The sequence below is a fragment of the Micromonospora sp. LHW51205 genome, from assembly GCF_003315815.1.
Taxonomy (GTDB): Bacteria; Actinomycetota; Actinomycetes; order Mycobacteriales; family Micromonosporaceae; genus Micromonospora; species Micromonospora chalcea.
The window spans coordinates 57672-114417 of the sequence record NZ_QMEZ01000009.1 but is presented as its reverse complement, the minus strand read 5'-3'; the positions used below and the strand labels follow the sequence as shown (position 1 = coordinate 114417).

The following is a 56746-nucleotide window of genomic DNA, read 5'->3' as shown; positions in this document are numbered from 1 at the left end:
GGAGAACGTGGCCCACCTGCTGGACAAGCCGACCTTCACGCTGGTCGAGGCGGACATCTCCGACGGCCTGCCGCACCACCCGGCGATGACCGAGCGGTTCGACGCGATCCTGCACATGGCGTCCCCGGCCAGTCCCACCGACTTCGAGAAGCTGCCGGTGGAGATCCTCCGGGTGGGCTCGGTGGCCACGCTGGCGCTGCTGGAGCGGGCCACCGACGACGGCGCGCGGTTCCTGATGGCCTCCACCTCCGAGGCGTACGGCGACCCGAAGGAGCACCCGCAGCGGGAGACGTACTGGGGCAACGTCAACCCGATCGGCATCCGGAGCGTCTACGACGAGGCGAAGCGCTTCTCCGAGGCGGCCACCATGGCCTACCACCGCAGCCGGGGCACCGACACCGCGATCGTGCGGATCTTCAACACGTACGGCCCGCGGATGCGCCCGGACGACGGCCGGGCCATCCCGACGTTCATCTCCCAGGCGCTGCGCGGCGAGCCGATCACCGTGCACGGCACCGGCAACCAGACCCGCTCGATCTGTTACGTCGACGATCTGGTGCGCGGAATCCTGCTGCTGCTCGACTCGACGCAGACCGGTCCGATCAACTGCGGCACCGAGCACGAGATGTCGATGCGGCAACTGGCCGAGACGATCGTGTCACTCACCGGAAGCACGTCCGAGGTGAGCTACATCACTCGCGCCTCCGATGACCCGGAGATGCGCCGACCGGACCTGACCCTCGCCCGCGAACTGCTCGGATATGAGCCGAGCGTCACGCCCGAAGACGGACTCCGGCGCACGATCGAGTACTTCCGCGGGCGGCTCGGGTACTGAACCCGCCCGGGACGCGGCTGACATCGGCGCGCGTACGAGGGCGTCGGTGGCCCGGCCGACCTACCCTCGGTTACATGTCAGCGACCTCGTCTGCCGGCTCTCCGTTCCCGCACCCCCTGAACCGGGACGCGGGCCGCGCTCCGGTTCCCGGCTCCGGCCGGGGCGCCACCGGGCGCGCCCGCACCTCGGATGCCCGCTGGTATCCCCCGCACGACGAGGCGCCCCGCTCGGGGCGTACCGGCGGTCCGGTGGGGCCGACCGGACCCGGCGGCCCGGGCGACGGCGGTCCGGGCGGTCCGGGCCGGCGCGGCCCGCGACCGCGCTGGGGACGCATCGGCCTGGTGGCCGGCGTCGCGGTGCTGGTGCTGGCGCTGCTCGGCGGCCTCGGCGCCTGGTTCTACGCCCGTAATCTCGACGACGACCTGGCCCGCACGGACCCGTTCGCCGGGATCACCGGCGGACGCCCGGCCAAGCAGGTCGACGGCGCGTTCAACATCCTGCTCGTGGGCAGCGACTCGCGGGATCCGGACGCCCCGGTCGACGGCTCCGGCAAGTGGCGCGCGGACACCGTGATCGTCATGCACATCCCGGCCGACCACAAGCGCGCCTACCTGGTCTCGGTGCCGCGTGACCTGTACGTGCCGATCCCGGAGAGCGCGGGCGCGTCCTGCGACTCCGGCTCCCGCAACAAGATCAACGCGGCGTTCGCGTTCGGCGGCCTGCCGCTCGCGGTGAAGACCGTGGAGTGCTTCACCGACGTACGGATCGACCACGTGATGGCCATCGACTTCGGCGGCTTCAAGGAGGTCACCGACGCCCTGGGCGGGGTCGACCTGAAGGTGGAGCGGACCATCACGTCGATCCACAAGCCGTACCGGACGTTCACCAAGGGCGTGAACCACATGAACGGCGCCGAGGCGCTGGACTGGGTCCGGCAGCGCAAGCAGTTCCCGGACGGCGACTTCGCCCGGATGCGGCACCAGCAGGAGTTCCTGAAGGCGCTGATGGACAAGGCGGCGAGCACCGGGACGCTCACGAACCCGAAGAAGCTGAACGACTTCCTCAAGGCGGTGACCGCCGCCGTCACGGTCGACCAGGGATTCTCGTTGACCGACATGGCAGTGCAGTTCCGCAGCCTGCGGGGCGAGAACCTGACGTTCGTCACCAGCCCGCACCTGGGCGGCCAGACCATCGACGGCCAGTCGGTGGTGGTCTCCGACCGGGAGAAGGCGCTGGCGATGTACAAGGCCATCGCCGCGGACCGGATGGCCGAGTGGATGCAGGCCAACCAGAAGGGTTCGGGCGACGACACGGGCGGCTGACGCCGGCACGACATGACCGGGAACGAGCGCTAGGACCTCACCACCACGGAGGCCAACCGCCGACCGGCTCCTTACCCCTGCCCGTTCGGCCACAACCCGAGGATGTAGGCCGGTATTGACGGGAATTGCGAGCCTACGAGGTCGCGAATACGGGAACAGATACGTAAAGTGGTCCCGCCCCCGATCACCGAGCTGGAGCACGCATGTCGGTCCAGACCAGCCGTCGCCCGCAGTCACCGGCACCCGGATCATCCGGGCGGGTCCCTCCGGTCATCCCCACACAACCCGGTTCCGGCGGTCGCGGTCCCGGTGGTGGCAAGAAGAAGCGCACCAAGCGCAAGGACCCGCTCTGGGCGAAGCTCACACTTGTGCTCGGCGCGGTGCTGATGGTGACCAGCGGTGTCGCGATCGTCGGCAGCAAGGCGGTCATCGGTCAGGCCACCGACAACATCGCCCAGCGCAACCTGCTCGGCGGGGCGGGCAAGAGCGAGGCCGAGGGCGGCAACAGCCTTGAGGGCCCGATCGACATGCTGCTGCTCGGCGTGGACGCCCGCGAGCGCTGGGCCGCCGACGACGTCCGGTCGGACACGATCATCATCCTGCACATCCCGGCCAGCCACGACCAGGCGTACCTGATCTCGATCCCCCGGGACACCGAGGCGCGTATTCCGGCGTTCGAGAAGAGCGGCTACAAGGGCGGCACCGACAAGATCAACGCGGCCTTCTTCCACGGCGCCCAGAACGGCGGCGGCTGGGAGGGCGGCGCGCAGCTGATGGCCAAGACGATCAAGTCGATGACCGGAATCGGCTTCGACGGCGCCGCGATCATCAACTTCGGCGGCTTCAAGAGCGTGATCGACGCGCTCGGCTCGGTACGCATCTGCGTGAGCCACGAGGTCAAGTCGCACCACATGTCGTACGTCGACGGCAAGCCGATGTGGAACGCGGACGCGAAGAAGACCGGCAAGCCGTACAAGGCAGTGGTGCACAAGAAGGGCTGCCGGGAGATGCAGGGCTGGGAGGCGCTCGACTACTCCCGCCAGCGCTACGGCCTGCCGAACAGCGACTACGACCGGCAGCAGAACCAGCAGCAGCTGATCAAGGCGATGGCCAAGAAGGCCACCGAGGGCGGCATGCTGACCAACCCGATCAAGCTGAACTCGCTGATGAAGGCCGCCGGCAAGGCGTTCGTCCTGGACACCGGCGGCGTGCCGATCGCGGACTTCATCTTCACGCTCAAGAACCTCAACGGGAACGACCTGGTCACCCTGCGGACCAACGGCGGCACGTTCGCCGGCAACAGCAACGGCCGGGAGACGTTCAACGAGACGACTATGGACATGTTCCAGGCGGTCAAGAACGACAAGCTGGCCGACTTCGTGGTGAGCAACCCGGACGTCCTCTCCACCCGTAAATGACCTGCTGACCTGCGCGAAAGCGCCATCGGTCGGCCGATCCCCCCGTAGCCTGACGTGAGCGGGTCTCATGTCGCGGCTACGGGGGGATCGTCACGTCCAGGCCAGCACGGAACCGACGCGGGCGGGGCGCACCCGCCCGCTGGGCCCGGTTCCTGCTCGGCACCGGACTCGTCCTGGTCCTGCTCGCCGCGCTCGGCGTGGCCGGGCTGAACTGGCTCACCCACCGCTACGACCGCACGGTGGCCAAGGAGCAACTGCTCGACCCGGCCGCCCGGAACAAGCGGACAGACCTGGACGGCGCGCTCAACTACCTCCTGATCGGCTCGGACCACCGGCCCGGCGCGAACCCCGAGGACCAGCGCTCCGACAGCATCCTGATCGTGCACGTGCCGGCCGGCATGCGGCAGGCGTACCTGATCTCCGTGCCGCGCGACCTGCTGGTGGCGCTCCCGGCGGCGCCCGGCTTCCCCGGCGGCCAGGACAAGGTCAACGCCGCGTACGAGCACGGCGGCGGGGGCGAGGGCGGCGCACGGCTGCTCAGCACCACGCTGACCCGGCTCACCGGCATCCGCTTCGACGGCGCCGCGCTCGTCGACTTCTCCGGTTTCAAACAGGTGATCGACGAACTCGGCGGCATCCGGATGTGCGTGGACACGCCGGTGCGCTCGATCCACACGAAGCACCAGTTCGACGCCGGCTGCCAGCAGATGGACGGCGCCCGGACGCTCGACTACGTCCGCCAGCGCTACGACCTGCCCGGCGGCGACTACGACAGGCAGCGCCACCAGCAGCAGATGCTCCGGGCGGTGCTCGACCGGGCGGGCGAGACCCACCTGCGCACCGATCCGGTGAAGCTCGACCGGGTGCTGCGCGCGGCCGGCGGAGCGCTGACCGTGGACACCAACGGCGTACCCCTGGACGAGCTGCTGTTCGCGTTGCGCGGGCTACCGGCGGACGCCCTGCGCGGCGTCCAGGTGCCCTCGTACCCGCAGACCATCGACGGCGTCGCGTACGTGGTGCTGGACAACGGCGGCGGCGGTCTGTTCACCGCGCTGCGCGACACCCGGATGCCGCAGTGGGCCGGCGCGAATCCGCGCTGGGTCAACCGGCTGTGAGCGGTCCGGGCGGCTAGGCTTGGTGACCGTGTTCGGAGCCTCACTACCAAGCGTCCCCGCGTCGGCCGTGCCCGACGACGTCTACCTGCTCGACGTCCGCGAGGACGACGAGTGGGCCGCCGGCCACGCGCCGGCCGCCCGTCACCTGCCGATGACCGAGCTGCCCGCCCGGCTGGCCGAGATCCCGCAGGACCGCGACGTGGCGGTGATCTGCCGCTCCGGCGGCCGCTCCGCCCAGGTCGTCGGCTATCTGCTGCGTAACGGCTGGGACCAGGTGCGCAACGTCGAGGGCGGGATGGGCGACTGGGCCGCCGCCGGCCGCCCGGTGGTCACCGACGACGGGCAGCCGGGCCGGGTCGCCTGAGGCGGTCATGACCGTCCCCCTGGTCTTCGCCCACCGCGGCGCCTCGTACGACCTGCCGGAGCACACGCTCGCGGCCTACCTCCGTGCCATCGAGGAGGGCGCGGACGGGCTGGAGTGCGACGTCCGGCTGACCCGTGACGGGCACCTGGTCTGCGTGCACGACCGCCGGCTGGACCGCACCAGCAACGGGCACGGGCTGGTCAGCGCGCGTACGCTCGCCGAACTGGACGCGCTCGACTTCGGCTCCTGGCACCGGGCCGCGACGCTCGCCGAGGACGACGAGCCGCTGGACGAGTCGCACACCCGGCTGCTCACGCTGGAGCGGCTGCTCGACGCGGTGCTCGACGCCGGGCGGCCGGTCCGGCTGCTGATCGAGACCAAGCACCCCTCGCGTTACCGGGGCGAGGTCGAGCGCCGCCTGGTCACGCTGCTGCGCCGGTACGGGCTGGACGAGCCCCGCCCGGGCCATCGGGTCCAGGTGACTGTGATGTCGTTCTCGCCGCTGGCCGTACGCCGGATGCGGGAACTCGCCCCGGCGCTGCCCACGGTGCTGCTGCTGGAGGTGCTGCCGCGGCTGCTGCCGCTGGGCCGGCTGCCGTTCGGCGCCCGGATCGCCGGTCCCGGCGTGGACCTGGTCCGGGCCCGCCCGCGCCTGGTTCCCTCGCTGCGCGCGGCCGGCCACTCGGTGTACGTGTGGACCGTCAACGAGCCGGAGGATCTGGAACTCGTGCTGGAAGCCGGCGTGGACGGGGTGATCACGGACCGGCCGGCCCGTGCGCTGGCCCGGTTGGGCCGGTGAGTCCGGTCGATCGGTATCGGCCACGGTCGACCGGCCGGGGGTGTCCGGGAGGGCTGCCGCGCGGCACACTCGGGACATGCCGGAGCGAACCGACTACCCCGCCCTCATCGCCGGCCACACGACTGTGATCAACATGATCAACGCGGGCGAGTCCGGTCCCGCAGTGCTCAACCGCCTGCTCCACGAGGTCGGACCGGCGGTGGGCGCGGCCGGTCTGGTCTTCGTGGAGTTCACCCCGGCCGGCGGACGGGTGATCGCGGCGACCGGCCGCGCCGAGTTCGTGCTCGGCCGACCGCTGCCCGCCACCGACCCGGCCACCGTCTGCCTGCTCGCCGGGCCGCCGGTGCGGGAGGTCCGGGTCGACGCGATCCCGGGCGCGCTCGCCGACGAGGTGGCCGGCCGGGGGCTCAGCCGGATGATCGTGGCGCGTGCCGAGATCGGCGGTCTCACCGTCGGCAGCCTGCACGCGCTCTACCCGCTGGGCGAGCCGCCGGATGCCGCGCAACGCGCCGTGATCGGCTACGTGGCCGCGTGCGTCGCGCACATGTACGGCGACCAGACCGGCCTGCCGGTGCACGGGGACGGCCCGGTGGTGGCGGCGCTCGCCGACGGGCTGGCCGTGGTGGACCGCGACGGGCGGATCCGGCTCTGGAACCCGGCGGCGGTCCAGGTGACCGGCCGTCCGGCGGAGGAGGCGCTGAGCCGCCCGCTGCCGTTCCCGCTGCCGCCGCCGGGCCAGGTGCTCGACCACCGGATGCCGGACGGGCGCTGGCTGCGGATCACCTCCGGCGAGCTGCCCGGCCCGAACGCGCTGCGCGTGGTCACCTTCCGCGACGTCACCGACCAGCAGCGGCGCGACCACGACCGCGATCTCTTCGTGGCGGTGACCAGCCACGAGCTGCGGACCCCGGTCACCGTGATCAAGGGGTACGCGGACACCCTCACCGACCACTGGGACTCGCTGAGCGACGACGACCGCCGGCAGGCCGCGCGGATCATCGGCCAGCGCGCGAACGAGCTGGCCCGCCTGGTCGACAGGCTGCTGACCGCCGCCACCGAGAACCGTCCCGGCGGGGAACCGGCCGCGCCGTTCGACCTGGTCGACGCGCTGCGCGCGGCGGCGACGGACCTGCCGGCCGACATCCGGCACCGGGTCGTGCTCGACCTGCCGGCCGACCTGCCCAAGGCGCTCGGCGACCGGCACAGCCTCGCCACAGTGCTCACCGAGCTGGGCACGAACGCCGGGAAGTACTCACTGCCGGACACCCCGATCGAGGTCACCGCCGAGGCGAACGAGCGGACCGTCTCGTTCCGGGTGGCCGACCGGGGCATCGGCATCCGCCCGGAACACGTGGAGCGGGCCTTCGACCGGTTCTGGCAGGGCGAGTCCGGTGACCGCCGGCGGTATCCGGGCGCGGGACTCGGTCTCTATCTCGTCCGCCAGATCGTTGAACAGCAGAATGGATGGGTATCCCTCCGGCCCAGAGCCGGTGGCGGTACGGTCGCAGAGGTGCGGCTGCCGCGGGGTTGACCCGGCGCTCGCAGACGGGGAAGGAACGACGTGTCGACTGGTCCGCCCGAACGGTCGTGGTGTGTGGTGGTGCCCCACGACCCGACCGGCGCGCGTCTGGCCCGGCACCGGCTCGCCGACGAGCTGACCGGCGTCGTACCCCCGATTCTGCTGGCCGACCTGGTCGCGGTCCTCGCCGAACTGGTCGGCAACGCGGTCCGGCACGCCGACGCGCTGCCCGGCGGCGTGGTCCGGGTGGCCTGGCGGCTGCGGGTCACCGAGGAGGGGCCGAGCATCCAGCTCCGGGTCACCGACGGCGGTTCCGGCGCCGGCCCGTGCATGCGGGCCGCCTCGCCGGACGCCGCCGACGGGCGCGGGCTGCACATCGTCGCCGGGCTCGCCAGCGGCTGGGGCGTGGAGCGCGACGGCCTGGGCCAGAGCGTCTGGGCACGGTTCGATCCGGCCCCGGCGCACCGGCCGGGCCTGGTCGCGGCCGGCTGAACGCACGGGCAGGCGGGTCCTGCCCCCACCCGCGCGGCCCGGCATCTAGGCTGTCTCGCCATGAGCAAGCGTCGGAAGAACCAGCGGGTCGGCGAGAGCACCCCCAAGCGGGAGAAGGTGCGCGACGTCTTCGTGCCCCGGCCGTTCGAGGGCCTGGTCGACGAGCCGGAGTGGATCGCCCTGCGCGAGCTGGTCCCGGCCGCGTCCGCGCCGCTGCGGCTCACCCCGGAACTGATCGAGGAGTACGGCGACCGCCCGGTCACGCTGGCCACCGTGCTGCCGATGGCCGCCCCGGCGATGACCAAGCCGGACGGGCGCGTCTTCATCGGTCTGCAGCGGCACCAGCAGTCCGGCGACGTCTCCCGGGACCTGGCCGACGCGCTGATCTCCGCGCTGCGCACCGAGCCGGGCGGCCAGGTGAGCGTGCCGCCGCTGCCCGGGCCCGGCCCCCGCCTCCAGGACATCCTGGTGGACGGCCCGCTGGAGATCACCATGCACGACGGGTTCGACTTCTGGCTCGACCCGGGCGCCGCCGACGACCCGAACGTGCAGGCGTCCCTGGAGCGGGCCAACTCGGCCATCTACCCGACCGTGAAGCTGGCCACCGCGCGGGCCGCGTACTGGTGCCAGGTGCCGGAGAAGGCCCACGTGCGGATGGTCCTGCCGGAGGACGAGGACGCCGCGCTGGACGCGCTGTCCCGGCTCGGCGCGGCCGGCGCGCTGACGCTCGGCGACGACACGAAGTTCGCCGGCATGTTCCGGGCACACGGGCGTCTCGCGCCGGTCTGGGACCTGCCGGAGGACACCCCGGCCGCCGAGTGGGAGGCGCCGCTGGCGGAGTTCGCCAAGCGTTACGCCGAGGCGGTCGCCGAGCAGGCGCCGCTGGACGCGGCCGGCCGCCGGTCGCGGCAGGGGCTGCTCGGCCGCCAGCTGACGCTGCGCTGACGTTCCGGGTCAGGCGGCCCCGCCCTTCTCCCGCACCAGCGGGCAGGACATGCAGCGCGGGCCGCCGCGCCCGGAGCCCAGCTCCGATCCGGCGATCGCGATCACCTCGATGCCGGCCCGTTCCAGTTGCGCGTTGGTCTCCACGTTGCGCTCGTACCCGACGCAGAGCCGGGGCGCGAGCGCGAGCGTGTTGTTGCCGTCGTCCCACTGCTCGCGTTCGGCGGTGACCGGGTCGAGGCCGGTGTCGATCACCCGGAGCTGGTCGAGGTCCATCGCGTCGGCGGCGGCGCGCAGGAACGGCGCCGGGCCGTCGACCCGCAGGTCGTCGCCGTCCGCGCCGACGATCACCGTGTACGCGGACAGCTCGTTGGCGATGTTCGGGTACATCAGCACGGCGTCGGTATCGACCATCGTGCAGACCGTGTCCAGGTGCATGGTGGCGCGCTCCTGCGCGATCGGGACCACCAGGATGGTGTGCGCCAGGCCGGCGGCGAACACCTGCCGGGCCAGCCGCTCCGCGCCGGCCGGGGTGGTGCGTTCGCCGACGCCGACGGCGAGCACCCCCGGGGCGAGCAGCAGCACGTCGCCGCCCTCCAGATGCTCCAGCCGCGGGTGGTAGACGAACTCGGTGCCGACGAACCGGGGGTGGTAGCGGTAAATGGCGTCGGTGAGCGTGGTCTCCCGCCGTCGCGCCGGCATGGCCAGGCTGGTGACACCGACCCGGTCCCCGATCCACACCGACGAGTCGCGGGTGAACAGCAGGTTGGGCAGCGGGTCGATGACGAAGTCGTGCCGGTCCATCAGGGTCCACACGAGACCGCCGGGTCGGTCGCCGCCGATTCGCAGCTCCTCGTGGGCGAGGCCGGCGATCAGCACGTCGGCCAGCCCGGCCGGGTCCAGGTACGCCAGGTGGTCGGCGACCCGGCGCCGCAGGGTGTGGCCGAGCCGGCGGGACCGCAGCACCTGCTCGGTCAACTCGGCCCGGGCGTCCGGCACGGCGAGCGTCTCGGCCAGCAGGTCGGCCAGGTAGAGCACCTCGACCCCGCGGGACCGCAGCGCCGCCGCGAACGCGTCGTGCTCCTCCTGCGCCCGTCCCACCCACGGGATGGCGTCGAACAGCAACGAGTCGTTGTTGCGTGGGGTGAGGCGGGCGAGTTCCGGTCCCGGGCGGTGCAGCAACACCGTCCCGAGCCGGGCGACTTCGCTGTCCACATAGTGGGTCACCCCCGCAGCCTAGGGCAGGCTTGCGCACCATTCGGAAAAGAAGCGTGGATGAATATGGCATTCATCCACACTCACTCCGGCGCCCCGGCTTGCCGAGCCCCCGGGGGCGCAACGTAGGGTAGTGGAGACATAACTTCGAGAGACCTTTTGCCGGAGGTCGCGATGACTGTCTTTCCCGCTCGTCGAGCCGTACCGAGCAGGGCACTGCCGCCCCGCACGGTGCCGCACACCCGGGTCGAGCCCACGTCGGTGCTCGAACCGGCCCGACCGACTCCACTGGAGTGGGCCCGGCGTCGCCGGGCGGAGCGGGGGGCCCGCCGGTTGGAAGCCGCCGGGGCCCGCGCCCTCGGCCAGCTCGACCACCTCGGGCCCGCCTGGCACGTCATCGAGTGGCCCCGGACGGACCCGGCCGACATGCTGCTCGACCGCGTCCGCGACGACCGGGCCGGGTTCCTGGCCATCGGCCCGAGCGGCCTGTTCGCGGTCACCATCGCCGACCACGGCCGCGCGCGCGTGCTCGTCGCCGGTGACGTCGTGCAGATCAACGGCAAGCGCCCGCCGTACGTGGCGGAGGCGCGCCGGGACGCCAAGCGGGCCAGCAAGGCCCTCTCCGACGCGGTCGGCCTGCCGATCCCGGTCACGCCGGTGCTGACGTTCGTCGGCTCCGGCGTGATCAGCGTCTACGGGCTGCCGAAGGACTGCCTCATGGCCACCCACCGGGAGCTGGACCGCCTGCTCGTGGCCGGCGGGAACCGGATCAGCCCGGCCACCGCCGAGAAGCTGTCCCGCGTGGCCCAGGCGCCGTCGACGTGGTTCAACGGCACGTACCGTCCAACCGCCGACTACCGGTGGTACGACGAGGGCCGAACGGCCGCTGACAAGCGGGCCGCCCGCCGGTAACGTCTCCGGCGACGCCACGCGGCCCCCGGCTCCGCCCCCGACTGGTTCCGTCGGTCCGCGTCGTCGCCGGCCGCCCGGCAGCCGATGCTCCCGCCGCACCGACCGGCTAGCGTGGACAGACCGTCGGTGTACATAGGAGGCGCGGTGGCCCACGTCGAACTCTCACTCTCGGACGTGTTCGCGCCCCCGGCGGGCTCCACCGAGCAGGAGTCCGACAACTTCGGGCAGTGGTCCGGCATGGTCTCCCGAGCCGCCGAGCCGTGCCTGCTGATCGACGCCGGCACCACGGTCGTGGCGATCTCCTCGTCCGGCTGCGCGCTGCTCTGCCTGGGCGCGCCGGGGGACGTGATCGGCCTGCCGCTGCTGGAGGGCGGCCTGCGCCTGGTGGACTTCACGGCCAGCCCGAGCGAGCTGACCGAGCAGGAGACCGACAAGATCCCGCCGCTGCTCGCGCTGCACTCCGGGCGACTCGCCCGGGGTCTGCTCCGCGTGCAGGGCCCCAACTCCGACGCCGGCCGCACGGTCGACGCGATCTCCACCCCGGTGCTCACCGACGGCGTGGTGGCCGGCTCGCTCACCTTCCTCTCCGCGGTCTGACCGGCACGCTTCCACCCGGGCCCGGCCTCCTCCTACGATGGGCTCGGCCCCCGCCGTACGACGACATCCCTCGATGCCGAGGACGCCCACCGTGCTCCGCACCCCCCACCCCGGTCGCCGGCACCGCCCACTGGCGCTGCTGGCGGTGCTCGCCCTCGCCGCCTGTGGCGCGCCGCCCGAGCTGCGCACGCCCCCCGCCGCCGTCACACCCGCTCCGGTGCCGTCGGCGTCCGCCACGCCCACCCCGAGCGCCACACCGGCGGCGCCTGTCACGCCGTCCGCGCCCGTGCTCTCCCCGTCCACTCCGGTGACGGCGACGCCGTGCCGGGGCCGGCCGTCCGGCGACCGGATCGTCGCGCTGCTGCGCGGGTCCGCCGGAGTGCTGCCCCGCGACGTCCGGGTCACAGTGGCCACCGGTCCGCTCTGCGCCGAAGGGTGGCAGTACACCGTGCTGGCGGTCGCCGGACACGAGGAGCTGCAGGTCGTCACCCGGGGCGGCAGCGGCACGCCGACGCTGGTGACGGCCGGGACGGACGTGTGCGGCGTCGAGGTGCGGACCCTCGCGCCGCCCGGCATCCGTACCCTGGCCTGCGACGGCACGCCGGGTGCGTAGGCTGGTCGGCATGCCGGGAACACCGCCGACCCGCTTCGTCTACCTGGGCCCCGAGGGCACCTTCGCCGAACAGGCCCTGCGAACGGTGCCCGCCGCCGAACGCGGGGAGCGCACACCGGCGCGTAGCGTCGGCGAGGCGCTCGACGCGGTACGCGCCGGCGACGCGGACGCGGCCCTGGTGCCGCTGGAGAACTCCATCGGCGGCGCCGTCGGCGTGACGCTCGACGAGCTGGCCGAGGGCGACCCGTTGGTGATCACCCGCGAGGTCGTCCTGCCGGTGGAGTTCGTGCTCGCCGCCCGGCCCGGCACCACGCTCGCCGACGTGCGCGGCGTGGCCGCCCACCCGCAGGCGTCCACCCAGTGCCGGGGCTGGCTGCGCGAGCACCTGCCCGACGCCACGGTTGTCGACGTGCTCTCCAACGGCGCCGCAGCGGCCGGCGCGGCGAGCGGCGAGTACGACGCCGCCATCTGCGCCCCGATCGGCGCGACCCGGCACCGGCTGGCGGTCCTCGCCGACAAGATCGCCGACCACCCGGACGCGGTGACCCGCTTCGCGCTGGTGTCCCGCCCCGGGCCGCCTCCGCCGCCGACCGGTGACGACCTCACCTCGCTGGCCGTCTACATCGCGCACGACCGGGTGGGCGCGCTGCTGGCGGTGCTCATGGAACTGGCGGTGCGGGGCGTGAACATGACCCGCATCGAGTCCCGCCCCACCGGTGAGGCGCTCGGCCGGTACGTGTTCTTCCTGGACTGTGCCGGGCACGTCGCCGACGTACGCCTCGGCGAGGCGTTGCAGGGGCTGCGCCGGGTCTGCGCCGACGTGCGGTTCCTGGGGTCGTACCCCCGGCACCGCTGGAACGCGGCGGCGGGTGACCGGTCGGCGGCGGCGTCCACCGGGCCCTCCGACCTCGACTACGCCGACGCGGCGGCCTGGGTGGCCCGGCTGCGGTCCGGCGAGCTGAGCTGACCGGCCCGGGGCGACCACGGCGGGCGCCCCGGGCACCGGAGGGTCACTGCAGCAGGCCGCCGAGCACGCCGCCCTGCTGCTGGGAGCCGCTGCCGGCCACCGGAGGCTCCTCCGAGGGCTGGACGACGACGAAACCCTGACCGGCGAAGCTCATCGTGAACGCCTCACCGGTGCTGCGGCCGAGCAGCGTGCCGAGGCCGAGCTGCTCGGCGCGGTGGTAGCCGGTCTGGAGGTTCGCCGACCAGCAGACCGCCGCCTGCGGGTCCACGTACGTCGGCGCGTCCACGTTGAGCACCACCGGGGTGCCCTTGGTGGTGATGGCGATCCGGCCGTGCCCGGTGAACACGCAGTTGAACAGGCCGGAGGAGGACGCGAAACCGGCGCCGCCGACCATCTTGATGTCGTACTGCAGGGTCGAGTCGAAGGCCAGCACGCTGGAGCCGTTGATGGACAGCGCGTCGCCCGGCTCCAGGTCGATGACGTGCACGTCCTTGGCGAAGTCGGCGAGGAACACGTCGCCGCGCCCGGAGACCTTCATCAGCGGCACGCCCTCACCGGTGAGGCGCTGCTTGATGAACTTGCCGATGCCGCCGGAGCCCAGGGCCTGGAACTGCACCTGGCCCTGGTAGGCGACCATCGAGCCGACGCGGGCCATCGCCTCGCCGTTCAGCTCGATCTTCAGCATCTTGGAGTTCTGCAACCGCATGCCCGGCTGCTGGGACTCCTTCTCAAGGTTCTCCGCGGAGAACAGCGCGCTGCGCATGGGTTTTCCTCCTGGGTCAGAATGTGCCTGACCACGGAGGTTAGGGGACCGGCGCAACCGCCGGAATCAGCCGGGCGGGGACCCGGTCAGCCCCAGCCCAGGGCGTGCAGACGCTCGTCGTCGATGCCGAAATGGTGGGCGATCTCGTGCACCACGGTCACCGCGACCTCCTCGACGACGTCGTCGTCGGTGTCGCAGATCGCCAGGATCGGATTGCGGTAGATCAGGATGCGGTCGGGCAGCACGCCGGAGTAGTCCCAGCCGCGATCGGTGAGCGCGTGCCCCTCGTACAGGCCGAGCAGGTCCTCGCCCGGCGGCGGGTCGTCCTCCACCAGGATGACCACGTTGCTCATGAGCCCGAGCAGCTCCTCGGGCACCTCGTCGAGTGCCTCGCCGACCAGTTCCTCGAACCGGTCCCGGCTCATCTCCACGGCCACGCGGCCCGGTCACTCCCCCAGAATCGGCACGTCACACGGCGAGGGCGGCCCGCAGGACACCCCCGCCGTGCCGTACGTGATGGTCAGGCCAGGCGGGCGTTCAGCGTGATCTGCGCGCCCGGCGACAGCAGCCGGGAGATCGGGCAGTTCTCCTTGGCCGCCTCGGCCAGCTTGGTGAACTCGGCCTGGTCGATGCCCGGAACCTGACCGACGGTCTCCAGGTCGATCCGGGTGACTGTCATGCCGGCGTCGGTCTTGTCGAAGTGCACCTTGGCGGTGGTCTCCACCGCCGTTTCCTGGGCGCCGGCGTCGGCGAGCTGCTTGGACAGCGCCATCGAGAAGCAGCCGGCGTGCGCGGCGCCGATCAGCTCCTCGGGGTTGGTGCCCTCGCCCTCCTCGAAGCGCGACTTGAAGGAGTAGTTGCCGGACAGGCCGCCCTTGCCGGTGCGGACGGTGCCGGACCCCTCGGTGAGGTTGCCCTGCCAGCGAGCGGATGCGGTACGGATAGGCATGGCACGACGCTACGCGAAAGCGGGCCGCGTCGCACCGCACCTGTGGACCACGATCCGGGCCGTCGGGTGTGTGCTGTGCCATGATTCGACGCAGGCCCGCGTACGGGAAGGGTGGCCATGTCACAGGATCTCCCCGTCCCCCGCCAGGAGAAGCGAATCCCCGTGCGGGACGACGACACCACTGTCGTCGAGTGGGGTGACGCCGAGCCGGAGTCCCCCGGCCGGGCCGGACGCTCGCTCGCCGCCCTGGGCCGGGACCGCCGCCTGCCGACAGTGCTCGCCGGGCTCGCCACGGTGGCCGCTGTCGCCTCGCTGATCGGCGAGTGGCTGATCATCACGGTGCCGGCCGAGGCCCGGGACGACGACGCGCCCACCCGGCTGACCAGTGGCATCTCCGAGATCGGCGGGTTCGGGGTGGCGTACCTGGTGGGCCTGCTCGGGCTGTCCGTGGCGCTGGCTCTGGCGCTGCGCGGCGCCCCGGCGGTCCGTCGGCACGCCGCGCTCGCCGGGCTGGGCCTGTCGGCGGGCGTGCTCGGCGTGCTGGTCGCGACCGCCGCCTCCCTCGAGCAGCTGGCCCGGCGCATCCTGTTCTTCGTCGGGGACCAGCGCCTCGACGTGGAGCACGGGCGCGGCCTGGTCACCGCGTTCCTCGCCGTGGCGCTGCTGGCCGCCGCGCTGCACCTGGCCGGCCGGAGCGCCGGGGACACGCCCGCCGACGAGGAACCGGACCACGACCACCCGGACGACCGGCCCGCCTGGCGGGGGCGCGCCGCCACGGACGACCTGCCGCCGGCCCCCGCGGACCTGACGGTGCAGCCCGCGGTGCCGTTCGCGGACCCCGACCGGTCCCGCTGACGCCGCATACGTCGGCCACCGCGGCTTCGCCTCCGATTCGCCGGAAAGCCGTGGTTGCCGCCCGTTCCGCGAGATACGGTTGCTGCCCGCCGTCCCGTGGTCGCGGCACCGAAGACCTGGTCGGCCGGCGTGACGGCGCGGGCGAAGGAGGAACCATGACCCGCCCGGGACTGCCCAAGCTGATCGCCACCGACCTCGACGGCACGCTCGTCCGCAGCGACGAGACCGTCTCCGCGTACACCCACCGGGTGCTGGACCGGGTGCGGTCCGCCGGGATTCCGGTGGTCGGCGCGACCGGCCGCGGACCGCGCCTGACCGAGCTGACCCGTAACGACATCCGGGCCGCCGACTTCCTGGTGATGGCCGGTGGCGGCCGGGTGGTGGACCAGAGCGACCCCGACGGGCCGCTGGTGCTGCGCGACGAGCGGCTGCCCGGCGAGGTGCTGGCCCGGATCCTCACCGACCTGGAGGCGGCGGTCGGCCCGCTCACCGTGATGGTCGAGGCGTCGGACGAGCACGACGCGCCGCTGTGGGGCGACTACCACCCGAGCTGGCCCTACCCGGACCGGTTCGAGGCGCGCAGCCGGATGGAGTGCCTGTCCTGCGACGTGATCAAGGCGTTCGCGCGTACCGCCGACCACCACGTGGACGAGCTGCTGGCCGCCGCCCGGGCGATCGTGCCGCCGGAGGTGGCCACGCTCACCCAGGCCGGGCTCGGCTTCATCGAGATCTGCCCGCCCCGCACCGACAAGGCCAGCGGCCTGAGCGTGATCGCCGAGCGGCTCGGCGTCGACCCGGCCGACGTGCTGGTCTTCGGCGACCAGCCGAACGACCTGCCGATGTTCGACTGGGCCGGGTGGGCGCGGGTGGCGGTGGCGAACGCCCACCCGGAGGTACGCGCCGCCGCGGACGAGATCACCTTGCGCAACGACGACGACGGGGTGGCCGTCTACCTGGACCGACTACTGTCCCGGTGATGGAAGATCCACCTCGGCTCGTCGCCTCCGACATCGACGGCACGCTGCTGCGCGACGACCGGACGCTCAGCCCGCGTACCGCCGGCGTGCTGGCCCGCATCGCCGCCGCCGGCACGCCGGTGGTCCTGGTCACCGGCCGTCCGATCCGCTGGCTGCAAATGGTGTACGAGCAGCTCGCCGCGCCGCTGCCGGCGATCTGCGCGAACGGCGCGGTGGTGTACGACCCGGTCACCGACCAGGTGCTGCGGGCCGACCCGCTCGCCCCGGAGCTGCTGGCGGAGGTGGCCCGGCGACTACGGGCCGAGGTGCCCGGGGTCAGTCTCGCGGTGGAGATCGTGGACAGCCGGCAGATGCGGCACGAGGCGCACTACCCGCTGCGCTGGGACGCCGACCTCGACGCCATCCGGGCCGTCGAGTCGCCGGAGGAACTGCTGGCCGCACCCGCGGTGAAGCTACTGGCGCGCGCCGGTGAGCAGGACCCGGACGTCTTCGTGCAGGTGGTGGCGGGCGCGTTGGAGGGGCTGGCCGAGGCGACCCACTCGTCGTACAGCGGGCTGATCGAGATCTCGGCCGCCGGCGTGACGAAGGCGGCCGGCCTGGCCTGGTACGCGGAACGGCTGGGCGTCGGCGAGCGGGACGTACTGGCCTTCGGCGACATGCCCAACGACGTGCCGATGCTGGCCTGGGCCGGACGCGCGGTGGCGGTCGCCAACGCCCACCCGGCGGTACGGGAGATCGCGCACGAGGTCACCGGGCCGAACACCGAGGACGGCGTGGCGGCGTACCTGGAGAAGGTCTTCGAGCTGGACTGAGCGGCCGGGGCGCGTGACGCGCCCCGGCCGGCGGGTCACAGGTACTGGCCGGGCGCGTGGCCCTCGCCGGCGCCGGGCATCCCGGGCATGCCCGGGATCACGCCGCCGGGGCCGCTGGGCAGCGCCTGACGGCCCGAGCGCATCTGCTCCAGCTGGACACGGGCGGCCATCTGCTGGGCCACCAGCGCGGCCTGGATGCCGTGGAACAGGCCCTCCAGCCAGCCCACGAGCTGGGCGTGCGCGATCCGCAGCTCGCCCTCGCTCGGCGTCTGCCGCTCGGTGAACGGCAGCGAGAGCCGCTCCAGCTCCTCGCGCAACTCGGGCGCGAGGCCCTCCTTCAGCTCGACGATCGAGCGCTCGTGGATCTCCCGCATCCGGTTCCGGCTGGCGTCGTCCAGCGGCGCCGCCTTCACCTCCTCCAGCAGCTGCTTGATCATGCTGCCGATCCGCATCACCTTGGCCGGCTGCTCGACCAGGCGGGTCGGGTCCTCGCCCTTGCCCTCCTCGTCGGTCTGCACCGTGCCGACCGGGCGGCCGTCCGGCCCGACCACCACCACGGTGCCGGGGATGCCATCGTTGCCCTGCTCGTCGTCCCGTCCGGAATGCGCTTCGGTCATGGCACCCATCTTTACCCACGCCGACCATGTGCACGCGGCCGGACCGGAGGGAGCTACCGTCGCCGCATGCTCTCCGACCCACGCGAGGTGCTGACCCGCCCGTCTCCGCCGCCGGACGCCACAGTCGCCTACGGCGACCACCCGGACCAGCTCGCCGACCTGCGCCGGCCCGCCGGCGACGGGCCGGCCCGGCCGCTCGTGGTCGTGGTGCACGGCGGTTTCTGGCGGGCCGAGTACGACAGGGCCCACACCGGCCCGATGGCGGCGGCGCTGGCCGCGCTCGGCCACCCGGTCGCGCAGATCGAGTACCGCCGGACCGGCCAGCCCGGCGGCGGCTGGCCGCACACCCTCACCGACGTCCGCACCGGGGTCGCCGCCCTGCCCGGTCTGGCCGCCGCCGCGCTGCCCGGCCGGGTGGCGCCCGTACCGCCGATCCTGATCGGCCATTCCGCGGGCGGGCACCTGGCCCTGTACGTGGCCGCGCGCGCCCCGGAGACGGTCGCCGGGGTGGTCGCGCTGGCCCCGGTGGCCGACCTCGCGCAGGCGTACCGGCTGGACCTGGACGGCGGGGCGGTGGCCGCGCTGCTCGGCGGCTCCCCGGAGGACGTGCCGGACCGGTACGCGGACGCGGATCCGTCGAATTTCGTACCCATGCGAACACGGACCGTAGTCGTGCATGGCGAGCAGGATCTTCAGGTTCCCACCTCGATCAGCCGATCCTGGGTGGCCGCCGACCGGGCTGCCGGCGGCACTTCCACCTTGATTGAGCTGCCTGAATGCGAGCATTTCGGGCTGATCGACCCGGAGGCGGCCGCCTGGCCCCGGGTGACACAGGCGTTGCGGTCGCTTCACGATGATCTTCCGGGCATTGACGCAGCGTCGCCGACCAGGTAGAACGCCGAAGGGGTGTGCACCATGGCCACCCCGTCGGGAAGGAAATCGGTGGCACAGATGAACCGCAGGCGGGCTCTGCAACTGCTGGCCGCGCTGGGCACCACCGGACTGGCGGCGGGTTGCGGCTCCGGGGAGGACGACACCGGGGAGCAGGCCGGATCCGGCAGCCCGATCAAGATCGGGCTGATCGTGCCCGGCAGCGGGGCGAACAAGGCCATCGGCGACGAGATCACCAACGGCTTCCAGCTCTACCTCCGCCTGCGCGGCCAGCAGATCGCCGGCCATCCGGTCACGCTGGTGCCGGCCGAGGAGGGCTCCACCGCCGCCAGCGGCAAGGCCGCCGTGGAGCGGCTGATCAAGGAGGGCGTGCTCGCGCTCACCGGCGTGGTCAGCCCCACCGTGATGACCGGCATCAAGGACTCGGTCGAGCAGGCCCGGGTGCCGCTGATCGGCTCCAACGCCTCCCCCTCGACGCTGCAGGGCGTCGTCTACATCTGGCGCACGTCGTACGTGCTGACCGAGCCGGGCGAGGCGCTCGGGGAGTACCTGCGCCAGAAGCTCGACGCGTCGAGCCGCATCGCCATCTTCGGCACCCGCGGCCAGGGCAGCCAGGACGTCGTCGAAGGGCTGCGGCGCGCGTACGAGCGGGGTCGCCGGCTCACCGAGGACCCGATCTACACCGACGACTCCGACAACCCCTCGCGGAATCTCTACGCCGGGCCGATCCGCAAGGCGCTGGAGCGGAAGCCGGACGCGGTCTTCTGCCACTACTCGGGCGCCCAGGCCGTCCAGTTCGTCAAGCAGCTCTACGCCCTGGGCTACCGGGGGCCGATCTACGCCCCCGGGTTCCTCACCGAGGGCACCGCGCTGGACCAGCTCGACGACGGCGAGAAGGGCCGCGACCGCAAGCTGATCGAGGCGAACGGCATCGAGACCGCGCTCAACTACTCGGCCGATCTCAACAACACCGCGAACCGGATCTTCGCCTCGGCGTACCGGAAGACGTTCAACTCCGCGCCGACCACGTACGCGATGGCCTCCTACGACGCCGCGCTGGTGCTGGACAAGGCGATCCGGCTGGCCGGGGCGAACCCGTCCCCGCAGCAGGTCAACCTGGCGCTCGGCAAGGTCGGCCAGGTGGACAGCCCGCGCGGCCCCTGGCAGTTCAACCAGACCCGTACCCCGCAGCAGAAGTGGTACCTGCGCCGGGTGCAGACCGACGGCCGGCTGCTGTCCAACATCGTGATCAACGAGCTGGCCACGCTCGGCTGACCGGCCCCCGTACGCGACGAAGGGCGGTCTCCCCACCGGGAGGCCGCCCTTCGCGCGAGGCGTGGCTCAGTGCCGCAGTTCGGCGATGCAGCACTTCACGCTGCCACCGCCCTTCTTCAGCTCGGACAGCTCCACCGGGACCGGGTGGTAGCCGGCCGCCTTCAACTTGCCGGCCAGCCGCGTCGCCTCGTTGTTCAGCACCACGTTGAGCCCGTCGCTGACCAGGTTCAGGCCGAACGCCAGCGCGTCCTCGTCGTCGGCGACGATCGCGTCCGGGAACAGCTGGGCCAGCACCTTCTGGCTGGCGGCGGAGAAGGCGCCCGGGTAGTAGACGATGTTCTCGTCGTCGATCGAGGCGAGCGCCACGTCCAGGTGGTAGAAGCGCGGGTCGATCAGGCGCAGCGAGACCACCGGGCGGCCGAGCGCCTCCTGCGCCTCGGCGTGCGCGGCCGGTTCGGTCCGGAAGCCGTGCCCGGCGAGGATCAGGCCGCCGTGGGCCTCCGGCAGGTACGCGAAGTCGCCCTCGCCCTCGTTGGTCTCGTTCGGGGCGATGAACCGCCAGCCCTGCTCCTCGTAGAACGCCCGGTGCGCGGCGGCCTCGGCGGTCCGCTGCTCGTGCTTGAACCGGGCCCCGTAGACGGTGCCGTCGACCACGAACGCGCCGTTCGCCGCGTAGACCATGTCCGGCAGCCCCGCCTCGGGCGTGAGCAGGTGCACGTCGTGGCCGAGCCCGACGAGCGTCTCCCGCAGCCGGTCCCACTGCTTGACCGCCAGGTCGGCGTCGACCGCCGTGGTCACGTCCATCCACGGGTTGATCGCGTACTCGACCGTGAAGTGCTCGGGCGAGCACATGAGATATGTCCGCTTTCGCGAGACTCGCTGCTGGTTCACGGTCACCAAGAGTAGGTACGGTACAACTTTGGTAACAGCCACAAGCATTGCTTCCCGGGAGCAGAACATTGCAGATAGACGCGGTAGACCAGCGAATCATTGCGTTGCTCGTGGCTGACGCCCGCGCCTCGTACGCGGACATCGGCACCCGGGTGTCACTCTCCGCCCCCGCCGTCAAGCGACGGGTCGACCGACTCCGGTCCGCCGGGGTGATCCGGGGATTCACCGCCGTCGTCGACCCGGCCGCTGTCGGCTGGACCACCGAGGCGTTCGTCGAGCTGTTCTGCGCCGGCCGGACCACCCCGGCACAGATCGGCGCCGCCGCCCGACGGCACCCCGAAGTGGTCGGCGCGTACACCGTCTCCGGCGAGGCCGACGCGCTCGTGCACCTGCGCGCCGCGGACATCTCGCACCTGGAGGAGGCGCTGGAGCGGCTGCGCGCCGAATCGTTCGTCACCTCGTCCCGCAGCACCATCGTGCTCTCCCGGCTGGTCGAGTCCCCCGGCGTCGGACCGTCCACGCCTTGACCTCAACCTCGCTTCATGTCGTGCACTGGTGACCGGCTCGAAGCGAGGGGGCGGTATGCGTGCGGTGTGGCTGCGGGAGTTCGGCGGACCGGAGGTGCTCGTGCCCGGGACGGCACCCGATCCGGCACCCGGACCGGGCCAGGTGCTCGTCGACGTGGCACACGCGAACATCACGTTCGTCGAGACGATGTTCCGGGCCACCGGCTTCGGGCCGTTCGACGCCGAACTGCCACTGATCCCCGGCAACGGCGTCGGCGGGACGATCACCGAACTCGGACCCGGCGTCGATCCGGCGCTCGCCGGGCGCGTCGTGGTCACCGCCACCGGCGGCACCGGCGGGTACGCCGAGCGCGTCGTGGTCGACCGGAGCGCCCCTGTCCCCGTACCCCCGGGGTTGGCCCTGGACGCGGCGGTGGCGCTGATGGCCGACGGCCGGACCGCCCTGATGCTGGCCCGGGCGGCCGGGCTGCGGCGCGGCGACCGGGTCCTGGTGGAGGCGGCGGCCGGCGGCGTCGGGTCGCTGCTCACGCAGTTGGCGGCGGCGTCCGGGGCGACGGTGGTGGCCGCCGCCGGCGGCCCGGCGAAGGTGGCCGGGCTCCGCGCGGCCGGCTTCGACCTGGCAGTCGACTACCGGCAGCCCGGCTGGACCGGCCGGGTCCGGGACGCCGTCGGCGCGGTCGACGTGGTGTTCGACGGCGTGGGCGGACCGCTCGCCCGGGAGGCGTTCGACCTGCTCGACCCGGGCGGGCGGATGCTCAGCTTCGGGCTCGCCGGCGGCGCCTGGGCGGACATCCCGGCCGAGGCGGCCACCGCACGCGGCGTCACGCTGCTGAGCCCACGGCCCGGCCCGGACGAACTGCGCGCCCTCACCGAGGCGGCGCTCGCCGAGGGCGCCGCCGGCCGGCTGCGACCGCAGATCGGGCAGCGCTTCCCGCTGGACCGGGCCGCCGACGCGCACGCCGCGATCGAGGCCCGGCAGACCGTCGGCAAGACCCTGCTCGACGTGCGCTGACCCGGCTCAGAGGTACATGCCGGTGCGGTGCTCCTCGGCCCGCGCCGGCTTGTCCCCCTCGCCGAAGAAGCGCTTGCCGCCGAACTCGCCGTGCAGACGGTCGTCCAGCTCGTCCGCGAGACCGGTCATCACCTGCACCGCGAGCATCAGGTGGGTGGGCTGGAAGTTGCGGCCGAACACCGGAATCGAGGCCCACACCGTGTCGTCGGCGCAGTAGAGCCGCCCGATCGGCATCCGGTTGGTCAACTCGGACAGCTTCACGTACAGGCGCTCGGTCGGCTCGACCTCGGTCAGCACCGGCGAGAAGACGTCCACGAGCGGCGGGTTGTCGCGCACCCGGACGAACACCATGGCCGAGCCGGCCCGGATGTTGATGTCACCGTCGGAGTCGACCTGAAGCTGGTCGGACGCGGACTTCAGCATGGTCGACACGACGGTGCGGACCCGCTCCTCCAGGGCCAGCACGTCGTTCTCGCCGGACTGCGCGGCCGCCGCCGCGGCCAACGCCTCGTCCAGGTCGGCCTCGACGTCGCGGTCCGGGCCGAACTCGCTGCGGGCCGTACCGAGCGGCTCCACCGGCAACGGCTCACCCTCGGTGTCGTGCACCAGGTAAACGAGGAAGGCGGGATGCGGGGCGCCGTAGACGTCACGCAGCGTCCGGGACAGCACGGCGGCCAGCCGGGTCGCCTCGTCGGTGCCGCAGTCCAGCCCGAACTGCTCACCGGAACCCGGCACCACGCCCGGCGGCGACCAGCCGAGCGCCACCATGTCGGCCACCGCCGCCCGGTCCAACCGGTAGCCCTGGGGCAGCGTGGCGTTGCCTACCGCCCGGGCCGAGAGGCGACCCTCCTCGCCCGCGTCCACGCTCACCGAGTAGACGGCGTCCCCGGTGCCGGAGGCGGTCGGATCGAGTGTCACCTCCAGGTGACCACCGGCGGGCAGTGCGCGTAGCCGCTCGGCGAGCGCCCGCGCGAACTCACGCCAGGCCTCGGTGACCTTGGCCCGCAGATCGGCGGTGGTCGGCTCGTCGAGCAGGATCGACTCGTGATGCTCCGGCGCGCTGCCGGTGGCGTGGTGTTCCGGCGTGCTGCCGGCAGGCTTGTCGACCGGCGCCGAGGGGTGGTCTGCCGTCATGATCGCCTCCGTCCGTCCCCGCCACCCTACCCACGCGCGGCGGCGACCGAATCACGCGCAAGGCGCTATTCCGCGGGCGTGGACCCACCCAGATCCACCGGCCACGAGCCGGCCAGCGCGCTGAGCCGCTCGGCCGCCGCCGCCGGGTCCGCCCCGCGCCCCACCGCCACCCCCAACAGGTACGCGGTGACCGGCGCCCCCGGCCGGACCACCTGATGCGCCACGTCCCGGGCCACGTCCAGCACTGTCGGCACCGGCACCCCGGCCGGGTCCAGGTCCAGCTCGGCGCAGACCGCCGTGACCCAGTCGTCCAGCACCGTCATCTCGACCACTCCTCCGCCCGGCGTACGTCCTCGTCAGTGTCGCAGTCGAACCAGGGCGGAGGACCCGAGCCGGACCACGACACCTCGCGTACGGCGACACCGGTCAGCAGTCCGCGTACCGGCGCCCCGTCGAGGGTGCCGCCCCGCGTCGCGGCGAGCCGGTCGAGGGCGGCCCGCAGGGCCGGTAACCGCCACACCGCGCAGAGCTGCTGGCGGCGGCCGTCGCCGTCCACGTAACAGGCGAGGGCGACGGTCGGTCCGCGCGGGGGGAGCGTTGATGCCCGCTCGGCGGCCGGTTCGCGTTCCCGCTCGGCGGCCCGATCGTGTTCCCGCTCGGCGGCCCGATCGTGTTCCCGCTCGGCGGCCAGGTCGCGTTCCCGTTCGGCGGCCGGGGTGTCGAGCGCGTGCCGCAGCTCGGTCACGGCGGCGGCGGTGAGCAGCGGGAGATCGGCGGCGAGCAGGGCGACTGTTGTCGTACCCGGGTCGAGCAGCGCCAGCCCGGCCGCAATGGCGGCCACCGGCCCGCCACCGGGTGGCTCCTCACGTGTCGTCCGGACGCCGTCGGGCACCGGACCGGACGGGCCGACCACGATCCGCTGGTCCGCGTCGGCCACCGCGGCCAGTACCCGGTGCAGCATCGGCCGGCCGCCGACCGGACGGGCCGGTTTGTCGACGCCGCCCATCCGCCGGGCCGCGCCACCGGCAAGGACCACCGCCGCGTACCCCGTCACCGCCTCACCCTATCCACGGCCACGACCGTCGAATCCCGGCTCGGGCACGAGGCCCGGGCCCGTGCCCGGCTTCGCTGGCGGTTTTCCGACGTTGATCAACTCCATCTCGCCGAAGTGGCGGCATCCGGGGCCGTCCGATACCGCCACTTCGGCGATCTGGTGTCGATCATGATCGGCTGGGCCGGCGGGGCACGTGAAGGAGTGGGGGTGGGGTGCGGGCAGTGGAGGGGCCGGGGAGGATGGCGGGATGGGACGGGCGACAGACCGGCGGAGCGTGCTGCGGATCGACCTCGACGCGACGGGCGAGGGCCGGGGCCGGATCCGCCGCCAGGACACCCTGGCCGCGGAGGAGCCACTGGAGATCCGCGTGGGCGCGGCCGGGCCGGGTCGGCGTCGACCGCTCGCGGTGACTATGCGTACGCCCGGCGACGATCTGGACCTGGCGATCGGCTTCCTGCTCACCGAAGGACTGATCCGGTCGGCCGAGGACGTGCACACCGCACAGCTCTGCGCCGGTGCGGAGACCCCGAACACCTACAACGTGGTCGACGTGGCGCTCACCCCCGGTGTTCCGGAGCCGGTCACCGATCCGTCGCGCAACTTCTACACCACCAGTTCGTGCGGCGTGTGCGGCAAGGCGAGCATCGAGTCGGTGCGTACCCGTTCGCGGTTCGCCGTGCGGGACGACCCGCTGGTGGTCACCGCCGAGTTGCTGGCCGCGCTGCCGGACCGGCTGCGGGCCGCGCAGCGCGCCTTCGACCGCACCGGCGGCCTGCACGCGGCCGGCCTCTTCACCGCCGACGGGGAGATGGTGGTGCTGCGGGAGGACGTCGGGCGGCACAACGCGGTGGACAAGGTGATCGGCTGGGCCGCCCGGGAGGGGCGGTTGCCGCTGGCCGGGCACGTGCTGCTGGTCTCCGGGCGGGCCAGTTTCGAACTCACCCAGAAAGCGTGGATGGCGGGCGTGCCGCTGCTCGCCGCGGTGTCCGCGCCCAGCACGCTCGCCGTCGAGCTGGCCGAGGAGGCCGGGATGACGCTTGTCGGCTTCCTGCGCGGGCCGACCATGAACGTCTACACCGGGGCGGCCCGGATCGGCGGCTGACGGCTCAGCGCCGTGGACGGCGACGGCGACGGCGCAGCACCGGGCCTCCGTCGGAACCGGGCCAGCCGTCCAGCTCGGACGGGGCCACCCCGCGCCGAAGCGCCTCGTCGAGCAGCAGCGCGAGCGAATAGCCGGGGTGGGCGGACAGCACCCGTTCCAGGGCGACGGCCGCCAGCGCCCCGTGTCCGGAGCGCCAGGCGGAGAACGCGAGCAGGCAGCCCGGCGCGGCGATCAGGTCCGGCTCGGCGCGCCGCGTCACGTCGGTCCAGAGGCTGATGTCGGCGTCCCGGCCGTCGGTCCGGGACCAGGCGTGATCGCGTACCGGGATGTGGGTGAGCAGGACGGTCAGCCAGGCCACCTCGTCGTCGTCGAGCCGCTCGCCACGCCGCTGCCTGCGGAACGCGGCCCGCACCGCCGCCGTGCCCGCGCTCCGCACCGCGCGTGGTGAATCCTCCGGACCTCCACCGTCGGCCCGCACATCACCGTCCCCCGGCACGGAACTGCCGGCCTCCGGGCCCCGGCCGGACTGCGCGGGCGTCCCGCCGGTGAGCGCGGCCAGGCGCAGACGGGCCCGGCCGGTGGCCCGGCGCATGGCGAGGCGTACCGGCCCGTCGAGCGGGGACACCTGCGCGGCCAGCGCGGCCCGGTCGGGCAGGGCGACCTGGCCGGCGAACACGGCGGCGGCGCTGACCTGGCTGGCGGCCGGGTCGTACGGGGTGCCCTCGGGCGGGCAGCAGGACGGCTCGGCGCACAGGTACGACCACCAGCGGCCGTCGGTGACCCGCAGGGCGTCGAGCACGACCAGGCCGGCAGCGGTCAGCGCGTCGCCGATCGCGTCCACGGCACCGGTCACCCGGGCGGCCGGACCGTAGCCGACGACTGTGGCGGCGTCGGCGTCCTGCCGGGCCACCACGTGTGCCAGGTGCCGGGCCGCCGGGCCGGGGTCGGCGCCGGGTGTGGGCAGGTCTCCCCGGGCGGCGAAGACGACGCGCCGGCCGCGTACCGCGACCACCACGACGCTGTCGGCCGGGTGGAAGCCGAGCAGGTAGGGCACGGCCGTGACCATGTCGGCGGGCGTGCGGACGGAGAGGCGGGGTTGCTCGGTGGAGTTCATGCCGGGAGCGTGGGCGGTGGAGTGCCACCGCGTCCGCCCCTGTGGACGACACGCGGTCCGTCCACAGATACGGAGCGTATCGGTCCAGGTCAACGGCGATCCGTGGCGTCGCTTGCCCCACGGTTGTCCGGGGTACCCGCTACCTTGCGCTCATGGACCTGGCGTACCTGCGGGCACACCCGGAGCACCTGCCGACCTTCCTGACCCACCAGCGGATCCGGGAGACCCCGGTCTCCGGCGGCGACATCTGCGCCGCTTCCCGGCTCACGCTGGACGACGGGCACTCGGTGTTCGCCAAGACGTGGCCGGAGCGGGCGGCGCGTCCACTGCCGGAGGGCTTCTTCGCTGCCGAGGCGGCCGGGCTGCGCTGGCTGCGCGAGGCGGGTTCGGTGCCGGTGCCGGAGGTGGTCGTGGCGTTGCCCGATCTGCTCGCGCTCGACTGGGTGGAGCCGGGCGAGCCGACGCCGGAGGCCGCGGAGGCGTTCGGGCGTGACCTGGCCGGGCTGCACCGGGCCGGGGCGCCCGCGTTCGGCGCGGACTGGGCCGGGTTCATCGGTGCGCTGCCGCAGGACAACACGCCCGATCCCGGTCCCTGGCCGGACTGGTTCGCCCGGCGCCGCCTTCTGCCCTACCTACGCAGTTCGGTCGACGGCGGCGCGCTCGACGGTTCCGGGGCGGCGCTGGTCGAGCAGGTCGTCGCCCGGATCGGCGAGTTCGGCGGTGACGAGCCGCCGGCCCGGGTGCACGGCGATCTCTGGCCCGGCAACCTGCTCTGGGGCGCCGACGACCGGGTCTGGCTGGTCGACCCGGCCGCGCACGGTGGGCACCGCGAGACCGACCTGGCGCAGCTCGCCCTCTTCGGCGGCCCGCCTCACCTGGACCGCGTCCTGGCCGCCTACCGGGAGGCGTGGCCGCTGGCCGACGGCTGGCGGGAACGGGTGCCGCTGCATCAGCTGCACCTGCTGCTCGTGCACACCGCGATCTTCGGCGCGGCGTACGCGGACGCGGTGGCCGCCACCGCCCGGGCCGCCCTCCGGGGCCTCGACCGCGCTACGGTCGACGGATGAGCGCCCCCCGGACGACGACCGACGGCGTCCTCGCCGACCGGTACGGCCGCGTCGCCCGGGACCTGCGGGTCTCGCTGACCGACAAGTGCAACCTGCGCTGCACCTACTGCATGCCGGCCGAGGGCCTGCCCTGGCTGTCCGGTCCGCAGCTGCTCACCGACGACGAGATCGTCCGGCTGGTGGGTGTCGCGGTGACCCGGCTCGGCATCACCGAGGTGCGCTTCACCGGCGGTGAGCCGCTCATCCGGCCCGGCCTGCCCGGCATCGTGGCGGCGGTCGCCGCGCTCACGCCCCGGCCGCGCATCTCGCTGACCACGAACGGCATCGGCCTGGCCCGCATGGCGTCGGCGCTGCGCGACGCCGGGCTGGACCGCGTCAACGTCTCGCTCGACACGTTGGACCGCGACCGGTTCACCGCGCTGACCCGGCGCGACCGGCTCGCCGACGTGCTCGCCGGGCTGGCCGGGGCCGCCGAAGCCGGGCTGACCCCGGTGAAGGTCAACTCGGTGCTCATGCGGGGCACGAACGACGACGAGGCGCCCGCGCTGCTCCGGTTCGCGCTCGCGCACGGCTACGAGCTGCGGTTCATCGAGCAGATGCCGCTCGACGCGCAGCACGGCTGGGACCGCTCGACCATGGTCACCGCCGACGAGATCCTGGCCTCCCTGAAGGCCGCGTTCGCGTTGACGCCGGACCCTTCCGAGCGGGGCGCGGCACCGGCCGAGACGTGGCTGGTCGACGGCGGGCCGGCCCGGGTCGGGGTGATCGCCAGCGTGACCCGGCCGTTCTGCGGCGACTGCGACCGCACCCGGCTCACCGCCGACGGCCAGGTGCGCAACTGCCTGTTCGCCACCGAGGAGTCGGACCTGCGCGGCGCGTTGCGCGACGGCGCGGACGACGAGGAGCTGGCCCGGCGCTGGCGCGCCGCGATGTGGGCCAAGCGGGCCGGTCACGGCATCGACGATCCGACGTTCCTCCAGCCCGCGCGTTCGATGTCCGCGATCGGAGGCTGAGGGTGGAGCTGACCGTCCGCTACTTCGCCGGCGCCCGAGCGGCGGCCGGACTCTCCGAGGAGACCGCATCCGCCGGCCGGTCCCTGGACGAACTCCTCGATGACCTGGCCGCCCGCCACGGCGAACGCCTCGCGGTGGTGCTGAAGGCGGCGAGTTTCCTGGTCGACGGCGTGGCCTGTCATGATCGACGGGCGCTGTTGCCGGCCGGGGTGACGGTGGACGTGCTGCCGCCCTTCGCGGGCGGCTGAGGGGGGCACACGTGCTGGCCATGGCGACATTCCTGGGCTTCGTCGTGCTCGTGATCGGCTTGATCCACTTCTACCTGTGGAAGCGGCTGGTCCGGGACACCACGCGCCCGGGGCGGTGGCGCCGGGTCGGCGGGGTGGCGATCGCGGCGCTGGCGGTGCTCGTACCGGTGACTCTGGCGGGCACCCGCAACGGCTGGTACTGGCTGGCCTGGCCCGGCTACCTCTGGGTCGCGCTCATGTTCTATCTGCTGGTGATCCTGCTGGTGCTCGAAGTGCCGACCGCAGTGGCCCGGCTGGTGCTGCGCCGCCGCGCCCGCTCGGTGGTCGCCACCGGCCCGGAGCCCGAGCCCGTACTCGTGGGCGCGGCGACGGCGGAGGGTGCGACGCCACCGCCGGTCGACAGCGCCGGCGCGCCGCCGGCCGGCGCCCTCGCGCCGGACCACGACCCCTCCCGGCGGCTGCTGCTCGCGCGCGGGGCGGCGATCTTCGCCGGGCTCACCGCCGCCGGCGTCACCGGGTACGGCGTCCGCACCGCCATCGGTCCGCCGCAGCTCGACCGGGTGCAGATCCCGCTGGCCAAGCTGCCCCGGAGCATGGACGGGCTGCGCATCGCCACCGTCTCCGACATCCACCTCGGGCCGCTGCGCGGCCGGGCGCACACCGAGCGGATCGTCGCGATGATCAACCGGATGGACGCCGACCTGGTCGCCGTGGTCGGTGACCTGGTCGACGGCACGGTGGCCGAGCTGGGGGAGGCCGCCGAACCGCTGCGTGACCTGCGGTCCCGCTACGGCAGCTTCTTCGTCACCGGCAACCACGAGTACTACTCCGGCGTGGAGGAGTGGGTCCGCGAAGTGGACCGGCTCGGCCTGCGCGTGCTGCAGAACGAGCGGCAGGAGATCCAGGCCCGGGGCGGCGTGCTGGACCTGGCCGGGGTGAACGACGTGAGCGCCGCCGGCACCGGGGTGGCCGCGCCCGCCGACTACGCCGCCGCGCTCGGCGACCGTGACCCGAGTCGGCCGGTCGTGCTGCTGGCGCACCAGCCGGTGGCCGCGCAGGAGGCGGCGAAGTTCGGCGTCGACCTCCAGCTCTCCGGGCACACGCACGGCGGCCAGATGGTGCCGTTCAACCTGGCGGTGAAGCTCGAACAGCCGGTGGTCTCCGGTCTCGGCGAGATCGACGGCACGAAGGTCTACGTCACGAACGGCGCCGGTTTCTGGGGTCCGCCGGTGCGGGTGGGCGCGCCGCCCCAGGTGACGCTCGTGGAGCTGCGCGCCCCATAGCGCGCACCCGCCGCCGAGTCCAGCACCGCATTGCTCAGGTCACCCGTTCGCGTGGCGGCGGGCGGGCGGGGGACCGGACGTGACAGGATGCGGCGTGCCTCCGTTCAGCGCCGCACCCTCCGGTGGCCTCCCGCCGTACGTGGCGGACCTGCACATCCACTCGAAGTACTCGCGTGCGTGCAGCCGCGACCTGACCCTGCCGAACCTGGCCTGGTGGGCCCGGCGCAAGGGCATCGGCGTGCTCGGCACCGGCGACTTCACCCATCCCGCCTGGTACGACCACCTGCGCGAGACGCTGCACCCGGCCGAGCCGGGCCTGTACCGCCTCGCGCCCGAGGCGGAGCGGGACGTCGCCCGGCGGCTGCCGCCCCGGCTCGCCAGTGAGGCGGAGGCGGACCCGGTCCGGTTCATGCTGAGCGTGGAGATCTCCACGATCTACAAGCGCGACGACCGCACCCGGAAGGTGCACCACCTGATCTACCTGCCGGACCTGGACGCGGTGGCCCGGTTCAACACCGCGTTGGGCCGGATCGGCAACCTCGGCTCGGACGGGCGGCCGATCCTCGGGCTGGACTCCCGCGACCTGCTGGAGATCACGCTGGAGGCGAGTCCGGACGGCTATCTGGTGCCGGCACACATCTGGACGCCGTGGTTCTCCGCGCTCGGCTCGAAGTCCGGCTTCGACGCGATCGCCGACTGCTACGCGGATCTGGCCGAGCACATCTTCGCGGTGGAGACCGGCCTGTCGTCCGACCCGGAGATGAACTGGCGGGTCGGCAGCCTGGACCGCTATCAGCTGGTGTCCAACTCGGACGCGCACTCGCCGCCGGCTCTGGCCCGGGAGGCCACGGTCCTCACCGCCGACCGTGACTACTTCGCGATCCGCGAGGCGCTGCGCACCGGGGACGGGCTCGCCGGAACTGTCGAGTTCTTCCCGGAGGAGGGCAAGTACCACGCCGACGGGCACCGGTTGTGCGGGGTGAACTGGCCGCCGCAGCGGACCCGTGAGGCGGGCGGACGCTGCCCGGAGTGCGGCAAGCCGCTCACCGTGGGCGTACTCAGCCGGGTGGAGGAGCTGGCGGACCGGCCGGAGGGGCACCGTCCGGCGCACGCGCGCGAGGTGACCCACCTGGTGCCGCTGGCCGAGATCCTGGGCGAGCTGAACCGGGTCGGCGCGCGGTCGAAGAAGGTCGAGGGCAAGCTCAACGAGCTGGTCGCCGCGCTCGGCCCGGAGCTGGAGATCCTGACCCGTACCCCGGTGGAGGAGATCGGCCGGGTCGGCGGCGAGCTGCTCGCGGAGGGCATCGGCCGGCTGCGCCGCGGCGACGTGCGCCGGGTGCCGGGCTACGACGGGGAGTACGGCGTGATCACGCTGTTCGACCCGGCGGAACTGGGCGGCCCGGGTGCCGGGGCGGGGCAGGAGACGCTGTTCGACGTACCGGTGCCCGCGCAGCGGCGGCCCGCGGAGCCGGCGCCGAAGCCGAAGGCCAAGCGCCCGGCGGCGGTCCGGCCGGAGCCGAAGCGGACGCCGCCGCCCGCACCTCCGATCGCGACGCCGCCGTCCCCGCACGAGCCGTTCGAGCCGATGCTCGCCGGGATGGAGGAGGTCGGCACCGGCCTGCTGGACCGGCTGGACGCGATGCAGCGGGTGGCCGCGTCGGCGCCCGGTGGTCCGCTGCTGATCGTGGCCGGTCCGGGCACCGGGAAGACCCGCACGCTCACCCACCGGATCGCGTACCTGTGCGCGGAGTTGAACGTCTTCCCCGATCAGTGCCTGGCGATCACGTTCACCCGGCGGGCGGCCGAGGAGCTGCGGCACCGGCTGGACGGGCTGCTCGGCCCGGTCGCCGAGGACGTCACTGTGGGTACGTTCCACTCGCTGGGCCTGACCGTGCTGCGGGAGAACGCGGCGGCGGCGGGGCTGCCGGCGGACTTCCGGATCGCCGACGACGCGGACCGGGCGGCGGCGCGCGCGGAGGCCGGTGACGACGACGAGCGGTACGCGGCGTTGCTGCGCAAGCGGGACCTGGTCGACCTGGACGAGCTGCTGACGCTGCCGGTGTCGCTGCTCAAGGGGGACCGGAAGCTGGTCCGCGAGTACCGCGAGCGGTGGAAGTGGATTTTCGTCGACGAGTACCAGGACGTCGACGCGGTGCAGTACGACCTGCTGCGGCTGCTCAGCCCGCCGGACGGGAACCTCTGCGCGATCGGTGACCCGGACCAGGCGATCTACTCGTTCCGGGGCGCCGACGTGGGCTACTTCCTGCGCTTCTCGCAGGACTTCACCGACGCGCGGCTGGTCCGGCTGAACCGCAACTACCGCTCCTCGGCGCCGATCCTGGCCGCCGCGGTGCAGGCCATCGCGCCGTCGTCGCTGGTGCGGGGCCGTCGCCTCGACCCGGCCCGGCTCGACCCGGAGGCGCCGCTGGTCGGCCGGTACGCGGCGGCTTCGCCGTACGACGAGGCCGACTTCGTGGTCCGTACCGTGGACGAGCTGGTCGGTGGCCTGTCCCACCGCTCGCTGGACTCGGGGCGGATCGACGGGCGGACCACGTCGCTGTCCTTCTCCGACATCGCGGTGCTGTACCGCACGGACGCGCAGGCCGCGCCGATCGTGGACGCGCTGACCCGGGCGAACATCCCGGTGCAGAAGCGCTCGCACGACCGGCTGCGGGACCGTCCCGGCGTGCCGGCCATCGCCCGCGAGCTGCGCCACGCCGGTCTGGACGGTTCGCTCCCCGCCCGGGTACGCCAGGCCGGGCAGATCCTGGCCGAGCGCTTCGCGGTGCCGACGCTCGACGGCTCCGGCGCGGTACGCCCCGAGGACGTCCGCACGGCGGTGGACCTGCTCACCCCGCTGGCCCGGCGCTGCGACGACGACCTGGAACTGTTCCTCAACCAGCTCGCCACCGGCGCGGAGGTGGACGCGCTGGACCCGCGCGCCGAGGCGGTCACGCTGCTGACGCTGCACGCCGCGAAGGGCCTGGAGTTCCCGGTGGTGTTCCTGGTCGGGGCCGAGGACGGGCTGCTGCCGCTGCGCTGGCCCGGAAGCGAGCCGGACGACGACGCGGTGGCCGAGGAGCGGCGGCTGTTCTTCGTCGGGCTGACCCGGGCGCAGGACCGGCTCTACGTCAGCCACGCGGGCCGCCGTGCCCGGCACGGCGCGGAACGCGACACCCGCCCGTCGCCGTTCCTCGACGTGATCGACCCGGCGTTGTTCGAGCGCCTGGACGCGACCGAGCCCCGCCGCCCGAAGGACCACCAGCTCCGGCTGATCTGACCGGGCACGCCTCAGCTGAGGACGGCGGCGAGCCACGCGCCGCCGAGCAGCGCCGGGCCGAACGGCACCGGCGTGTCCCGGCGTACCCGGCCGGCGGCGAGCAGGACGAGCACCGCGACTCCGGCGAGCACGTGCGGCAGGAGCAGCCCGAGGCGCAGCGCCGGCCAGCCGAGCCAGCCCAGCGGCAACCCGAGCGCGGCGGCGAGCTTCACGTCGCCGAAGCCGAGCCGGGCGCGGGGCAGCAGCGCCAGCAGCGCGTACCCGAGGAAGGAGAGCGCGGCCCCGGCCACCGCGACGGCCAGGCGGCGCGGTTCGCCGGTCGCCGCCGTGGCAGCGGTGAGGCCGAGCCCGCCGCCGAGCGCGACCATGCCGACGAGCGGGTCGGGCAGCCGCAGCGCTGTCACGTCGGTGACCGCGAGCGCCAGCCCGACGGCGGCGACCAGCAGCAGCGCGGGCAGCGCCGGGTCGGCGGCCCGGGTGGCGGCGAGCCCGCCGAACGCCACGGCGCCGGCCAGCGCGAACGCGCCCCGGCGCGGAGCGTCGCCGGCGGGAACTGTGACGAACGACCGGCCGACCGGTACGGCCACCCACCCGGCCGACGCGCCCACCAGCGCGGCCCCTGTCACCAGCAGCGCCGACACGGGCGGGACGCTACCGCCCGGCGGGTTCCCCGGCTGCCCCGTCGACGGCTGGTGGCGGGGACCGGCGGGGTCGCTCGGTGCTCACCACCACCGCCACGCCGACCACGATGATCGCACCGCCCAGCAGCACCTGCGAGGTGATCGGCTCGGCGACGAACAGCGCGCCGAGCGCCACCGCGACCACCGGGTTCACGTACGCGTACGTGGAGACCAGGGAGATCGGCGCGTGCACGAGCAGCCAGACGTACGCGGTGAAGGCGACGAGCGAACCGGCCACCATCAGGTACGCCAGCGCCGCCCAGGACCGCCCGGTCACCTCGGCGAAGCTGAATCCGCGCAGCTCGCCGCGGGCGACGCCGACGAGCGCGAGCACCGCCGCGCCGGCCAGCATCTCGTAGACGGTGGCCACGAACGGGTCGGCGGGCATCCGGATCCGCCCGGACAGGTACGAGCCGACCGACCAGCTGGTGGCGGCCGCGACCACTGTGAGCGCGCCGGCCACCGGCACGCCGTCCACGCCGTCGCGGGGCAGCACCAGCACGACGAGGCCGGCGAACCCGAGCGCCACCCCGAGGAACGTCCACGGCCGGGGCCGGTCCCCGCCCACGGTCCGCAGCACCACCACCAGCAGCGGCACGGTGGCCACCAGCAGCGCGGCCACGCCCGAGGGAACCGCGGTGCCGGCCGGACCCGACTCGGCGAGCACCACCAGTCCGTTTCCGCCGGCGAGCAGCAGCACGCCGATCAGCGCGGCGGAGCCGACGCGGCGCACGGGCACCCGCAGCGCGCCGGGGCCGCGCCGCAGGCGCAGCACCACGGCGAGCACCACGGCCGCGCCGGCGAACCGCATCGCCGCGGAGATGAGCGGCGGCAGGGACTCGACGGCGACCCGGATGCCCAGGTACGTCGAGCCCCAGAGCAGGTAGACCAGCACGAGTGCGGTCCAGATCAGGGCGGTGCGTGTCGGCGGCGTCGCGGAATCGACAGCGTTCGTCGCACTCGTGGGGCGTGAGCTCATCGAGGGTCCACGCTACGGTGACCACGGCGTCGGCGTCCCCAGTTGGTGGCCGGCCTCTCAGCACTGGCGTACGCAGGAGGCGTTCATGTCGAACTTCGGTCCACCGGGCGGCGGCTCCCCCGACCCCTGGGGACGGCCCGACGACGGCTACGCCCCGCAGCCCGATCCCCGCTACGCCGCGCAGCCCGATCCGCGTCACGACCCGCAGTACGGCCCGCCGGGCGCGCAACCGTACGGCCCGCCCGCCGATCAGTACGGGCCGCCGGCCCAGCAGTACGGGCCCGCCGACCGGTACGGCCCACCGGCCGATCAGTACGGCCCGCCGACGCAGCGCTACGACCCGGCGCCGGCGTGGTCCCCCGGCCCGCCGCGGCAGGGTCACCCGGCCGACCCCTACGCCGGGCCGCAGTACGGCGGGGAGCCGCAGTACGCCGAGCCGACGCCGCCGAAGCGCGGCAAGGGCCCGCTGCTGGTGGTGGTGGTCGTGCTGGCGGTGCTGCTGCTCGGCGGCGCCGGGGCGTACTGGATGCTCGGCCGGGACGAGGAGAGCCCGACCGCCGGGACGACGGCGGCCACCGCGCCGGGCGCTGATCCGACCGAGGCGGCGCCGAGCGATCCGGCGGAGGCCACGCCGACCGCGCCCGCGCCGGCCTCCTCGACCGATCCGCGTTTCGTGAAGGCGGGCCAGTGCGTCGCCAACGAGGGTGGCGGCGGTCAGCCGAAGCTGGTGATCGCCGACTGCGCCCCGAAGACGTACGAGGTGCTGCGGCGAATCGACGGCGCGACGAGCGGCAAGAAGGACGCGGAGGCGAAGTGCGGGAAGGTCGACGGGTACACCGACTGGTACTTCTTCGACAGCGAGCTGGACACGCTCGACTTCGTGCTCTGCCTGAAGCGCCGCTGACGCGCCACTGACGCCCCGGCCCGTCGGTAACCAAAACTAGGGCTGTCTAGCATTCACGCTAGACAGCCCTAGTTTTATGTCGAGACCGACACGCGGTAGCTGCATCTACGCACGTCTAGCCTGGCCGCTAGAGAAGCCGATACTGTGCGATTCGTGGATCCGGTCCGCAACCCGTACGCGCCGGGCGCCGGCCAGCGCCCGCCCGAACTCGCCGGGCGGGGGCGGGAACTGGACGTGTTCGACGTGGTGCTGGAACGCATCGCGCGTGGCCGGCCCGAACGCAGCCTGATGCTCACCGGGCTGCGCGGCGTCGGCAAGACCGTCCTGCTCAACACGCTGCGGTCCGAGGCGATCAACCACCTCTGGGGCACCGGCAAGATCGAGGCGCGGCCGGACCAGTCGCTGCGCCGCCCGATCGCCGCCGCGCTGCACATGGCGGTCCGCGAACTCGCGCCCCGGCACCGCGCCCCGGACCGGATCGACGCCTTCCTCGGCGTACTCAAGGCGTTCGCGCAACGCTCCGCCCCCACCGGGCGCGGCGGCGCGGCGCCCAAGCTGCGCGACCGCTGGCAGCCCGGCATCGACGTGCCCGCGAGCAGCGGACGCGCCGACTCCGGCGACATCGAGATCGACCTGGTCGAACTGCTCAGCGACGCGGCGACGGTCGCCACCGACGTCGGCACCGGCATCGCGATCTTCATCGACGAGATGCAGGACGTCGGCGCCGAGGACGTCTCCGCGCTCTGCGCCGCCTGCCACGAGCTGTCCCAGCTCGGCGCGCCGCTGATCGTGGTGGGCGCGGGCCTGCCGCACCTGCCCGCGGTGCTCAGCGCCGCCAAGTCCTACTCCGAGCGGCTCTACCGCTACCAGCGCATCGACCGGCTCGACCGGATCGCCGCCGACCAGGCGCTCTGCGCGCCGGCCGAGCGGGAGGAGGTCGAGTACGAGCAGAAGGCCCTCGACCTGCTCTACGAGAAGTCCGGCGGCTACCCCTACTTCGTCCAGGCGTACGGCAAGGCCACCTGGGACCACGCGCCCCGCTCGCCGATCACCGCGGCGGACGTCCGGGTCGCCGCGCCCGAGGCGGAGGCGGAACTGGCGGTGGGGTTCTTCGGCTCCCGGTTCGAGCGGGCCACCCCGGCCGAACGCGAGTACATGCGCGCCATGGCGACGCTGGCGCTGGTGGACGGCGAGGAGGGCAGCCGCGACGACATGGACGCCGCGGTGCCGACGGCCGAGATCGCCCGCGCGCTCGGCCGCAAGCCGGCCAGCCTCTCCCCGGCCCGCGACGCGCTGATCAAGAAGGGGCTGATCTACTCCGGCGAGCGGGGGACGGTGGCGTTCACCGTCCCGCACTTCGGCCGCTACCTGCGCACCCAGCCCGCGTGACGGCCGCGACCGCTCAGACCCGCGACCACGGTGGTGGGAAAACCACCTCGCCGGACGGCGGTGGCGGTTCCTCGCTCGCCGACGGCGGCAGCACCAGCGCCTGCCACGGCTCGCCCAGCCCGGACCACGGGCTGGTCAGGCCCAGCCGGTCCGCCGGGCCGAACCCGAACCGCCGGTAGTACGCCGGGTCGCCCAGCACCAGGACCAGCCGTTCGCCCAGCTCGGTCGCGGCGTCGAGCGCCGCCTGCACCGCCGCCGTGCCGTGACCGAGCCGCTGCCGGTGCCGTGCCACAGCCACCGGGCCCAGCGCCAGCGCCGGCCACACGCGGCCGTCTTCGGTGCGTACGCCGACGCGCGTGAGCAGCGCGTACGCCACCACCTCGCCGCCGTACTCGGCGACCATGGCCAACTCGGGAATCCACGCCGGGCTGTGCCGCAGCTCCTCGACCAGGCCGACCTCCGGCGGGGTGGCCACGTCGGGCCGGGCGAAGGCGGCGGCCAGCACCCGGGCCACCGCCGGCTCGTCGGCGGGGCCCTCCGGGCGTAGTCGCAGCGTCGTCACCCGCGCGACCTTACCGAACGCGACCGGTCCATCCGCGACGGTCGCTGAAATCGATACCGTCCGGACGTCCACGTCGGCCGATACCTTTCGTGTGTTGCGGGGATGACGACGCCCCCGACGGGGTAAGACTGAGCCATGAAGCCCGTGCGCTCCCTCGCCCGAGTCATGTTGAGCGGCATCTTCGTGGTCAGCGGCGCCCGCAACCTGCGCAACCCGGAACGCCTGGTGCAGGCCGCGGAGCCGGTCACCGGGAAGGTCGCCCCGCTGATCCGCAACGTGCACCCGCGCATCCCCACCGACACCGTGTCGCTCATCCGGGCCAACGCCGCCACCCAGCTCGTCGGCGGTCTGATGCTGGCCACCGGCCGGTTCACCCGTCCGGCCGCGCTGGTGCTCGCCGGCTCTCTGATCCCGACCACCGCCGCCGGTCACGCCTTCTGGAACAACGACGACCCGGCGGCGCGCAACAACAACCAGGTCCACTTCCTGAAGAACCTCGGCCTGCTCGGTGGCCTCCTCCTCGCCGCCGCCGACACCGAGGGCAAGCCGGGGCTGCGCTGGCGCGCCGGCCACCGGATCGACCACTCGCGCCGGTCGGTCACGCGCGCGGTCCGCACCGCCCGCCGCGATGCGAAGATCGCCGTACGCTCCGCGGCGGCCGCCCGCCGAATCCCTGGTTGACACCCCTTTCGTACGGCCACCACCCCCCGCAAGGCCACCAATCACCTGAACCGTCCGAGACCCGTTAACGCGGTGGAAATGTCGCAAACACGTGTGGGATCGGACACGGTCGCGTAACGCGGGAGGCAGCAACGTGAGGCGCCGTTCTAGGCTCCGTTCTGGACCTGGACGGGTACGACGACCTTGGTACGGGGGTGGCCACGCCATGCCGACGTCAGTCGGTAGACGGACCAACCGCCTCGCCCCGACCTCCCGCGTCGACCGCCGGACCGTCGTGCGCCTCGGGATCGTGGCCGCCGTGTCGTACGCCGCGTGGCTGGCCATCGGCGCCTTCGGACGGCCGTACAACTTCTTCGACATGAAGATCTACCACGGCGCGGTGGTGTGGTGGGCCAGCGGAAACGAGCTGTACGACTTCGTCGCGCCGTCGACGACACTGGGCTTCACCTATCCACCGTTCGCCGGTGTGGTCATGCTCCCGATGTCCTGGCTGCCCGTCGACGGCGCCGGCTTCGTCAACGCCCTGGCCAGCATCGCCGCGCTCGCGGTCGTCCTGGCGGCGCTGCTGCGCCCCATCGTGGACCGGCTCGGCTGGCCGCTCTGGTTCACCGTCGGCATCGCCACCCCGCTCGCGGTGGCCATCGAGCCGTCCCGGGAGACGCTCGGCTACGGCCAGGTCAACCTGCTGCTGTTCGCGCTCGTCATGGCCGACATGGTGGGCCTGCGCTGGCGCGCCAAGCGGGGCACCCACCACGAGACCGCCGACTCGCCGCTGGCCCGCTTCGTCTACAGCGGCGCGTGGGCGGGCGTCGGCATCGGGCTCGCCACAGCCGTCAAGCTCACCCCGGCGTTGTTCGTCGCGTACCTGATGCTCACCCGGCAGTGGCGGGCCGCGCTCACCGCCGTCGGCACCACGATCGGCGTGACCATCGCGACGTTCGGCCTGGTCGGTGAGGAGTCCCGCGCCTACTTCACGAGCGTGCTGTGGCAGACCGAGCGGGTCGGCGCGGCGGACATGACCGCCAACCAGTCGCTCGCCGGGCTGCTGGCGCGGCTCTACGACTCGATCGAGACGCCCGGCCTGCTCTGGCTCGCCTTCTCGGTGCTGCTCCTGGCGCTGGGCCTGTCCCGCGCGATCAGCGCCCGCGCCGACGGCGACGAGCTGACCGCGTTCACACTCGTCGGGCTCACCGCCAACGTGATCAGCCCGATCTCCTGGTCGCACCACCTGATCTGGGTCATCCCGGCGATCATCGTGCTGGCCGACGCCGCGGTACGCCGCCGCGACGCCAGCCGTGGCCTGCCCCTGCGCGGCAGCGGCCCCTCGGCCAACGGTGTGCCGGCGCTGCGCCCGCCGATCTGGTACCCGACGTTGACCGGGCTCCGCCACGGCGTCGGCGCGCTCGGGCTCTACCTGCTGTTCCTGATCTCACCGATCTGGCCGTACGAGCACCAACTCCCCGAGGTGTCCCACTACCAGGACGGCCTGTTCGGCGCGCTGATGGAGAACTCCCTGGCCATCGCGCTGATCGTGCTGGTGGCGGCGCTGCCGTGGCGTCCGGGAGCCGAGCCCGCGTTCTACCACGACCGGTTCAGCCGCGCGGCCGCGCTCGCCGGCCGGCGCTGAGCACTCAGGGGCAGTTCACCCATTCCTCGGTGCCGTCGTCGAAGACCTGCCGCTTCCAGATCGGCAGCCGCGCCTTCACCTCGTCGACCAGCCGCGCGCACGCGGCGAACGCGGCCGCCCGGTGGGCGGTGCTGACCGCCGCCGCCAGCGCCACGTCGCCGATCTCCAGCGGGCCGATCCGGTGCGACACCGCGACCGCGTACACCGCCGGGTCGGCGGCGATCTCGGCCGCCACCTCACGCAGCACCGCCTCGGCGGTGGGGTGGCCCTCGTACTCCAGCCGGGTGACCCCCCGCCCGTGGTCGTGGTCGCGGACCACGCCCTGGAAGGAGACCACCGCGCCGGCCCGGCGGTCGGCGACCGCCGCCTCGTGCGCGGCCAGGTCGAGCGGCCGGTCGGTCACCGCGCCGAGCACCACGCCTGCCCGCACCGTCACGACGTCTCCCGTCGGCTCGTTCGTCGCGCTCACCCGGCACGCTCCCCGGGGGTCAGCGGCAGCGGCACCAGCGGCACCCGGTCGCCGGCCGCGCCGCTGGCGCCGGGCCGGATCACCGCGAAACCATCCGCGCCCGCGAGACCGCGCAGCATCGCCGACCCGACGTGCCGCACCGGGTACGCCGTGCCGGCGACCCGGTCCCAGCGGGCCAGCGCCAGATGGGTGTAGTCGCCGCGCCCCGGAATCGGCTCGGCCAGCGTCACGTGCGGCAGCACCGGCATCGGCCGGCCGGTGAGACCGGCGAGCAGCGGCGCGACGAGCGACACGAGCGCCACCACCGCGGACTGCGGGTTGCCCGGCAGGCCGGCCACGAACCGCACCCGCCCGTCGTCGCCCACCAGCCGGGCGAGCAGCATCGGGAAGCCCGGGCGCACCGCCACCGTGTTGACCACGTAGTCGGCGCCGAGCGCCTCCAGCGTCGGGTGCAGGTGGTCGACCGGCCCGTGCATGGTGCCGCCGGTGGTGCAGACCAGGTCGGCGTTGGCGAGCGCGCCCCGCACCGCCGCCACGTGCGCGGGCAGCGTGTCGGCGACCGGGCCGACCACGTCGGCCGTACGCACCTGGCAGCCGTAACGGCGCAGCCAGGCGGGCACCGACGGGCCGAGCGCGTCGCGGACCCGCCCCGCGCCGGGCGGACCCGAGGTGAGCAGTTCGTCGCCGAAGACCAGCAGCGCGGCCCGGGGTGGGCGGCGGACCCGCAACGTGTCGTGCCCGCAGGAGGCGGCCAGGCCGAGCACCGCCGGATCCACCGGTGTGCCGGCGGGCAACAGCTCCTCCCCGAGGTACGCCTCCTCGCCCGGCTCCCGCCACTCCGGCGCCGGGCGGGGCGTGCCGGTCACCAGGCCGTCCGCCGTGCGGGCCGACTCCTCGATCCGCAGGATCGCCGTCGTGCCCTCGGGAACCATCGCGCCGGTGGCGATCTCGACGGTGCTGCCGTCGGCCTCCAGCGGCGCGGCGGTGTGCCCGGCGAGCACCCGGCCCACCACCCGCCACGGCCCCGGGCCCCGCACCGCCCAGCCGTCCACGCTGGAGGTGGGGAACGCCGGCAGGTCGGTACGCGTCGTCAACGGCTCGGCGAGGGTGTGCCCGTCGGCCTCGGCCAGCGGGCGGGCGACGGCGGGGAGCGCGGCGGACAGGCCCACCGCGTACACCCGGGAGCGGGCCTCCTCCCACCCGGCCGGTGGTGGCGTGCCCGCCTCGGCCGCGGCGGCTTCGGTTTCCGTGCTCATCCGGCGAGCCTAGCGCCGGGGCACGTGGCCCGCGGGTTCAGTGGTCGCCGCCGCGAAGCTGGTCGACCGCGTGCCGCAGGATCGGCCCGAGCACCGCAAGGCCGTCGCGGGCGCCGCCCCGCGAGCCGGGCAGGTTGACCACGAGCGTCCGGCCGGTCACCCCGGCCAGCCCGCGGGACAGCGCCGCGGTCGGCACGGTGTCGCGGCTGTACGCGCGGATCGCCTCGGCGATGCCGGGGATCTCGTAGTCGAGCAGCGCACGGGTCACCTCGGGCGTGCGGTCGGTCGGGGTGATGCCCGTGCCGCCGCTGGTCAGCACCACGTCCACACGTTCCTCGCGGGCGGCGAGCAGCGCCTCACCGACCGGATCGCCGTCCGGCACCACCACCGGCGGGTCGACCTCGCAGCCCAGCTCCCGCAGGCCGGTCACGAGCAGCGGGCCGCTGGTGTCCTCGTACACCCCGGCGGCGGCCCGGTTGGAGGCCACGATCACCCGGGCCCGGATCACGGCCGGTCCTCCGGCCGGACCCATTCGCCGGTCTTGCCGCCCTCCTTGCGGAGCACCCGGACGGCCTCCACCGAGGCGGCCGGGTCGACCGCCTTCACCATGTCGATGAGAGCGAGGCCGGCGACCGCCACCGCGGTCAGCGCCTCCATCTCGACGCCCGTCCGGTCGGCGGTCTTCGCGGTGGCGGTGATCTCGACCGTGTCGGCGGTCAGGTCGAGGTCGACGGTGACGCCGTGCAGCGCGATCGGGTGGCAGAGCGGGATCAGGTCGGGCGTGCGCTTGGCGCCCATGATGCCGGCGAGCCGGCCGACGGCCAGCGCGTCGCCCTTGGGCAGGCCGTCGCGCCGCAGCAGCTCGACCACCTCGGTGGTGGTGCGGAGCCGGCCGGCGGCGACCGCGAGCCGGCCCGAGACCGGCTTGGCGGAGACGTCGACCATCCGGGCCGCGCCGGCCGGGTCGACGTGGGTGAGCTGCGCGGGTTCGGTCACGGCCCGACCCTATCCGCCGGGTACGACGACGCGCGTGCTCCGGGCCGTCGGCGGGGAGGAGCGCCGTGTCGGGTGCAGATCCACGACGCCCCTCCCTCACCTACCCACCGCCGATTCGCTGGGGGGAACTGGCGGTGGGGGCCTTCGCTCGGCCTGGCCCGCCCTGGCGGTGAGCCCTCCCCGTGGCCGATGGCGGGACGCTAACGAACGCCGCGATAAGAAATCGATAAGGCGGGTCAGGTCGGTGGTGACGGCATCGCGGCGAGCTGCCGCCGCAACTCGTGACGCTCCGGGGCGCCCATCCGTTCGAAGATCGCCAGGGCCCGTTGCCGGTACCGTCGCGCCTCGACCGGCTGCTCGTCCACCAGGTGCTCCGCCAAACCGCTGAGGGCGCGGGCCTGCTCGTACGGGTGGGCGATCCGGGTGGCGATGGCGAGGGCTTCCTCGAGCACGGCGGCGGCCTCCCCGCCTCGGCCGACGGCTCGCAGGGTGACGGCCAGCTCGTTGCGCGCCTCGGCTTGGACCTGCTGCTCACCGGAAGCGGCGGCGGCCTCGATGGCGGCTTCATGATGCCGCAACGCCTCCTCGTAGCGGCCGAGCTGGCGGTAGGTCCCGGCGAGGTCGCTGATCGTCTCGGCGCGGGCGAAGCCGCTGCCGGTGCGGTCCCGGAGCGCCAGCGAGGCGCGTAGCAGGCGCTCGGCCTGCGCGTTCTGCCCGAGCCGGTACCTGACGCCTCCCAGGTGCCCCAGCGCGTTCGACATGTGGAACGGGTCCTGCCTGGTGCGCGCGACGAAGAGGTGGAGCCGGTGAACGGCCATCGACTCGTCGTACCGGCCGAGGCAGCGGAGCGTGAGGCCGAGGTTGGGCAGAACGGGAAGGGTGTCCAGCACGTTGCTGCGCAGAGTCAGGCGGTTGATCTCCAGCGACTGCTGAAGTCGACCGGTGAGCCAGTACACCACGCCGAGGTTGAACCGCGCCCGCTGCGCGCCCGCTGCGTCCCCGAGCCCGGTGAGGATCGAGACGACCTCGTGCAGGTGGGTGGAGGCGTCCTGGAAAGCGCCGGTACGCACACAGGCCGACGCGAGGTAGTTGTGCATGAGAGCCACGGCGTGCCGATCTCCGCACCGTCGGGCCGCTGCCAGACCCGCGGAGTGGGTGACCGAGATGTCGTCGAAGTAGCCCCGGGTGTAGAAGAAGCGCCAGCTGGCGCGCGCGAGCCGCCAGGCCATCGGTTCATGGCCCTCCTCAGCCGCCTGGCGGGCGAAGGCGATCAGATTCAGGCGCTGGTCCTCCAGCCAGTCCAGATCGCCGTGCTCGCGTCCGACGAGCAGGTCCGCGCGGCGCGGCTCCCCGAGCCGCAGGTGCAGCGCGAGTACGCCGCTGTCCTCGGTCTGCGCCGAGGCCCGCACCACCGAGTGCAGCAGGTGATCCAACAGGTTCTGTACCGCCGCGTGGCGCGCCGGCCGCTCGTCCTCCTCCCGGGCCAACTCGGCGGCGTACCGCCTCATCAGATCGTGCAGGCGGTACCGGCCCGCCGCGGTCTCCTGCACGAGGTTGCGGTCCACCAGTTCGTCGAGGACGTCCGCCGCCTCCCGCCACGGCAGATCGTTTAGGGCGGCGACCATGGCGGTGTCGAGGTGACCGCCGGTGACCAACCCGAAGGATCGGAAGGTTCTCCTGCACGCCTCGTCGAGCGGCTCGTACGACTCGGCGAACGCCTCGATCACGCTCCGCGCCTCGGTCCGGAGACCGGGAAGGATCATCGATCTGTCGTTCAACCTGTCGACGAGATCGGAGATCCGCCAGTCCGGCCGGTGAGCGAGGCGGGTGCCGGCCAGCCTGACCGCGAGGGGCAGACAGCCGCAGATGCCGACCAGGCGGCGTGCGGCCTCCCGTTCGGCTGTCACCCGCCCGTCCCCGACAAGTGTCGTGAGCAGTTGCAGCGCCTCGGGCTCGGAGAGAACGGCGAGGGACACCGGCGGCCGTTCGGTGAGCGCCAGCAGGCGACGCCGGCTGGTGACGAGCACCACCGCCGGCCCGGAGGTGGGCAGCAGCGGTTCGACCTGCCGGCTGTCGGCGGCGTTGTCGAGCACCACCATCGCGGCCCTCGTGGCGAGTTCTCGCCGCCACATTTCCAATCGATCGGGCAGTTCCATCGGTATCCGGCCGGCCGGCACACCCATTTGGCGAAGAAGGATGTCAAGCGCTGCGGTAGGCGTCATCCGCGTGTCCTCGGTGTGCCCGCGCAGGTCGACGAAGAGCTGCCCGTCGGGGAAGCGTTCGGCCAACCGCGAGGCCACGTGCAGGGCGAGAGTCGTCTTGCCGCAGCCCGCCATGCCGTCGATCAGGCGGATCGTCGGGACTCCGCCGGACCGCTCGCGCACGTCGTGCAACAAGCGATCGACAATTTCCTTCCGGCCGACGAAATCCGGCACCGTGCGCGGCAGCCAGTCATGCGTACGGGATCTTTTCCGAATTGTTTCCGCCTCGGTGACGGAGTTCGGGACCCGCCGACGGGCGAGGGCGGCCGCGACCCGCAACTGCTCCATCTCCTCGCTGGGCGGCACGCCCAGTTCGCCGGTGAGGGCCTCGCGCGCGGCGCGGTAGACGGCCAGCGCGCCACCCGCGTCACCGGCCGCGGTGAGGGCACGCATCAGGAGACACTGCGCGCGCTCCCACAGAGGCTGACGCGAGACCTCCTCACGCAGCAGCGACGCCGCCGATTCCGGGCGCCCCAGGATGAGATGCGCCTCCGCCAGCGACTCCAGGGCTGCCCGGCGTTCCTGGCTCGCGGCCTCTCGCCGGGCGGTCAGCACCGGCCCCAGCGTCAGCCCGGCGAGCAGCGGGGCCGCCGCGGCGCCCACATCCTCCAGCAACGGGACCGCCCGCGCCGGCGCTCCCGCCCGCATCAGTTCCCGAGCGTGGCGCCAGCGCGCGGTCAGCCGGTACAGGTCGATGAGGCTCTCGTCGGCGAGGAGCCGGTAGCCACCGGGCTCACGGACGATCCTGAGCCTGTCATCCGCGTACGAGTCGAGGCTGCGACGCAGGTTGCCGGCGTAGGTCCGAACATTGGCGATCGCGGAGCGAGGCGGATCGTCGGGCCACAACTCGTCCACCAGGTCGTGCATGGGGACCAACTGATTGGCCCGCACGACCAGCAGCGCCAGAACCAGCTGCTGTTTGGGGGTTCCAAGCGAAAGGCCCGCGGCGCCGATCCGCACCGCCAGACCACCGACCACTTGGATTTCCATGCTGCTGTTCCGGCCCCAGTCGGCTCTTGTCCACGGGCACACGGGAGCGTAATCGATTAGTCACAAACCCGTTGCCCCGGCAGCGGTCTCGCACACCGACACCACTCTCGTCCGACCCGGCGGTGAAAGCCGCCCAAAGCACGGTTGTAATGTTCCGCCGCCACGACGACGCTACAGGCGACGTAAGGCTCCTCAGGCCATTCCCATGGCGCTGAGCGACTACGCGGGTACATGAAGGAGACGATCGGCTCCGCTCCGCATACACCCCGTGGACACAACGTCATTTACTCCGCAATAGTTACTTATATTGCGCATACCGACATTAATGCTTCCTTATCGCCCTACCTACGCTCTAACCTGCTCTTCCAAGACAGGGGGCGCCACGAAGCGCCAAGAGAGATATGCGAGGAGGGTCGTGACAATGCGCAGCACCGAATGGAACTGACGAACCTTTTGGTCATCAAGCAACCACGACCCGTTTCGATATCCGAGGAGGCGGCAAAATGCGTAGCACCGAATGGAACTGAGAGTTCTCATATTTCCGGCGAAGGGGTAGGCTGCCGCTCATCGCATTCCGACGGTGAGCGGCGGGTGATGCCGGTTGAGCCGAACAGCGGACGGCCGACAAGCCGTCGAGCCCATGCTGCGCGTGATCGTGTCCGTCTTGAGCGTGTGCGCGACGTTCGTCGCGCTCGCCGCACTGATCGCCGTCTGGGCAGAGCCACCGGACTCCGTACGTGACCTCGTCACCGTCACGGCCCTGGTGGTGACGGTCGCCCTGGCCACAGTCATCAAGACGCCGGTGCGAATCCGGTCGACCACAGTGGCCTTCGCCTGGGTCGAGACTGCGATCGTCGTCGGTCTCGCCGTCGCGCCGGCCTCCTGGCTGATCCTGGCAACCGGCATCGGCGTAGCCTGCGGCTCGGTCACGCGACTCGCGCCCATCAAGACCGCATTCGGCGTCGCGAAGCACACGTTGGTCGCCGGGGGCAGCGCTCTCGTCATCCTGCTGCTCGGCAACGCGTGGCCGCCCCGCGAGCCGCTCCAGATCGTTCTGCTGCTCGGAGTCGTCTACCTCGTCGCGGCCGTGCTCGACGACCTACTCGCGATGCCGGTCATCGCGCTCGCGTCCGGCACGCCCATCGTGCGGCAGTTCCGCACCGACCTCGACCTGCGGGTGGCCGGCTTCGCGGTCCGCTTCCTGGTGGCCGCCTGCACCGTACTCATCCTGCGGGCCGACCCCCGGCTGCTGCTCGCCGTGCCGGCACTGGTGCTCAGCCTCCACCTGGCCTATTCCACGCGGATCCGCACCCGCACCGAGCAGCAGGCGTGGCAACGACTCGCCCGCGCCACCGACGCGCTCAACGTGGTCGACCTCGACCAGGTGCTGACCACCGCAGTCACCGAAGCCAGCGAACTCTTCTCCGCCGACGAGATCGAGATCGAACTGCGCGACGGCGGACGCACCGTCCGCGGCAACGCCGCAGGCATCGCGTACGACGGAACGTCGCCCCAGCCCAGCGACATCGACGGCCGGGTCATGCCGGTCGCGCTGGAAGGCCACAACCGCACCGACGACCTCGGCGTGCTGCGGCTACGGTTCGCCGGTCCGGTCGAACTCTCCGAGCGCGAGCAGTACACCCTGCGTACCTTCGCCTCCGCCCTGTGCACCGCGGTCCGCAACGCCCAGGCGTACGCCGAACTCGCCCGCATCGCCGAGGACCACGCCTACGCCGCCACCCACGACGCCCTCACCGACCTGTCCAACCGGCGCCACCTGCTGGACGAGGGCAGCGCCCAGCTCACCACCCGGCACGCCGACGGCGTCACCGCGCTGGTGCTGATCGACCTCAACCACTTCAAGGAAGTGAACGACACCCTCGGCCACGGCGCCGGTGACCAGGTGCTGATCCAGGTCGCCGAGCGGCTGCGCGACGCCGCCCGCCCCGACGACCTGGTCGCCCGGCTCGGCGGGGACGAGTTCGCCGTGCTGCTGCGCGGCCTGCCCGCCCCGGCCGTCGCCTCCCACCGCGCCGAGGCCCTGCTCAACGCCCTGCACGACCCGCTCGACGTGGACGGCATGCGGATCAGCGTGGAAGCCAGCGGCGGCATCGCGGTCGCCCCCGCCACCGGCGGGATGCCCGAGCTGCTTCGCCGCGCCGACGTGGCCATGTACCAGGCCAAACGCGCCGGCCAACGACTCGCCACCTACGCCCCCGCCCGCGACACCGCAGACCTCAGCCGGCTCACCCTCGGCGGGGAACTGCCCCGCGCCGTCGCCGACCACGAGTTCACAGTCAACTTCCAGCCCATCGTCGACCTCGCCGGCGGCGAGGTGATCGGCGCGGAGGCCCTCGCCCGCTGGCACCACCCCACCCACGGGCTCATCGACCCACTGCGCTTCCTCGAAGCGGTGGAACGCTCCGGCCTGCTGCCCGCGTTCGCCGAGGCGATCCTCGACCAGGCGCTCATCGCCGCCGGCTCCTGGCGCGACGCCGGCTTCGACCTGCCCGTCTCGGTCAACGTGTCACCCCGCAGCCTGCTCGACGCCCGCTTCCCCGGCGCGGTCCTGGCCCGGCTGCGCGCCCACGACCTCCCGCCGGACCGGCTCGTGCTGGAACTCACCGAGACGCTCACGCTCAGCCAGCTCGACGTCGTCGACCGCGTCCTCAGCCGCCTGCGCGACTCCGGCGTCCGCCTGGCGCTCGATGACTTCGGCACCGGCTATTCGTCGCTCTCCCTGCTCTCCCGCATCCCCGTACACGAACTGAAGATCGACCGCAGCTTCGTCACCGCCATGGAGACCGCGCCCGAGGCCGCCGCCGTCATCCGCTCCACCCTCGACCTCGGCCGCAGCCTCAACCTCACAGTCGTCGCCGAGGGCGTGGAGAGCGAACCCCAGCGCCGCGCCCTCTGGGAACTCGGCTGCGCCGCCGGCCAGGGCCACCTGTTCGCCCGGCCACTGCCCGCCGCCGCGCTGCTCGCCAGCCTCCAGCGCGGCCACGGCGGCCGCACCGGCGCGCTCGCCCCGGCACTGCACGACGCGGGCGCCGTGATCCGCCTCCCCGGACGCCGCGCCGGCGGCGCCCGCACCCGCCCCAACCCGTCCGCCGCCGGCGACTCCCGGCAACCCTGACCCCGCCGGGCCACCGCGCCGGTCTGCCAGACTGGCCCGCGTGACCGCCCACGCCGACCCCGCAACCACCGTCTCCCGCCGCTGGTCGGCACTCGACACCGCAGCCGGTGGTCTCGCCCTCGACCTGGGCCTCTACGCCGCCGCCACCGTCTTCGCCGCGGTCACCGCCGCCACCTCCACACTGCCGCCGCACCGCGCCTGGGGCGCCGTCGCCACCATCGGGTACGCGCTCGCCACCCTCGCCGCGACCACGCAACTGCTCGCCCGCCGCCGCGCCCCCGGCACGCCCCTGGCCGCGCTGCCCGCACGTTGGACGGTCACCGGAATCACCTGGGCCACCACCGCGCTGCTGCCGATCGTCACGCAGAGCCTCGAACGGGCCGGCGGGCGTACCGACCGCGCCCAGGAGGAGGTGATCGTGGTCGAACACGCCGGCGCCCGCCTCGCCGAGCACGGCACCCCCTACCTCGGTCCCGACGCCATCGCCGCGCTGCCCCCCGGCGAACAACTCCTCGGCTACACCCCCTACCAGCCCGGCATGGCCCTGTTCGGGCTGCCCCGCGCCGCGGTGGACGCCTGGTGGACCGACGCCCGCGTCTGGTTCGCCGTCGTCACCGCGCTCACAGTGATCGCCCTCGTCGCCACACTGCGCGCGAGCGGCGGCCCGGCCGCGCCCCGCCGCGACGCCGCCGTGCTGCGCGCCGTCCAAGCCGCCACCGTCCTGCCCGTCTGCGCGCTCACCCTCGCCACCGGCGGCGACGACCTACCCGTACTCGCGCTCTGCCTGCTCGCCCTCGCACTCGCCGCCACCGGCCGACCCGGCCGCGCCGGTCTCGCCGTCGGCGCCGCCGGCGCGCTGAAACTCTTCGCCTGGCCGATCGCCCTCGTGCTGCTCTTCTGGGCCGCCACCAGGCGGGCCACCCTGCGCACCGCCCTCGGCGCCCTCGGCCTACCAGTCCTCGCACTGATCCCGGTGCTGCTCGTCGACCGCGAAGCCCTCGTCGAGAACGTGCTGCGCTTCCCCCTCGGCCACGGCCTGGTCACCAGCCCCGCCCAGTCACCCTTCCCCGGCCACCTGATCGCCGAGACGCTCCCGGCCGGCCGGGCGATCGCCGCCGCGCTGCTCGTCGCCGCCGGAGGAGCCATCGCCGTCCGGCTGCTGCGCCGCCCGCCGCGCACCGCCGCCGCCACCACGATCATCTGCGGGTACGGGCTGCTCGCCGCGATCCTGCTCATGCCCTCCACCCGCTTCGGCTACCTGCTCTACCCGATCGCGCTGCTCGTGCTCGCCCCGGCGCTGACGCTCACCCGACCAGGCGACCCGACGGCATTCCCGGCAACCGCCCCGCGCGATCCGGCCGGAAGGCGTACACCTGAGGGATGACCACCTACCGCGACCGGGCCGAGGCGGGACGGCAACTCGCCGAACGTCTGACCGACCTCGCCGGCCGACCCGACGTCATAGTGCTCGGCCTGGTCCGCGGCGGCGTACCCGTCGCCCGGGTGATCGCCGACCGGCTCGGCGCCCCCCTCGACGTGCTGGTCGTCCGCAAGCTCGGCGTCCCCTGGGCGCCCGAGGTCGCGTACGGCGCGCTCGGCCCCGGCGGCGTGCAGATCCTCAACGAGATGGTTGCCGGCCGGATCAGCGAGAACGACCGCGCCCAGGTCCGCCGCCGCGAACAGGCCGAACTGGAACGCCGCGAACAGCGCTACCGCGGCGGCCGCCCACCGCTGGACCTGACCGGACGCACCGCCGTCGTCGTGGACGACGGACTCGCCACCGGCGCCACCGCACGCGCCGCCGTCCAGGTCGCCCGCCACCTCGGCGCCGCCCGCGTCCTCGTCGCCGTCCCGGTCGGCTCCGAGCAGGCGTACGAGATGCTCGCGCGCGAAGCCGACACGGTCGTGAGCTGCCAACTCCCGCCCGACTTCGCCGCCGTCGGCGCGTACTACGAGGACTTCCACGAGGTCACCGACGACGAGGTCACGCAGGCGCTGACCGCCGCTGCGTGAAAACACCCGGTACCGTCGTTGTCATGCAGATGACCTGTCCCAAGTGCCGCGGAGAGATGCGCCAGTACGAGCGCAGCGGAGTAGTCATCGACCAGTGCGGCGAATGCCGGGGCATCTTCCTCGACCGCGGCGAGCTGGAAAAGCTGTTCGATGCCGAGGCCAACTGGAACCGGCAGCACGGCGGCGCCCCGCAGCAGGCCGCGCCGGCCGGTGCCGGCTACCCGCCACCCCCGCCGCCCCCGCCCGCCGCCGCGCCGCACCAGCCCGGCTACGGCGCCGTCCCCCCGCCCCCTCCTCCGCCGCCGCCCGGTCACGGCTACGCCCAGCCCGCGTACGGCCACGGTCAGCAGCACTACGGCTACCACGGCCACTACCGCCGGAAGAAGAAGCACGGCTTCCTCGGCGAACTGTTCGACTGACCGCCGACGTCGCCCACGCCGGGCCGGTGCGCCGCATCGACCCGGCGTGCCCGTCGTCGTACTTCTTCACCGTGCCGGGCGCGGCGCGCCGTGGCAGGCTGCACGGCATGAGCCCGATCCGGCAGCACGAAGCGCTGGCCCAGGCGTACGACGGCATCACCGCCGTGGTCACCCCGCTCGACGACGCCGCCCTGCAACGCCCCACCCGGTGCCGCGGCTGGCTCGTCGCCGACCTGCTCTTCCACGTGCTCTGCGACGCCCAGCGCGCGCTCGTCGCCCTGGCCAGCCCCGCACCCGGGCCGCCCGACGTGGACGACGTCAGCTACTGGCGCGCGTTCCCTCCCGGCGACGACGACGCGAGCGCCCGGCACGCCTGGTGGGCACGCCGCTCCGCCGTCGCCTTCGACCGGCCCACCGGCGTGGTCCGGCTCTGGTCCGACACCGCGCCCGCCGCCGTCCGCGCGGCCACCGCAATAGACCCCGACGGGTACGTGACCACCCAGGGACACGTGCTGCGCGTACCCCATCTGCTCGCCACCCTGACCACCGAGGCGGTCATCCACCACCTCGACCTGGTGGTGGACCTGCCGGACGCGCCGCTGCCGGCGGCCGACCCGACGCGGGTCGCGGTGACCACGATGGACGGGCTGCTCAGCGACGAGGCGGTACGGCCGGCCGGCTGGGCCGACCACGAGTACCTGCTGAAGGCCGCCGGCCGGGTGCCGCTGACCGACCGGGACCGGCTGGAGCTGGGCGAGGCCGCCGGCTGGTTCCCGCTGCTCGGCTGACGCCGCTCAGACGATCGCCATGTCCACGAAGCGCGACAGGTGCAACTGGGCGGCAACCGTCACCGTGTCGGTCGGCCCATTCCTGTGCTTGGCGATAATGAAGTCCGCCTCGCCCGCGCGCGGCGACTCCTTGTCGTAGTAGTCGTCGCGGTGCAAAAGGATAACAACGTCCGCATCCTGCTCAATTGATCCCGATTCACGCAAATCGGACAATTGCGGACGCTTGTCGGTACGCTGTTCCGGGCCACGGTTCAGCTGACTCACCGCGATCACCGGGCACTCGACTTCCTTGGCCAGCAGCTTCAGGCCACGGGACAGGTCCGCGACCTCCTGCTGCCGGCTCTCGGTGCGCTTCGGTGAGGTCATCAGCTGGAGATAGTCGACCACGATCAGCTTCAGGTCGTGCTTCTGCTTGAGCCGCCGCGCCTTCGCCCGGATCTCCATCAGGTTCATGCTCGGGGTGTCGTCGACGAAGAGCGGCGCCTCGCTGATCTCGCCCATGCAGCGGGCCAGCTTGGTCCAGTCGTCGTCGGAGAGCTGCCCGCTGCGCAGGACGTGCAGCGGTACGCGCGCCTCGGCCGAGAGCAGTCGCATGACGATCTCGACCTTGCTCATTTCCAGCGAGAAGATCGCCGACGCCTGGTTGGCCCGGATCGCCGCATTTCGGGCAAAGTCCATAGATGCGGTTGATTTGCCCAAACCAGGCCTGCCGGCCACGATAATAAGTTGGCCGGCGTGCAGGCCGTTGAGCAGTCGGTCCAGGTCGGTGAAGCCGGTCGGCACACCGGTCATCACGCCGCCCTGGGCGCCGACCGCCTCGATCTCGTCGAGCGTGGGCTGCAGCATGTCGGCCAGGACCGCGAAGTCCTCGCTGACGCGCTTCTCGGTGATCTCGTAGACGGCCTGCTGGGCGAGGTCGACGATGTCGTCGACGTCGCGGCTGCCGCTCGGCCCGGTGCCGTAGCCGAGCTGCACGATCCGGGTGCCGGCCTCGACGAGGCGGCGGAGCACCGCCCGTTCCCCGACGATGCGGGCGTAGTAGGCGGCGTTCGCGGCGGTGGGCACACTGGCGATGAGCGTGTGCAGGTAGGGCGCGCCGCCGATGCGGGCGAGGTCGCCGGAGTCGGCGAGCGCGGCGGCGACGGTGATCGGGTCGGCGGGTTCGCCGCGTCCGTAGATGTCGAGGATCGCGTCGAAGATGGTGGCGTGGACGGGGCGGTAGAAGTCGTTGGTCTTCAGGATCTCCACGACGTCCGCGATGGCGTCCTTGGACAGCAGCATGCCGCCGAGTACGCACTGCTCGGCAGCCACGTCCTGCGGTGGTGTCTTCTCGAACGGCGCGTCGCGCGGCGGCGGCTCGGACGACGGTTGCCCCCCGGTCCGTTCCGTACGCGCCTCGTCGGTGACCGACACGGGTGCCCCCCTTGCTGCGTCGGATCGAGTCCAGCTCTATCGCTGGGGTGTGACAACTTCCGCCGACCCCTCCGGTCGATCGGGGGTCATCGCCCGGCGGTCGGGGGGACCACGATACGGAACCCGAGGTCAGCGACTCAACAAGGCCGGTGGATGAGCCTCGGGACAACCTGTGGACGCCTGGGGACCGGCATGTGCGCAGGGTGTGCACAGGGTGTGGAAAAGTGATGGGGAATTCCGGGCGTATCGCCTCTGACCTGCGCTTTTACTGTCCCCACCCTGTGGACGGAAGATTTCCGGCTGAGCTTTGTCGTCGTTCGTCCCGTACTATCGCTGCGAACGGCGACACCTGGGACAGCGGGTTTACTTTCGGGTTGAGAGAGGTCACGCTCCGGCCGTGAGACACCGGGACTGGGGAAGCGGGGAGGACAGCCCGCGCGAGCGACGGCCGAGCGGTTCCTGGGACGAGCCCGCCGGGCCGCGCCGGGCCGACTCGTACGCGCCGGAGAGCTACCGCACGCCGAGTCGGCGGCGGGCGATCGAGCGCGGCCAGGACGAGCCGGTGGACACCTACCTTCCCCGCTGGGCTCTGGAGTCCGGGGTGAGCCGCGCGGACGGTGGCGGGCGGCACGCGGCGCCCGACGACGACGAGATCGAGGTCGAGACGCCGTCGTCCGAGGGTGGCCGGCGCACGGAGGCGGGCCGCCGTCGGCGCGATCGGCCGGAGCCGCGGGCGATCGGTGCGGGTCCGTTGTCGGACCACACCGCCGAGTGGACGATGGACGCCCCCCAGGAGCGGGGGTATGTGGGGAACAGGCGTGCCGACTCGGACGACGAGCCGGTGTCGGGGGTGTCGCCGCGTAGTCGTCCCCGTCGCGCGGCGACCCGGCGTCCGCAGGTGATCTGGTCCGGGCTGCCGGATTCGGCGGGCTCGGGCGACGAGGAAGCCGCGCGGGACAGCGGGCGGTCGGGCGGGCGGCGTCGATCGGCGTCGGGTTCTTCCTGGCCGCCGCCGGTGGCGTCGGACTCCGCCTGGTCGCGTTCGGCGGTTGCGGGCTCGGACCGGTCCCGTCCGGCCGCGTCGGATGCCGACTGGCCCGCGTCGGCGGTGCCGGAGTTGCGGCGGCCGGCGTCGGAGTCGGAGTCGGGCTGGTCGCGGTCGGCGTCGTCGGGCCGGTCGGCTCCGGAGACGGGCTGGTCGTCCTCGGCGGCTTCGGAGACGGGCTGGTCGCGGTCGGTGGCCCCGTCGGGTTCGGAGCAGTCCCGGCCGGCGGCGGATCCCTGGCAGCGGCGTCGGGCGGCCGACCGTGAACCGCCGGAGCCGCCGCCTGCGGTCGACCCGTGGGACGCGTCGGGCGTGCACGCCTGGGGCCGGTCGGCGCCCGGTGGCCGCTGGGAGCAGGCGGAACGCCGGTGGGACCGCACGGAGCACACGGGCGAGTGGGACCGGTTCACCGACACCGGTTATCTGGAGCCGGTGCGCGACGAGGTCGATCCGTGGGATCGCACGGCTCCGCCGGTGCGGGAGGGATGGGCGTCACCGGAGCGGGCCGAGGCGTTCTGGTCGGGTACCCGGCTGGCCGGGGACGATCCGCGGTGGATGGAGACACCGCCGTCGGCGCCGAGGTCACCGGCGGTGGCGTACTCGGCTCCGCGTCCGCGTGCCGTGCCGCGCGGTCGGCCGGTGACGCCGGCCGGGTCGACGCTGCGCCGGCGGGTGGAGACGATCGGTGGCGGCTCGTGGGGCCGGCGGCTGGAAGACGACCTGCTGGATCCGGATCCGGGCGGTCCGCTGCGGCCTCTGGTCTACACGGTGGCCTGCTATCTGGTCCCGGCCGTGCTGCTACTCGTCGGTCTGCTGTTCCTGAGCGGTCAGCCGCCGGAGGGTTGCGTCACCGACATCACCGGTGGCGGCTGCGACTCGCCGCGTACGCATGCCCTGGATTCGCTGGTGTCGGCGGCGCCGCGGTTCGGTTTGGCGTTGGTGAGCAGCCTGGTGGTGGCGGTGCTGCTACGGCAGGTCGGGACGACCTGGCGGGCGGCGACGGTGGCGCTGGCGGCTGCCGTGGTGGGCGGTGGTCTGTCGACCGTGGTGATCAGCGCGGTGACCGGCAACCCCCTCGGCTGAGACCCGGAGGTGCGGCCGGGGCCGTGGTGACGGAGATGCGGAAGGGCCCGCACCGGTGTCCGGTGCGGGCCCATCGCGTCG

55 protein-coding genes (1 of these 55 running past the window's edge) are annotated in these 56746 nt (G+C 73.3%); 36 read left to right on the top strand and 19 right to left on the bottom strand.

The genetic code is table 11. The annotated features are described in order from the left end of the window. The 9 genes from DQE82_RS26360 to DQE82_RS26320 form a co-directional block, all read left to right on the top strand. On the top strand, positions 1-835 hold the 3' portion of the coding sequence (locus DQE82_RS26360; RefSeq protein WP_043327737.1) for an NAD-dependent epimerase/dehydratase family protein. 143 nt of this gene lie to the left of the window's left edge; 835 of the gene's 978 nt are visible here — the last part of the coding sequence; its start codon lies beyond the left edge, outside the window; it ends in the stop codon at positions 833-835. Between the two features lie 74 nt (positions 836-909). Continuing rightward, entirely contained in the window at positions 910-2157 is a 1248-nt protein-coding gene (locus DQE82_RS26355) for an LCP family protein (RefSeq protein WP_113974506.1), read from the top strand. A gap of 203 nt (positions 2158-2360) precedes the next feature. Beyond that, positions 2361-3575: an LCP family protein gene (locus DQE82_RS26350; protein WP_043327735.1), complete on the top strand. Its 1215-nt coding sequence runs from the start codon at positions 2361-2363 to the stop codon at positions 3573-3575. A 197-nt stretch (positions 3576-3772) separates the two neighbouring features. Continuing rightward, positions 3773-4690: an LCP family protein gene (locus DQE82_RS26345; protein WP_233514790.1), complete on the top strand. Its 918-nt coding sequence runs from the start codon at positions 3773-3775 to the stop codon at positions 4688-4690. A gap of 28 nt (positions 4691-4718) precedes the next feature. Then, positions 4719-5054 (top strand): rhodanese-like domain-containing protein, encoded by a 336-nt coding sequence (locus DQE82_RS26340; protein ID WP_030499424.1) that lies wholly within the window; start codon positions 4719-4721, stop codon positions 5052-5054. A gap of 7 nt (positions 5055-5061) precedes the next feature. Continuing rightward, positions 5062-5853: a glycerophosphodiester phosphodiesterase family protein gene (locus DQE82_RS26335; RefSeq protein WP_043327734.1), complete on the top strand. Its 792-nt coding sequence runs from the start codon at positions 5062-5064 to the stop codon at positions 5851-5853. A 76-nt stretch (positions 5854-5929) separates the two neighbouring features. Next, positions 5930-7384 carry an ATP-binding protein gene (locus DQE82_RS26330; protein ID WP_043327733.1) on the top strand — a complete coding sequence of 485 codons (1455 nt, stop codon included), beginning with the start codon at positions 5930-5932 and terminating at the stop codon, positions 7382-7384. A 63-nt stretch (positions 7385-7447) separates the two neighbouring features. Then, on the top strand, positions 7448-7864 hold the full coding sequence (locus DQE82_RS26325; RefSeq protein ID WP_176722903.1) for an ATP-binding protein: 417 nt from the start codon (positions 7448-7450) through the stop codon (positions 7862-7864). Positions 7865-7924: 60 nt separating this feature from the next. Beyond that, positions 7925-8809: a DUF5926 family protein gene (locus DQE82_RS26320; RefSeq protein WP_113974505.1), complete on the top strand. Its 885-nt coding sequence runs from the start codon at positions 7925-7927 to the stop codon at positions 8807-8809. Between the two features lie 9 nt (positions 8810-8818). Here the strand turns inward: DQE82_RS26320 and DQE82_RS26315 are convergent, their stop codons facing one another. Beyond that, positions 8819-10033 (bottom strand): arginine deiminase, encoded by a 1215-nt coding sequence (locus tag DQE82_RS26315; RefSeq protein WP_064448085.1) that lies wholly within the window; start codon positions 10031-10033, stop codon positions 8819-8821. A 162-nt stretch (positions 10034-10195) separates the two neighbouring features. Between DQE82_RS26315 and DQE82_RS26310 the strand changes: the two genes are divergently transcribed. The 4 genes from DQE82_RS26310 (at position 10196) to pheA (ending at position 13110) form a co-directional block, all read left to right on the top strand. After that, positions 10196-10933 carry a hypothetical protein gene (locus DQE82_RS26310; protein WP_043330823.1) on the top strand — a complete coding sequence of 246 codons (738 nt, stop codon included), beginning with the start codon at positions 10196-10198 and terminating at the stop codon, positions 10931-10933. A 144-nt stretch (positions 10934-11077) separates the two neighbouring features. Further along, positions 11078-11530 carry a hypothetical protein gene (locus DQE82_RS26305; RefSeq protein WP_030499431.1) on the top strand — a complete coding sequence of 151 codons (453 nt, stop codon included), beginning with the start codon at positions 11078-11080 and terminating at the stop codon, positions 11528-11530. A gap of 73 nt (positions 11531-11603) precedes the next feature. Continuing rightward, positions 11604-12143 (top strand): hypothetical protein, encoded by a 540-nt coding sequence (locus tag DQE82_RS26300; protein WP_113974504.1) that lies wholly within the window; start codon positions 11604-11606, stop codon positions 12141-12143. 10 nt (positions 12144-12153) lie between these two features. Then, positions 12154-13110 (top strand): prephenate dehydratase, encoded by a 957-nt coding sequence (gene pheA / locus DQE82_RS26295; protein ID WP_043327728.1) that lies wholly within the window; start codon positions 12154-12156, stop codon positions 13108-13110. Between the two features lie 43 nt (positions 13111-13153). On the opposite strand, the gene DQE82_RS26290 is transcribed toward pheA, so the two are convergent. The 3 genes from DQE82_RS26290 to DQE82_RS26280 form a co-directional block, all read right to left on the bottom strand. After that, positions 13154-13873 carry an AIM24 family protein gene (locus DQE82_RS26290; protein WP_064448083.1) on the bottom strand — a complete coding sequence of 240 codons (720 nt, stop codon included), beginning with the start codon at positions 13871-13873 and terminating at the stop codon, positions 13154-13156. An 86-nt stretch (positions 13874-13959) separates the two neighbouring features. After that, positions 13960-14304 carry a metallopeptidase family protein gene (locus DQE82_RS26285; protein ID WP_176722904.1) on the bottom strand — a complete coding sequence of 115 codons (345 nt, stop codon included), beginning with the start codon at positions 14302-14304 and terminating at the stop codon, positions 13960-13962. A gap of 89 nt (positions 14305-14393) precedes the next feature. Further along, entirely contained in the window at positions 14394-14822 is a 429-nt protein-coding gene (locus tag DQE82_RS26280) for an OsmC family protein (protein ID WP_013289315.1), read from the bottom strand. 162 nt (positions 14823-14984) lie between these two features. Here DQE82_RS26280 and DQE82_RS26275 point away from each other — a divergent pair, with 162 nt between their 5' ends. The 3 genes from DQE82_RS26275 to DQE82_RS26265 all read left to right on the top strand — a co-directional run bounded on the left by DQE82_RS26275 (position 14985) and on the right by DQE82_RS26265 (position 17466). Beyond that, positions 14985-15677, top strand: coding sequence for a hypothetical protein (locus DQE82_RS26275; RefSeq protein ID WP_113974503.1), 693 nt, complete (start codon positions 14985-14987; stop codon positions 15675-15677). 155 nt (positions 15678-15832) lie between these two features. Then, positions 15833-16654, top strand: coding sequence for an HAD family hydrolase (locus tag DQE82_RS26270; protein ID WP_043327725.1), 822 nt, complete (start codon positions 15833-15835; stop codon positions 16652-16654). Beyond that, a complete protein-coding gene (locus tag DQE82_RS26265; protein ID WP_043327724.1) occupies positions 16654-17466 on the top strand; it encodes an HAD family hydrolase in 813 nt (270 codons plus the stop codon). Before DQE82_RS26270 ends, DQE82_RS26265 begins: the two co-directional genes overlap by 1 nt. Before the next feature lie 35 nt (positions 17467-17501). Here the strand turns inward: DQE82_RS26265 and DQE82_RS26260 are convergent, their stop codons facing one another. Next, on the bottom strand, positions 17502-18092 hold the full coding sequence (locus tag DQE82_RS26260; RefSeq protein WP_043327723.1) for a bacterial proteasome activator family protein: 591 nt from the start codon (positions 18090-18092) through the stop codon (positions 17502-17504). Between the two features lie 57 nt (positions 18093-18149). Here DQE82_RS26260 and DQE82_RS26255 point away from each other — a divergent pair, with 57 nt between their 5' ends. Together DQE82_RS26255 and DQE82_RS26250 are read left to right on the top strand one after the other, a co-directional pair. Continuing rightward, positions 18150-18977, top strand: a complete 828-nt coding sequence (locus tag DQE82_RS26255) for a S9 family peptidase (RefSeq protein ID WP_043327722.1) — start codon at positions 18150-18152, stop codon at positions 18975-18977. A 48-nt stretch (positions 18978-19025) separates the two neighbouring features. Beyond that, positions 19026-20249 (top strand): ABC transporter substrate-binding protein, encoded by a 1224-nt coding sequence (locus tag DQE82_RS26250; RefSeq protein ID WP_043327721.1) that lies wholly within the window; start codon positions 19026-19028, stop codon positions 20247-20249. 66 nt (positions 20250-20315) lie between these two features. On the opposite strand, the gene ddaH is transcribed toward DQE82_RS26250, so the two are convergent. Continuing rightward, the gene (ddaH, locus tag DQE82_RS26245; RefSeq protein ID WP_176722883.1) at positions 20316-21149 is read right to left on the bottom strand and encodes a dimethylargininase; all 834 of its coding nucleotides are present in this window, start codon (positions 21147-21149) and stop codon (positions 20316-20318) included. A 59-nt stretch (positions 21150-21208) separates the two neighbouring features. On the opposite strand from ddaH, the gene DQE82_RS26240 reads away from it, so the two are divergent. Both DQE82_RS26240 and DQE82_RS26235 read left to right on the top strand, forming a co-directional pair. Then, positions 21209-21667: an Lrp/AsnC family transcriptional regulator gene (locus tag DQE82_RS26240; RefSeq protein WP_030499444.1), complete on the top strand. Its 459-nt coding sequence runs from the start codon at positions 21209-21211 to the stop codon at positions 21665-21667. A gap of 55 nt (positions 21668-21722) precedes the next feature. Further along, the gene (locus DQE82_RS26235; RefSeq protein ID WP_113974502.1) at positions 21723-22679 is read left to right on the top strand and encodes a zinc-binding dehydrogenase; all 957 of its coding nucleotides are present in this window, start codon (positions 21723-21725) and stop codon (positions 22677-22679) included. A 6-nt stretch (positions 22680-22685) separates the two neighbouring features. Here DQE82_RS26235 and DQE82_RS26230 read toward each other — a convergent pair whose 3' ends face one another. The 3 genes from DQE82_RS26230 to DQE82_RS26220 form a co-directional block, all read right to left on the bottom strand. Then, entirely contained in the window at positions 22686-23813 is a 1128-nt protein-coding gene (locus DQE82_RS26230; protein WP_069089580.1) for a hypothetical protein, read from the bottom strand. Positions 23814-23878: 65 nt separating this feature from the next. Next, positions 23879-24136, bottom strand: a complete 258-nt coding sequence (locus DQE82_RS26225; protein WP_043330820.1) for a DUF6457 domain-containing protein — start codon at positions 24134-24136, stop codon at positions 23879-23881. After that, positions 24133-24867: a molybdenum cofactor guanylyltransferase gene (locus tag DQE82_RS26220; RefSeq protein ID WP_113974501.1), complete on the bottom strand. Its 735-nt coding sequence runs from the start codon at positions 24865-24867 to the stop codon at positions 24133-24135. Before DQE82_RS26220 ends, DQE82_RS26225 begins: the two co-directional genes overlap by 4 nt. Positions 24868-25114: 247 nt before the next feature. Between DQE82_RS26220 and fdhD the strand changes: the two genes are divergently transcribed. Next, entirely contained in the window at positions 25115-25969 is an 855-nt protein-coding gene (gene fdhD, locus DQE82_RS26215; protein WP_043327716.1) for a formate dehydrogenase accessory sulfurtransferase FdhD, read from the top strand. Positions 25970-25973: 4 nt separating this feature from the next. On the opposite strand, the gene DQE82_RS26210 is transcribed toward fdhD, so the two are convergent. Next, the gene (locus DQE82_RS26210; RefSeq protein WP_043327715.1) at positions 25974-27083 is read right to left on the bottom strand and encodes a DUF4192 domain-containing protein; all 1110 of its coding nucleotides are present in this window, start codon (positions 27081-27083) and stop codon (positions 25974-25976) included. Positions 27084-27235: 152 nt separating this feature from the next. Between DQE82_RS26210 and DQE82_RS26205 the strand changes: the two genes are divergently transcribed. The 5 genes from DQE82_RS26205 (at position 27236) to DQE82_RS26185 (ending at position 33974) form a co-directional block, all read left to right on the top strand. Continuing rightward, complete coding sequence (locus DQE82_RS26205; protein ID WP_113974500.1) at positions 27236-28150, top strand: fructosamine kinase family protein; 915 nt, start codon at positions 27236-27238, stop codon at positions 28148-28150. Then, positions 28147-29163: a GTP 3',8-cyclase MoaA gene (gene moaA, locus DQE82_RS26200; protein ID WP_043327713.1), complete on the top strand. Its 1017-nt coding sequence runs from the start codon at positions 28147-28149 to the stop codon at positions 29161-29163. The genes DQE82_RS26205 and moaA overlap by 4 nt, the downstream gene beginning before the upstream one ends. Before the next feature lie 2 nt (positions 29164-29165). Beyond that, positions 29166-29411: a MoaD/ThiS family protein gene (locus tag DQE82_RS26195; RefSeq protein WP_043327712.1), complete on the top strand. Its 246-nt coding sequence runs from the start codon at positions 29166-29168 to the stop codon at positions 29409-29411. Between the two features lie 20 nt (positions 29412-29431). Further along, positions 29432-30694: a metallophosphoesterase gene (locus tag DQE82_RS26190; protein WP_205797534.1), complete on the top strand. Its 1263-nt coding sequence runs from the start codon at positions 29432-29434 to the stop codon at positions 30692-30694. A gap of 94 nt (positions 30695-30788) precedes the next feature. Beyond that, positions 30789-33974 (top strand): UvrD-helicase domain-containing protein, encoded by a 3186-nt coding sequence (locus DQE82_RS26185; RefSeq protein ID WP_113974499.1) that lies wholly within the window; start codon positions 30789-30791, stop codon positions 33972-33974. 11 nt (positions 33975-33985) lie between these two features. Here the strand turns inward: DQE82_RS26185 and DQE82_RS26180 are convergent, their stop codons facing one another. Together DQE82_RS26180 and DQE82_RS26175 are read right to left on the bottom strand one after the other, a co-directional pair. Then, a complete protein-coding gene (locus tag DQE82_RS26180) occupies positions 33986-34615 on the bottom strand; it encodes an A24 family peptidase (protein WP_113974498.1) in 630 nt (209 codons plus the stop codon). Between the two features lie 10 nt (positions 34616-34625). Next, a complete protein-coding gene (locus DQE82_RS26175) occupies positions 34626-35633 on the bottom strand; it encodes an EamA family transporter (protein WP_233514789.1) in 1008 nt (335 codons plus the stop codon). Between the two features lie 85 nt (positions 35634-35718). On the opposite strand from DQE82_RS26175, the gene DQE82_RS26170 reads away from it, so the two are divergent. After that, entirely contained in the window at positions 35719-36537 is an 819-nt protein-coding gene (locus tag DQE82_RS26170) for a flagellar basal body protein FliL (protein ID WP_113974496.1), read from the top strand. A 153-nt stretch (positions 36538-36690) separates the two neighbouring features. Next, positions 36691-37926, top strand: coding sequence for an ATP-binding protein (locus DQE82_RS26165; RefSeq protein WP_064448072.1), 1236 nt, complete (start codon positions 36691-36693; stop codon positions 37924-37926). A gap of 13 nt (positions 37927-37939) precedes the next feature. Here DQE82_RS26165 and DQE82_RS26160 read toward each other — a convergent pair whose 3' ends face one another. Then, positions 37940-38488 (bottom strand): GNAT family N-acetyltransferase, encoded by a 549-nt coding sequence (locus DQE82_RS26160; protein WP_113974495.1) that lies wholly within the window; start codon positions 38486-38488, stop codon positions 37940-37942. A 135-nt stretch (positions 38489-38623) separates the two neighbouring features. Here DQE82_RS26160 and DQE82_RS26155 point away from each other — a divergent pair, with 135 nt between their 5' ends. Beyond that, positions 38624-39169, top strand: a complete 546-nt coding sequence (locus DQE82_RS26155; RefSeq protein ID WP_030499461.1) for a DoxX family protein — start codon at positions 38624-38626, stop codon at positions 39167-39169. Between the two features lie 205 nt (positions 39170-39374). Continuing rightward, positions 39375-40796, top strand: coding sequence for a glycosyltransferase 87 family protein (locus DQE82_RS26150; protein ID WP_043327708.1), 1422 nt, complete (start codon positions 39375-39377; stop codon positions 40794-40796). A gap of 4 nt (positions 40797-40800) precedes the next feature. On the opposite strand, the gene DQE82_RS26145 is transcribed toward DQE82_RS26150, so the two are convergent. The 5 genes from DQE82_RS26145 to DQE82_RS26125 form a co-directional block, all read right to left on the bottom strand. Further along, a complete protein-coding gene (locus tag DQE82_RS26145) occupies positions 40801-41226 on the bottom strand; it encodes a molybdenum cofactor biosynthesis protein MoaE (protein ID WP_187693504.1) in 426 nt (141 codons plus the stop codon). Positions 41227-41261: 35 nt separating this feature from the next. Beyond that, the gene (locus DQE82_RS26140; RefSeq protein ID WP_113974494.1) at positions 41262-42521 is read right to left on the bottom strand and encodes a molybdopterin molybdotransferase MoeA; all 1260 of its coding nucleotides are present in this window, start codon (positions 42519-42521) and stop codon (positions 41262-41264) included. Positions 42522-42558: 37 nt separating this feature from the next. Next, positions 42559-43053 carry a molybdenum cofactor biosynthesis protein B gene (locus DQE82_RS26135; RefSeq protein WP_187693502.1) on the bottom strand — a complete coding sequence of 165 codons (495 nt, stop codon included), beginning with the start codon at positions 43051-43053 and terminating at the stop codon, positions 42559-42561. Further along, positions 43026-43517 carry a cyclic pyranopterin monophosphate synthase MoaC gene (moaC, locus tag DQE82_RS26130; RefSeq protein WP_113974493.1) on the bottom strand — a complete coding sequence of 164 codons (492 nt, stop codon included), beginning with the start codon at positions 43515-43517 and terminating at the stop codon, positions 43026-43028. Before moaC ends, DQE82_RS26135 begins: the two co-directional genes overlap by 28 nt. 236 nt (positions 43518-43753) lie before the next feature. Then, entirely contained in the window at positions 43754-46738 is a 2985-nt protein-coding gene (locus DQE82_RS26125) for a tetratricopeptide repeat protein (protein WP_233514788.1), read from the bottom strand. A 670-nt stretch (positions 46739-47408) separates the two neighbouring features. Between DQE82_RS26125 and DQE82_RS26120 the strand changes: the two genes are divergently transcribed. From DQE82_RS26120 to DQE82_RS26100, 5 genes are read left to right on the top strand one after another with little or no spacing between them, the layout of a single operon-like run. Next, on the top strand, positions 47409-49904 hold the full coding sequence (locus tag DQE82_RS26120; protein ID WP_370446811.1) for a putative bifunctional diguanylate cyclase/phosphodiesterase: 2496 nt from the start codon (positions 47409-47411) through the stop codon (positions 49902-49904). Between the two features lie 40 nt (positions 49905-49944). Then, positions 49945-51288, top strand: coding sequence for a glycosyltransferase 87 family protein (locus DQE82_RS26115; RefSeq protein WP_113974491.1), 1344 nt, complete (start codon positions 49945-49947; stop codon positions 51286-51288). Continuing rightward, entirely contained in the window at positions 51285-51917 is a 633-nt protein-coding gene (locus DQE82_RS26110; RefSeq protein WP_113974490.1) for a phosphoribosyltransferase, read from the top strand. Before DQE82_RS26115 ends, DQE82_RS26110 begins: the two co-directional genes overlap by 4 nt. A 23-nt stretch (positions 51918-51940) precedes the next feature. After that, positions 51941-52336: a zf-TFIIB domain-containing protein gene (locus DQE82_RS26105; RefSeq protein WP_113974489.1), complete on the top strand. Its 396-nt coding sequence runs from the start codon at positions 51941-51943 to the stop codon at positions 52334-52336. 26 nt (positions 52337-52362) lie between these two features. Continuing rightward, positions 52363-53124 (top strand): maleylpyruvate isomerase N-terminal domain-containing protein, encoded by a 762-nt coding sequence (locus DQE82_RS26100; RefSeq protein ID WP_233514787.1) that lies wholly within the window; start codon positions 52363-52365, stop codon positions 53122-53124. 6 nt (positions 53125-53130) lie between these two features. Here the strand turns inward: DQE82_RS26100 and dnaB are convergent, their stop codons facing one another. After that, complete coding sequence (gene dnaB / locus DQE82_RS26095; RefSeq protein WP_104112388.1) at positions 53131-54537, bottom strand: replicative DNA helicase; 1407 nt, start codon at positions 54535-54537, stop codon at positions 53131-53133. Between the two features lie 397 nt (positions 54538-54934). Here dnaB and DQE82_RS26090 point away from each other — a divergent pair, with 397 nt between their 5' ends. Then, positions 54935-56665: a hypothetical protein gene (locus DQE82_RS26090; protein ID WP_113974488.1), complete on the top strand. Its 1731-nt coding sequence runs from the start codon at positions 54935-54937 to the stop codon at positions 56663-56665. Positions 56666-56746: the final 81 nt, after the last annotated feature.

Excerpts from the sequence above, each read along its gene's own strand:
- DQE82_RS26355 (WP_113974506.1), top strand. The coding sequence starts at position 910 with ATGTCAGCGACCTCGTCTGCCGGCTCTCCGTTCCCGCACCCCCTGAAC.
- DQE82_RS26350 (WP_043327735.1), top strand. The coding sequence starts at position 2,361 with ATGTCGGTCCAGACCAGCCGTCGCCCGCAGTCACCGGCACCCGGATCA.
- DQE82_RS26335 (WP_043327734.1), top strand. The coding sequence starts at position 5,062 with ATGACCGTCCCCCTGGTCTTCGCCCACCGCGGCGCCTCGTACGACCTG.
- DQE82_RS26330 (WP_043327733.1), top strand. The coding sequence starts at position 5,930 with ATGCCGGAGCGAACCGACTACCCCGCCCTCATCGCCGGCCACACGACT.
- DQE82_RS26320 (WP_113974505.1), top strand. The coding sequence starts at position 7,925 with ATGAGCAAGCGTCGGAAGAACCAGCGGGTCGGCGAGAGCACCCCCAAG.
- DQE82_RS26310 (WP_043330823.1), top strand. The coding sequence starts at position 10,196 with ATGACTGTCTTTCCCGCTCGTCGAGCCGTACCGAGCAGGGCACTGCCG.
- DQE82_RS26300 (WP_113974504.1), top strand. The coding sequence starts at position 11,604 with ATGCCGAGGACGCCCACCGTGCTCCGCACCCCCCACCCCGGTCGCCGG.
- pheA (WP_043327728.1), top strand. The coding sequence starts at position 12,154 with ATGCCGGGAACACCGCCGACCCGCTTCGTCTACCTGGGCCCCGAGGGC.
- DQE82_RS26290 (WP_064448083.1), bottom strand. The coding sequence starts at position 13,873 with ATGCGCAGCGCGCTGTTCTCCGCGGAGAACCTTGAGAAGGAGTCCCAG.
- DQE82_RS26280 (WP_013289315.1), bottom strand. The coding sequence starts at position 14,822 with ATGCCTATCCGTACCGCATCCGCTCGCTGGCAGGGCAACCTCACCGAG.
- DQE82_RS26270 (WP_043327725.1), top strand. The coding sequence starts at position 15,833 with ATGACCCGCCCGGGACTGCCCAAGCTGATCGCCACCGACCTCGACGGC.
- DQE82_RS26265 (WP_043327724.1), top strand. The coding sequence starts at position 16,654 with ATGGAAGATCCACCTCGGCTCGTCGCCTCCGACATCGACGGCACGCTG.
- DQE82_RS26260 (WP_043327723.1), bottom strand. The coding sequence starts at position 18,092 with ATGGGTGCCATGACCGAAGCGCATTCCGGACGGGACGACGAGCAGGGC.
- DQE82_RS26255 (WP_043327722.1), top strand. The coding sequence starts at position 18,150 with ATGCTCTCCGACCCACGCGAGGTGCTGACCCGCCCGTCTCCGCCGCCG.
- DQE82_RS26235 (WP_113974502.1), top strand. The coding sequence starts at position 21,723 with ATGCGTGCGGTGTGGCTGCGGGAGTTCGGCGGACCGGAGGTGCTCGTG.
- DQE82_RS26230 (WP_069089580.1), bottom strand. The coding sequence starts at position 23,813 with ATGACGGCAGACCACCCCTCGGCGCCGGTCGACAAGCCTGCCGGCAGC.
- DQE82_RS26225 (WP_043330820.1), bottom strand. The coding sequence starts at position 24,136 with ATGACGGTGCTGGACGACTGGGTCACGGCGGTCTGCGCCGAGCTGGAC.
- fdhD (WP_043327716.1), top strand. The coding sequence starts at position 25,115 with ATGGGACGGGCGACAGACCGGCGGAGCGTGCTGCGGATCGACCTCGAC.
- DQE82_RS26210 (WP_043327715.1), bottom strand. The coding sequence starts at position 27,083 with ATGAACTCCACCGAGCAACCCCGCCTCTCCGTCCGCACGCCCGCCGAC.
- DQE82_RS26205 (WP_113974500.1), top strand. The coding sequence starts at position 27,236 with ATGGACCTGGCGTACCTGCGGGCACACCCGGAGCACCTGCCGACCTTC.
- moaA (WP_043327713.1), top strand. The coding sequence starts at position 28,147 with ATGAGCGCCCCCCGGACGACGACCGACGGCGTCCTCGCCGACCGGTAC.
- DQE82_RS26190 (WP_205797534.1), top strand. The coding sequence starts at position 29,432 with ATGGCGACATTCCTGGGCTTCGTCGTGCTCGTGATCGGCTTGATCCAC.
- DQE82_RS26175 (WP_233514789.1), bottom strand. The coding sequence starts at position 35,633 with ATGAGCTCACGCCCCACGAGTGCGACGAACGCTGTCGATTCCGCGACG.
- DQE82_RS26170 (WP_113974496.1), top strand. The coding sequence starts at position 35,719 with ATGTCGAACTTCGGTCCACCGGGCGGCGGCTCCCCCGACCCCTGGGGA.
- DQE82_RS26155 (WP_030499461.1), top strand. The coding sequence starts at position 38,624 with ATGAAGCCCGTGCGCTCCCTCGCCCGAGTCATGTTGAGCGGCATCTTC.
- DQE82_RS26150 (WP_043327708.1), top strand. The coding sequence starts at position 39,375 with ATGCCGACGTCAGTCGGTAGACGGACCAACCGCCTCGCCCCGACCTCC.
- DQE82_RS26140 (WP_113974494.1), bottom strand. The coding sequence starts at position 42,521 with ATGAGCACGGAAACCGAAGCCGCCGCGGCCGAGGCGGGCACGCCACCA.
- DQE82_RS26135 (WP_187693502.1), bottom strand. The coding sequence starts at position 43,053 with ATGGGTCCGGCCGGAGGACCGGCCGTGATCCGGGCCCGGGTGATCGTG.
- DQE82_RS26120 (WP_370446811.1), top strand. The coding sequence starts at position 47,409 with ATGCTGCGCGTGATCGTGTCCGTCTTGAGCGTGTGCGCGACGTTCGTC.
- DQE82_RS26110 (WP_113974490.1), top strand. The coding sequence starts at position 51,285 with ATGACCACCTACCGCGACCGGGCCGAGGCGGGACGGCAACTCGCCGAA.
- DQE82_RS26105 (WP_113974489.1), top strand. The coding sequence starts at position 51,941 with ATGCAGATGACCTGTCCCAAGTGCCGCGGAGAGATGCGCCAGTACGAG.